The sequence below is a fragment of the Plasticicumulans acidivorans genome, from assembly GCF_003182095.1.
Taxonomy (GTDB): Bacteria; Pseudomonadota; Gammaproteobacteria; order Competibacterales; family Competibacteraceae; genus Plasticicumulans; species Plasticicumulans acidivorans.
Window position 1 is genome coordinate 57,327 of record NZ_QGTJ01000013.1, and the last position, 56,184, is coordinate 113,510.

Genomic DNA, 56,184 nt, shown 5'->3' on the forward strand with positions numbered 1-56,184 from the left:
GCGGTGATGTTCATCGCCCACACCGTGGCCGGGCCGATGACGGCGTCCTCGGTCAGGCCGTGGCGCGCCTGGAAGCGGCGCACCGCTTCGGCCAGCGCCTCGTCGTAGAGCTCGCCACCGTCGTTGTGCGTGGCGTCGAGATCACCGCTGACCAGCAGACGGTTGCGGATCTCGACGATGCGCGGGTCCTGCGCCCCCACTTCAAGCTTTTCACCCTTGGCGATCGCCGACACCGGCGCCCAGCCACCGGCGGCCACCTGCTGACGCAGCGTGCCCAGCGCCTCGCGCAGGCGCACGAAGCCCGGATACGGCGGATCGAGCGCCGGCAGCGCAGCGGCGACGTCCTGTTGCTGCAGCGCCTGCTGCAGCACTTTCACCATGTCGCGCGAACGCGGCTTGAGTGTCCAGGTCGTGTCGATCTCGCGCGGATCGAGCCGCCCGGATAACAGATCGTGGCCGAAGGCCAGAAAGGTGTCGGTGGCGATCAGTTCCAGCTGCACCTGAGCCTGCGGCGTCGGCGCTTTCTGCACCGACTCGACGGCGGCCTTCAGCGCGGCATGGTGGTAATCGGCCGGGTGCAGACCCTCGTCACGGGCGGCGGCGACCTGCGCCAGCAGCGCCTGTGCCTGCGCCAGCTGCTTGCCGTTCCAGGCCGGCGCGTAAGCGCGATCGGCATAGAAACGTTTGATCGCCGCACGATTGTCGAGGCTGACACCACCTGCCTGCAGTGGCGCGTTGCCCTGCAGGCGTGCCTGCAGCTCGGCATGCACCGGCGTGTCCGCCAGCGCCTGGGCGCCCAGCGCAAACAACAGCCCACAGGCCAGGAAAGCCTGCGCGGGCAGGCGGAACAGGAATCGGCGCATCGTCGGTCATCCTCAAGCCGGCAACAAATTAGCTTGCAAACCACAAGCTCGTGGCAAAAAAACCACGGAGGTGCAAGCTTACAGGCTTGCACCCCCCTTTGTCGCATCGACCGTAAAAACTGCCACGCATTGCATCCGGCACCGACGCCTACCAGTGCGCCACCTCCAGCATCTCGGTGAGAATCCGGTCGAAGTTGCTGTCATCGTTGTCGAAGATACAGACGACACCGGCGACGCCGCACAGCGAGCGCGTATCACCGCGCACCAGCCAGCCGCGCGGCGGCGTCCAGCCGCGGCGGTCGGAAAACATCGAGAACTGGTCGGTATGGCCCTGCAGCATGCGCCGGTATTCATGGGCCACACGGGCCAGGGCGCTCATCTGGCCGCTGTCGATGTGGCCACCATAGCCTTCCATCAGCGAGCCATCGTCGCGGAAGCGACAGACGGCGACGACGCCGTCGAGGGCAAGCAGACGCTTGATCATGACGCCCCCTCAGCCACGTTCCAGCGCGGCGAAGCTCGCCTCGTAAGCCGCGCCGGTATTGGCGAGCACGACGCCCTGGTAGGGTGCCAGAGCCTCCTGGCCGGCGGCGCGCTGGGCTTCACGCTGCGCGCAGCTGACCACCACCGACCAGTCGAAACCGATCAGGGTGAATTCACGCACCGGCGAAAAACCGCCCATGCCGGTGATCTTCTCCCAGCCGCGCGACTGCATGCTGCACAGACTCATGTTCGCCGCGCACATGAATGACAGCAGTTCGAGCTCTTCGCTGTTGAGCGGTGTGTCCGGGCGGATCTCGTAGCCGAGCAGCTCGCCGCTGGCACGGAATTCAAAGGCGGCGACGGCGCCGGGCAGGGACATCAGGTTTCCGAGTGTAGCCACGATCGGTTTCTCCTCTGGCGGGTTCGGGCGAGGGCACGTCAGCGCGCTCAGACCAGCTCCATATCGGTATCGGCCAGGGTCTTGCGCATCAGCGCCAGCACCCCATCGACGACGCCGGGGGCATTGCTGGCAAAGCAGAAGACGTTGGCGACGACACAGACCGTGTACTCGGGGCAACGCACCGCCCAGCCGCGCGTGCGCGCCAGACGGCTGCCCGGCTTGGCGTTATCGGCCATGCGCCCTTCCATCACCACGCCCATCGTGGTCGCCCGGCACATGATCGAGGCCATGCGCGCGTGCTCCTCGCTGAGCGCTCCGCGGTAGGAAAAACGGTCGCCGCGAAAGGCGTACTCGCCGGCGGCGAGCACCCCCGGACGGCTCATCAGGTCAGCAACGATGCTCATCTCTATCCCCCTGGCGGTGTGGGGTTTATCGTTATCGTGGAGCCCGGGTGCGGCATTTGCCGCACTTCAGCTCACCAGGCCGAACATAGTTAAATGCCCGCCCGTTTTCCTGCCGGACCCGCGCTATGACCGCCCTGCCCCCGACCGACCGCCAGGCACCGACTGTTCCCGCCCCGGCGCTGCGCCGCCTCGCGGCGATCGTCTATGACTTCCTGCTGCTGGCCGGCGTGCTGCTGATCGCCGAACTGGTGCCGTTCTCGATCGCGCTCGGCGTCTACGGCGCCGACGCCTTCGCCGACGGCCGCAATCCGCTGGTCGGCAACCCGCTCAATGAAAGCTGGCTGCTGCTGGCGAGCTTCGCCTTCTTCGCCGGCTTCTGGGTGCATGGCGGGCAGACGCTCGGCCTGCGCACCTGGAAGCTGCGGGTGCAGCTGCCGGGCGGCATGCCGATCGGCTGGTGGCATGCGCTGCTGCGCTTTCTCTGGGGCGGGCTGTGGCTGGTGCCGGTGGTCTATCTGCACAAGGTGCTCGGCGCCGGCGTCGGCCTCAGCATCGCTGTCGGCTTCGCCTGCCTGAGCGCTGCCGTCGTCAGCCGGCTGCACGACCGCCTGTCCGGCACCGAAGTCGTGCGCCTGCTGCCGGCCGCCAAAGCGAAATAGACCGGCGCCGGTGATACCGCCGGTCAGCGCATGCGTCGCATCGCCAGTGCGCCACCGCCGAGGAACACCGCGATCGGCAGCGCCGCGGCAAACACCGGCGGCGCGCCGTAGACCACGACGACGTTGGCCAGCACGCGGTTGGCGAGGAAGAAGCCGATGCCGATGAAGATGCCGATCAGCAGGCGCTGGCCGGCGGCGGCATTGCGCTGGTGGGCAAAGATGAACGGCATGGCGATGAACAGCATCGTCAGATTGGCCAGCGGCGCCAGCACCTTGGTCCAGAACGCCAGCTCGTAGCGGCCGGCGTCGAGGCCGTTGTCGCGCAGGTAGCCGGAAAAGGTCGCCAAGTCGCGCATCGCCAGCGTCTCCGGCTTGGCGGCGAGCACGTCGAGCTTGGCCGGGTCGATCACCGAGTTCCAGGCGATCGCGGCCACCGGCTCGGCGACCACCGCCTCGGGGCCGAGATCGCTGCGCCGCGCGCCACTCAGCAGCCAGCGCTTGCTGGCCGCGTCGTAGCTCGCCGAGTCGGCACGGATCACCGCCTTCAGCGCCGAATTGGCATCGACCTCGTAGAGCGTGATGTCGCCGAGCTTCTTGTGCGGGCGCACCGCCTGCACGTTGACGAAATACGCGCCGTCGCGCGCCCAGAAGCCGCGGCCGTCGCGGATCTCCACCGAGGCATCCTTGGCCAGGCTGCGGCCCATCTCGGCCTTGCGCTCGGCGAGCGGCGCGGCGAATTCACCGAGCGCCAGCGCCAGCAGGCTGAGCACCAGACCGGCGCGCAGCGCCGAGTACACCAGGCGCATCACCGAAACACCGGCGCCGCGCATCACCACCAGCTCGCTGCCGGCCGACAGCGCGCCCATGCCGAGCAGGCCGCCGAGCAGCAGCGCCATCGGAAAGCTGTCGTAGGCACGCCGCGGCAGGGTCAGCAGCAGGTACTGCAGAATCGCCAGCAGGTCGTAGTTGCCGGTGCCGAGGTCTTCGAGCTCGACCAGCAGTGTGAAGAAGGTTTCCAGCGCCACCAGCACCAGCAGCGCGACCAGCGCGGCACCGACCACGGTGCGAAAGATGTAGCGATCGAGCAGTCTCATGCCGATTTCCCCACGCGCGGCCAGCCATAGTGGTAAATCCACAGCGCCACGCCGACGGTAGCGAGCAGGCCGTGCGCCCACCACAGGCCGGCCACCGGCCCGAGTGTGCCCTTCTCCAGCCAGGCCTTGCCGATGCCGAGCAGATTCATATAGACGGCGTAGACCAGCACGCCGCCGAGGATGCGGCCGTAGCGGCTTTCACGCGGCCGCGCCTTGGCCAGCAGCGGCGCCACCAGCGCGATCAGCGGCAGCGAAACCGCCGCGCCGATGCGCGCATGCAGCTCGGCGTATTCACGCGGACCGCCGCCGATGAGATCGGCCGTCGCCATCGCCTCGCGCTTGAGCGAGCCTTCGCCGACGCTCGGCGCATCGAGGCGCACCCGTAGGCGCTCGAAGCGGGTCTGCCGGTAATCCTTCTGTCCGGGCACGCCCTCGTAACGGTAGCCGTGGTCGAGCACCATGTAGCGGGTGCCGTCGTCGGTGATTTCCTGCCGGCCGCGGTCGCCGGTGGTAATGGCGATGCGATCGCCGCTGGCGTCGCGGCTGTGGATGAACACCCGCACCAGCTCACCGTCGGTGGGATCGATGCTCTCGACGTAGACGACGTGACGACCGCCGCCAGCCTCACGGAAGGTGCCGGGGCTGAACACCGAGGTCTGTGCCTGCTGGCGCGCGCGGATCTGCAGATCCTGCTGCAGCGAGGCCGCCCACGGCGCCACCCACAGCGCCACCCACGCCACCAGCGCCGCCAGCGGCAGGCCGAGCATCAGCATCGGCCGGTACAGCGCCGAGGGCGGATAGCCGCAGCCGGTCAGCGCGACCATTTCACTGTCCTGATACAGCCGCCCGAGCGTCAGCAGGATGCCGAGCAGCATCGCGATCGGGATCAGGATCGGCAGAAAGCGGATCGACTGCAGACCGAGCATCTGCAGGATGACTTCCTTGACCAGCAGACCATTGGCGACCTGGGTCAGGTAGGTGGCGAGCCGGCTCGAAAGCACGATGGCCAGCAGCACGACCAGCGTCGCCGCGCTCGCCGCCGCGATTTCACGCAGCAGGAAGCGATCGACAATCTTCAGCAAGGTGAGATTCCTTACGCCGGCAGCGGCGTTGTGATCGGAAAATTCTTCCGGCTACACTCGGTGGGTTTTTGCGGACTGCGGTCCGCCCACCGGCGCCGGGCATCCGCCCATGGCCCGGACAGTCCATGCAGCGGAGTTCAACGATGGAATTCTCGGTCAAAAGCGGTAATCCCGAAAAGCAGCGCACCGGCTGCCTCGTGCTCGGCGTCTACGAGTCACGACGGCTGACACCGGCAGCGGAGCAATTCGATGCTGCCGCGGACGGCTTTCTCGGCAACGTGCTGCGCCGGGGCGACCTCGAAGGCAAGGCCGGCCAGACCCTGCTGCTGGTCAACGCACCGCAGAGCCTGTGCGACCGTGTGCTGCTGGTCGGCTGCGGCCGCGAGCGTGACCTCGACGATCGCCGCTACCGCCAGATCATCACCGCGGCGACCCACCAGCTCAACGAGACCGGGGCCACCGAGGCCGTCAGCTACCTGAGCGATCTCAGCGTCAAGGGCCGCGACACCGCTTGGAAGGTGCGCATCGCCGTCGAAACCACCGAAGAAGCCCTGTACCGCTTCGACGAGCTCAAGAGCAAGAAGGACCAGCCGCGCCGCCCGCTCAAGCGCATCGTGCTCTCGGTGCCAAGCCGCCGCGAGCTGCCGGTCGGCGAACGGGCGGTGAGCGAGGGCCTGGCGATCGCCAACGGCGTCAAGCTCGCCCGCGACCTCGGCAACCTGCCGCCCAACATCTGCAATCCGAGCCACCTCGCCGAACGCGCCCGGACGCTGGCGCAGAGCTCGGAGCGCTTCAGCTGCAAAGTGCTCGAACGCGCCGACATGGAAGCGCTCGGCATGGGCGCACTGCTCGCGGTGACCCGCGGTGCGCACACGCCGCCGAAGCTGATCGCGCTGGAATGGCGCGGCGGCGAGGCCGACGCCAAGCCGATCGCGCTGGTCGGCAAGGGCGTGACCTTCGACTCCGGCGGCATCTCGCTCAAGCCCGGCGCCGACATGGACCAGATGAAGTTCGACATGTGCGGCGCCGCCAGCGTGCTCGGCACGCTGAGCGCGATCGCCGAACTGCAGCTGCCGCTCAACGTCGTCGGCGTCATTCCGACCGTGGAGAACATGCCGGGCGGCGACGCCACCCGCCCCGGCGACATCGTCACCACGCTGTCCGGGCAGACCGTCGAGATCCTCAACACCGACGCCGAGGGCCGGCTGATCCTCTGCGACGCGCTGAGCTGGACCGAGCAGACCTACGAACCGGCCACCGTCGTCGACATCGCCACGCTGACCGGCGCCTGCGTCGTCGCCCTCGGCCACTTCCCGCACGGGCTGTTCAGCAACCACGGGCCGCTCGCCAACGAGCTGCTCGACGCCGGCCGCGCCGAGCACGACCGCGCCTGGGAAATGCCGCTGTGGGAGGACTACCAGGAAGGACTCGACAGCAACTTCGCCGACATCGCCAACATCGGCCCGCGCGAAGGCGGTGCGATCACCGCCGCCTGCTTCCTCGCCCGCTTCACGCGCAAGCTGCACTGGGCGCATCTCGACATCGCCGGCACCGCCTGGAAGACCGGCAAGGCCAAGGGCGCCACCGGCCGCCCGGTGCCGCTGCTCACGCGCTTCCTGATCGAGCGCGCCGCGGCGGCGCGTGACTGAAGCGATGCCGCGCATCGACTTCTACCTGCTCGACAGTGACGGTGAAGAGGCACGCCTCGACACCGCCTGCCGGCTGGTCGAAAAAGCCTGGAAGCAGGGTCTGCGCAGCTACCTGCGTGCCGATACGACGGCCGAGGCGCAGGCGCTCGACACCCGCCTGTGGACCTTTCGCAAGCTCAGCTTCGTGCCGCACCGCCTGCAGCAGAGCGGTCGCGACGCGCCGGTGCTGATCGGCACCACCGCGGTCACGGACGACACCCATCCGCTGCTGGTCAACCTCGGCCGCGCGCTGCCCGAGGACTTCGAGCGCTATCAGCGCATCGTCGAGATCGTCGATCCCGATACCGAACGTCGTGAGGCTTCACGCGTGCGCTACAAGATTTATCGGGACCGCGGCTACACGCCGGGTACGATCAAACTCAAGTAGAGCGCACGCAACGCCCCGTCCGCGGGCAGAGTGCGCCGCCATCCGGCCGCGAGCCGGGCACCACCAGCGAAGGGCAGTCCATGAGCGCATCCGCACCCGATTACCGGGAGATCATTCGTATCGTCGCCGAAGATGCCGGACATCTGGCGATCGCGATCACCGACATCACCGGCCATCTCGGCGAAGTCAGCGAGCGTGTCACCCGCGAAGCCGATGCCTTCGACACGCTGCAGGCGCTCGCCGGGGACATGACGCAGCAGAACGCCGACGTCGCCGAGGCGGCCGACAGCACGCAGCGTGTCGTCGGCAACGCCCGCCACGAAGTCGAGCGCACACGCCAGACCATCGAGTCCTCGCTGACCGACATCCGCGCGCTGACCGAATCGGTCGCGGCGATCGAAGCCCAACTCTCCGAACTCGGTGGCGCGATGGAGCGCGTCAGCACCGTCGCCCAGGGCATCGACGCCATCGCCAAGCAGACCAACCTGCTCGCGCTCAACGCCACCATCGAGGCGGTGCGCGCCGGCGAGGCCGGCAAAGGCTTTGCCGTGGTCGCCAGCGAGGTCAAGGAACTCGCCAAGCAGACGCGCTCGGCCACTGCCGAGATCGAAGTCACGCTCAAGGAGCTCGGCGAACGCACCCGCGGGCTGCTCGCCCAGGGCGCGCAGAGCAAACAGCGCTCGGAACAGGTGCGCGGCGGCACGCAGGCGATCCAGACGGTGATGGACACCATGGGTGCGGCGATGGACGACGTCAGCGAGCAGGCGCAGCGCATCGGCTCGGCGGTCGGCCGGATCGCCGGCAGCTGCCAGCAGACGGTGGCGGCACTCAACGACATGGCCAGCGACGTGCGCCTGTCCAGCCGCAATCTGCGCGAGGCGCGCGACCAGCTCTCGCGCGTGCAGGGCGTCAGCGAAAAGCTCATCGGCGCCACGGCCGTCGACGGCATCGAAACCCACGACAGCCCGCTGATCCAGCTCGCCAAGCACACCGCGGTGCAGATTTCGGCGCTGTTCGAAGCGGCGATCGACAGCGGCGAAATCAGCGAGCATGACCTGTTCGACCGCGACTACCGGCCGCAGCCCGACACCGAGCCGCAGCAGTACCTGACCCGCTTCACCGAATTCACCGACCGGCGGCTGACGCCGATCCAGGAAGACATCCTCGGCCGCAACCCGCGCATCACCTTCTGCGCCGCCGTCGACGACAAGGGCTATCTGCCGACGCACAACCGCAAATACTCGGCAGCGCAGGGCAAGGACCCGGTGTGGAACGCCGCCAACTGCCGCAACCGGCGCATCTTCAACGATCGCACCGGCCTGGCCTCGGCGCAGAATCGCGAACCGATCCTGCTGCAGACCTACCGCCGCGACATGGGCGGCGGCAACTACGTGCTGATGAAGGAAGTCGCCGCGCCGATCGTGGTACGCGGCCGCCACTGGGGCGGCCTGCGCATCGGCTACAAGCCGAACTGACACGCCGCCCGCTGTCGCCGGACACGCGCTGCCAGCCTGCGCGCGCGGCGGCGCTATACTGCCCGGCTTTCGGCGACCGCCGCCGGCTTTACCGCTGATCCGGAACACGCATGGACAAGACCTACGAACCGCAGGCCATCGAACAACGCTGGTACGAAACCTGGGAGCACCGGGGCAACTTCGCGCCGCAGCAGATGGGCACGGCCGCCGCGCCCTACTGCATCATGCTGCCGCCGCCGAACGTCACCGGCACGCTGCACATGGGCCACGCCTTCCAGCACACGATCATGGATGCGCTGATCCGCTACCACCGCATGCAGGGCGACAACACGCTGTGGCAGCCGGGCACCGACCATGCCGGCATCGCCACGCAGATGGTGGTCGAGCGCCAGCTCAACGCCGAGGGCAAAACCCGTCAGGACCTCGGCCGCGAAGCCTTCCTCGAACGCGTGTGGGAGTGGAAGGCCTACTCCGGCGACACCATCGGCCGGCAGATGCGCCGCCTCGGCACCTCGCCGGACTGGAGCCGCGAGCGCTTCACGATGGACGAGGGTCTGTCGGTGGCGGTGCAGGAAGTCTTCGTGCGCCTCTACGACGCCGGCCTGATCTATCGCGGTCAGCGGCTGGTCAACTGGGACCCGGTGCTGCACACGGCGGTTTCCGACCTCGAAGTCGTCTCCGAGGAGGAGAACGGCTCGATGTGGCTGATCCGCTATCCGCTGGCCGAGGGCGGCGGTGATCTGACCGTCGCCACCACCCGCCCGGAAACGCTGCTCGGCGATACCGCGGTCGCCGTCCACCCCGAGGACGAGCGCTACCGCCACCTGATCGGCAAGCACATCCTGCTGCCGCTGACCGAGCGCCAGATCCCGATCGTCGCCGACGACTACTGCGACCCGGAATTCGGCACCGGCTGCGTCAAGATCACGCCGGCGCATGACTTCAACGACTACGCCGTCGGCCAGCGTCACAACCTGCCGCTGATCAACGTGTTCACGGCGGACGCCAGACTCAACGACAACGCCCCCGAGCGCTTGCGCGGCCTCGACCGCTTCGAGGCACGCAAGCGCGTCGTCGCCGAGCTCGAAGAACTCGGCCTGCTGGTCGAAGTGCGTCCGCACAAGCTGATGGTGCCGCGCGGTGATCGCACCGGCGCCGTCATCGAGCCCTTCCTCACCGACCAGTGGTACGTCGACCTCACCCGCCAGACGCAGCCCGACGGTCGCCCCGGCGGCTGGAGCGCGATCATCAAGCCGGCGCTCGACGTGGTCGCCGACGGCCGCGTCAAGTTCGTCCCGGAGAACTGGTCGAAGACCTACAACGAGTGGCTGAACAACATCCAGGACTGGTGCATCAGCCGCCAGCTGTGGTGGGGCCACCGCATTCCGGCCTGGTACGACGAGGCCGGCAGGATCTACGTCGCGCGCAGCGAAGCCGAGGCGCGCACGCGCTACGGCCTCGGCGCCGAGGTCGTCCTGCGCCAGGACGAGGACGTGCTCGACACCTGGTTCAGCTCGGCGCTGTGGCCGTTCAGCACGCTCGGCTGGCCGAGCGAAGACGCCTTCCTCAAGACCTTCTACCCGACCAGCGTGCTGGTCACCGGCTTCGACATCATCTTCTTCTGGGTCGCCCGCATGGTGATGACCGGCCTGTACTTCATGGACGGCGAGGTGCCGTTCCGCGAGGTCTACATCACCGGCCTGGTGCGCGACGGCGAAGGCCAGAAGATGTCGAAGTCCAAGGGCAACGTGCTCGACCCGATCGACATCATCGACGGCATCACGCTCGAAGAACTGGTCGCCAAGCGCACCAAGGGCCTGATGAAGCCGCAGGATGCGCCGAAGATCGAAAAGCGCACGCGCAAGGAATTCCCCGAAGGCATCCGCGCCCACGGCACCGATGCGCTGCGCTTTACCTTCGCGGCGCTGGCCACCAACGGCCGCGACATCAACTTCGACATGGGCCGCGTCGAGGGCTACCGCAACTTCTGCAACAAGCTGTGGAACGCCGCGCGCTACGTGCTGCTCAACACCGAGGGCCAGGACTGCGGCCAGATCGGCAAGTGCGGCTACTCGCTGGCCGACCGCTGGATCGCCTCGCGCCTGCAGGCAACGATCCGCGAGGCGCACGAGGGCATCGACGGCTACCGCTTCGACATGGCGGCGAAGGCCATCTACGAGTTCATCTGGAACGAGTACTGCGACTGGTACCTGGAGCTGGCCAAGCCGGTGCTGACCGGCGACGCGCACGAGATCCTCAAGCGCGGCACGCGGCGCACGCTGGTGACGGTGCTGGAAACGGTGCTGCGCCTGCTGCACCCGCTGATGCCGTTCATCACCGAGGAGATCTGGCAGCGCGTGGCACCGCTGGCCGGCGCCGGCGGCGCGACCATCTCGCTGGCCGCCTACCCGCAGGCCGACGTCAACCTGATCGACCTCGATGCCGAGGCCGACATCGCCTGGGTGCAGAGCTTCCTCGTCGGCGTGCGCCGCATCCGCGCCGAGCTCAACGTCGCTCCCGGCAAGCCGCTGGCCGTGCTCGCCCGCGGTGGTGATGCCGCCGATCAGGAGCGGCTGCAGGCCAACCGCGTGTTCCTCGAAAGCCTCGGCCGCATCGAGTCGATCGCGCTGATCGACGGCGAGGCGCCGGAAGCGGCGACCACGCTGGTCGGCCACATGGAAATCCTCATCCCGCTCGCCGGGCTGATCGACAAGGACGCCGAGCTCGCCCGTCTGGCCAAGGAAATCGAGCGCATCGTCAAGGACATCGCACGCATCGAAGCCAAGCTGGCCAATCCGGCCTTCGCCGACAAGGCGCCGGCCGACATCGTCGCCAAGGAGCGCGAGAAGCTCGACGCCCAGCGCGTCGCGCTCGGCAAGCTGCAGGACACGCACGCACGCATGGCGCGGCTGTAACACCACGCGCTGCACAGCCCCGACGACACCCGCCACGGCCCGCCCGCGGCGGGTGTCGTCATTCTGGCGCGCCGTCGTGAGCGTGCCCGGCATCGACTATTGTGCGCATACCGCCCACCCGAGGAGTCCCGCCATGGTCGCCAGCGTTCTGCGCAACATCACCCTCGATGATTCCCAGCCCAGCGGCATGCTGCCTTACGACAAGAACTGCGTAGCGATGACCTTCTCCCGGCTGCTCGGTGTCGGCGTCTACGCGACGATCAATTTTTTCCTGCAGAAACAGTGGATCAAGAACGCCAAGGATCTGGAGAACGACAACACCATCGAGCTCGTCATCGGCAAGCTCGATCTCCAGGAACGCTACAAGAAACAGTCATGGGCGACGGTCAAGACCGGCATGCAGGGCATGCCGGACGGTCGCTATTTCGCCACCAACTGGGGCATCGAGGACTCGAAGGCCAAGGCCGGACACGCCTTCGCCATCATCAAGAAAGGCGGCGTCGGCGTGGCCGGCAACAATGCCGAGGACACAGACCGGCCGTATCACTCACAGATCAGCGACAGCCACCTGATCTCGGTGTACGGCCCGATCGGCTGACGCGTCCGCTGCCGTCAGCCAGTGCGGCGCCAGCGGCGGCGCAAGGCCAGCGCGAGCGGCCCGCCGAGACACAGCCACAGCGTCGCCGGCTCCGGCACACGGCTCACCGTCGGTGCCAGCAGATAGGCGAATTCGCCGCTGAGCAGCGACACGCCGCTGAGCCCGGTGGTGCCGTCCGCAGCGGCGCTGACCAGCAGGTCGGCCTCCGGCACCAGCGTGGCGAAGATGTCGCCACCGAGCAGCGCATTGAGCACGACGTCACCGCTGCCGCCGAACATGAGCTCGCGCGCATAACCGCCGAGCAACAGTGAACGCATGAAACCGCTGCCGGGCACGGCGGTTTCGACGCCGAGCTGCGGGTTGAGCAGTGCATCGGCACCGAGGTTGAGCAACAGCAGCAGGTCGAAGCCGGTGAAATCATCGGCATAGCCGGTGACGCCGAGATCGAGGCGGTACACCGCTGCCCGCGCATCGCCCGGTGCCGCCGAGCGCAGCGCCGCGAAATCGGCCGGATCGAGCAGCGCCTGATCGAGCAGGCCGAACAGCTCCGCCCCGCCCTGCAAACCGGGAATGAACGGGGTCGCGGTGCCGCCGGCGTCGACGAACGGATTAGCGCCGCGCAGACCGTCATCACGGCTGAGGCTCGCCCCCAGACTGATCGGCAGACCGCCGCTGGTATTGCTGGCGAACATCAGGTAGCCGTTGCCGCCGGGATTGCCCGCGCCGCCGCCGGCACCGCCGGCGGCGTTCACCGTGCTGGCACTTGCCTCCACCACCGAGGCGGCGAGCAGCACGCTGCCACCGGCACCACCGCCACCGGCGCCGCCCGTCGCACCGCTGCCGCCGCTGCCACCGCTGGCGCCAGCACCACCGTCACCGCCCGCTCCGCGCGGGAACGGCAGCCCGATTGCCGCCTGGCCGTCGCTGCCGCCGCTCCCGGCACCGCCTGACAGCCCGCTCTGCCCGGCACTGCCCGGCGTACCGTCGGCACCGCTGACATCGAACAGGCCGCCACTGACGATGCGGCCGTAGGCCGAGATCGCCAGGGCGCCGCCACCGCCGCCGCCACTGCCACCGTTGCCGCCGCTGCCACCGCTGCCGCCAGCACCGCCGTTGCCACCGCTGCCGCCATCGCCGCCGCTGACCAGTTCGCTGCCCCAGCCGCCGCCGCCGCCGCCGCCCTGGCCACCACCGCCGCCACCGCTACCGCCCGTGCCACCCTGGCCGCCGCCGCCGCCGCTGCCACCGCTGAGCAACAGGCCGCCACCGGTATTCAGCCCCCCCGCCCCCGGTGCCCCGTCGACGGCGGAACGACCACTACCGCCGGTACGGCCGGGACTGCCATCCGTCGCATTGCTGTTGACGGTAAACGTGAAGGCGAAACAGACCCCGGCGACCTCCACCACGCAGTGATTGGTGATATCCGCCCCCGCACCACCGCTGCCGCCGCCACCACCACCGCCGCCCGAGGCAAATGCCAGTGCGTTGCCGCCCGCCGTGGCCACCGAGTGGATACCGGCGCCGCCGCTGCCACCCGCCAGGGCCAGCCGCCCGGAGAAGCCGTTGCCGGCACTGTCGCCAGCGGAGCCCGACCCGCCGTCCGAGGCGCTGCCGATGCCGGTCGCGGCACCGCCTGGATTCCCCTGGCCCAGGCCGCTGCCGCGCGAGCCGCCGGAACCGCCAGCGCCACCGGCCGAGCCGCCGCCGCCAGCGCCACCTCCCGCGCCGGCCTGCTGGCCGCTGGCCGAGAAATCGATCAGAGCGCCGGCAGCGATATAGGCATCGTTGCCGACGCTGAAGCGCGCACCGCGACTGCCCTGGCCGATGACGGTATCGCCGGCATTGAGATGCAGGTCGCCGGCGAAATAGAAGGTGGTGACATTACTGGCGATGCTGCTCGAAAAATCAGTGCCATTGAGCGAGCCGACGGCCAGGCCGCCACTGAAAATCTGTCCGCTGTCGGTATCCACGAGATAAGACACGGCGCCAGCCGGTCCCAGGGCAAAACTCAGAGCAAACGCCAAGGCGGTGCGTTTCATTGTTGTTCTCCTGATGATCCTCCCCGATCAGCTCCTGGCTCCATGGCTTGCCACCCGCGCGTCATGCTTCCCCGTGCACGCCGCGGCGAAGTCCGGCAATTCCTGCACCAATACTTACAACTCAAAAGTTTTCAGTACGTTGTATCGACGAGCAGCAAGTGTCGCCGTCGTCCATGCAAGTTATTGTAAAGATTGTTAACAAACGAAAAGGTCGATCGCGCCGCGCGGCGCATGCCATTGCTGCAGCAGCACACGGATGTCGCCGGCGCGCTATGCTGCCGCGACGTTCCTGCCCGACGACACTGACACGGATTTCACATGCGCCCGTTCTGGCGATTCATGACTGACTTTGGCGAAATCGGCCTGCTGCTGCCGTGCTCGCTGGCCTTGTGCACCCTGCTCTGGCTGCATGGCGCACGACATGCCGTTAAATGGTTTGTGCTGTGCTGGAGCGGCTGTCTCGGCCTGCTGCTGATCGGCAAGCTGCTGCTGATCCCGTGCACGATGCACTGGGACCTTGCCCTGCGCAGCCCGAGCGGCCACGCCGGTGCCTCGCTGTTCTTCTATGGCGCCCTCGGCTGGTTGCTGCTGCGCCATGCTCCGCGCAGCGTGGGCTGGCCGACCGCGCTGCTCGCGGTGCTGCTGATGCTCGGCGTACCGCTGTCGCGGGTCATGCTCGGCATGCACAGCGTCGCGGAAGTCGTCGCCGGCGTCTGTGTCGGGCTGGGCTGGCTGACGCTGTTCGCCCGTCGCGAATACGGCACGCCGCGGCCGCGGCTGCGCCCGGCCGCGCTCGGTATCGGCCTGCTCGCCGTCTCGGCACTGGCCTCGGGCGCGCCGCACGTACCGGCCGAGCTGGCGATCCGCGATGCCGCGCACTGGCTGCAGTCGGCCTTCAGCAGCTGCCGGCTGATTCCCTGAAACACCGTGGAGACACCGCCATGCTCGAACTGCGCCCGAACTGCGAATGCTGTGACCGCGATCTGCCGCCCGATGCCGAGGACGCGCTGATCTGCTCGTTCGAGTGCACCTTCTGCGCCGACTGCGCCGAGCAGGTCCTGCACGGCGTCTGTCCGAACTGCGGCGGCGAACTGGTGCGCCGCCCGCGCCGGCCGGTGGCCAAGCTGGCGGCCAATCCACCCTCGACCCTGCGCGTGCTCAAGGCCGGCGGCTGCCGGCCGGCTGCCTGAACAGCGTCTGCTCCAGCGGCCTACAGCAGCACGCCGTCGACCGGACGCACCGCTGCCGGGCGCTCACGCTCGCCGAGCAGTTCGCGCAGGTCGGCTTCGATGGTGGTGCTGATCGCGGTCAGCGGCAGATCGTTGGGCAGCTCACCGAAAGGCTCCTCGATCTGCTCGCCGAGCGCATCGAGGCCGAAGAAGGTATAGGCCAGTACCAGCACCACCAGCGGCGTCAGCCAGCCGACGCTGTCGACCAGGCCGAACGGCAGCATCAGGCAGTAGACGTGCACGGTGCGGTGCAGCAGCAGGCGGTACGGATACGGAATCGGCGTGTTGCGGATACGCTCGCAGGCGCCGAGCACGTGACCGAGCGAGACCAGGCTGGTTTCGACGCTGGTGGCCAGCATCGGCTCCAGGCGCCCGTCACGGCGGGCGGCGTGGATGCCGTCGCCCAGCTGCTGCAGCAGCGCCAGCGGCACATTGTGCGCCAGCGCCGTGCGCGCCGCCCGTTCACCGCCGAGGATGCGTTCGAGATCGGGCAGCGGATCGCCGCCGCGCAGGTGGTGGCGCAGGGCATGGACGAAGGCGATCGTCGTGTGCACCAGCGCCGGACGGTCGTCGGCACCCTGTGCCGGCGCCGCCACCGTGTTGAGGATCTGCCGGGTCAGCGTGCGCGCACTGATCAGCAGCTCTCCCCACAGCGTGCGCCCCTCCCAGAAACGCGCGTAGCTGGCGTTGTTGCGAAAGCCGAGGAAGATCGCCAGCGTCAGGCCGAGCAGGCTCAGCGGCGTCACCGTCAGCGAGGTGCCGAACGGCAGCACGCTGGCATGCAGCACCGTCACCAGCGTCGCCAGGGCCGTGGTCAGCAGCAGCGGCCGCAGGATGAACTGCACGATCGAGCCGCGCAGGCGAAACAGCACATCGAAGCCGTTCGGGGTGTTCAGGACGATCATCAGCTCGCTCCGCGCCGACACCACGACGGCTCGGCGACACAGGGCCGCGCAGTATAGCGGCGCCTCAGCACCAGCCGCGTTCGAGCACGTAGCGCACCAGCGCCGCGGCGCAGTCGAGGTCGAGCTTGCGCATGATGTTGAGCCGGTGCGTTTCCACCGTGCGCGCGCTCAGGCTGAGCTGCTCGGCGATCTGGCGGTTGCTCAGGCCGCGCCCGATCAGCGTGGCGATCTCGCGTTCGCGCGGCGTCAGCTCGACGGCGGCATTGCGCTGCAGTCCGGCCGGCGCCTGGAAGCCGGCGCCGGCCAGCACCGCCTCGATGGCCTCGACGATGGCCTCGGCCGGCGCGTCCTTGAGCACGTAGCCGCGGGCACCGGCACTGGCGGCCTCGGCGACGTAGCCGGCGTCCTCGTGCATGGTCAGGATCAGCACCGGCAGACCGGGATGCGCGGCGAGCAGGCGGCGCGTCGCTTCCAGACCGTTGATGCCACGCATGGCGATGTCCATCAGCACCAGATCGGGCCGTTGTTCGGCGACCGCGGCCAGCGCGCCGGCGGCGTCACCGGCTTCGGCGACGACACGATAACGGGCGCCAGCTTCGAGCCGCGCACGCAGACCGTCGCGCACCAGCGGGTGATCATCGACCAGCAGCAGGCGCACGGTGGAATCGCTCATCAAGGGCCTCCGGACAGGCGCAGTGCGCGGCGCGGGATGTGGGCATCGAGGCGACAGCCCTGCCCCGGCGCCGTATGCAGCTCGAAACGGCCGCCGAGGGCTTCCAGCCGCTCGTGCATGTTGCGCAGGCCGAAGCCACCGGCATCGTCGCGCACGCCGTCGGCCAGCAGCCGCCCGGCGTCGAAGCCATGGCCGTCATCTTCGATATGTAGCAGCAGACCGTCGCGATGGCGGTTCAGTGCCAGCAGCAGCGTGCGCGCTGCGGCATGGCGCACCGTATTGGCGCAAGCTTCTTGCGCGATACGGAACAGCGCCGTGGCGACGACATCCGGCACCGCGCCGCCACTGTCGGCCCGCACGCTGACCTGCAGGCCAGAACTTGCCGCGGTGTCGCGCCCCAGGCGTTCCAGCGCGGCATCGAGACCGAGATCGTCGAGCAGGCGCGGACGCAGCGCCTGAGCGATGCCGCGCAGCTCGCCGAGCGCCTGCTGCAGCCCGCCGAGCGCGCTGCCCAGCGGCGCGGCGGCGGCCGTGCGCGGCTGCGCCGGATCTGCGAGGCGGGCGGCGGCGGATTCGAGCACGAACTTCACCGCGACCAGCTGCTGACTGAGACCGTCGTGCAGCTCGCGGGCGACGCGGGCGCGTTCGTCCTCCTGCGAATGCACCACGCGCTCGGCCAGGCGGCGCAGGCGCGCATCGGCAAAGCGGCGCTGGCTCAGGTTCAGCGCCAGGCCGAAAACGGCGACCAGCAGCACGCCGCACAGCGCGATCGCCGCGATCGCCGCCTGCGTGGCGGCGGCATTGCCGGCGACTTCGCGCTGCACCTGATCGAGCGCCGCCTGCACATCGTCGAGGTAGATGCCGGTGCCGAGCATCCAGCCCCAGCGCTCCAGGGCGATGACGTAGCCGAGCTTCGGCGCCTCCGAGGCGTGAGTCGACGGTTTCGGCCAGGGGTATTCGATGGTGCCGCCGCCAGCGCGCGCGCGCTCGATCAGCTGCTGGATGGTCGGCCGCCCCTGCGCATCGCGCAGTGCCCACAGATTGCGCCCGACCAGCTCGGGCTGGCGCGGGTGCATCAGCACGTTGCCGGCGAAGTCGTAGAGGAAGAAGTAACCGTCGACGCCGTAGTCGAGCGCGGCGAGCAGCTCGCGCGCCTCGGCCTTGGCGGCCGGGTCGTCACGGCCGCTGTCGTAGAGATGACCGAGCGCCGAGCGCGCCAGACCGACGTAATGGCGCAGCTCGGTCTCCTTGCTGGCCATCAGCGCCGGGCGCAGCGCGGCGCTCGCCTCCTGCACCAGCTGCTGCGACTGGCGCTGCACCGCCCAGCCGACGGCGAGCACCACCAGCACCAGCGGCAGCAGCGATAACAGCAGGATCTTGTGGCGAAGTTCCATCGCGGACGCAGAAAACCGGAATCGAGGGCGCAGTTTACGTAGTTATGCGGATGGTCGCCGCCGTGACGCTTGCGAAGAATTCATCCTGCCGTCAGGCGCCACGAATTTTTACCAAGCGAAAAATCACTAAGCACCGGATTCATGTAAATCCGGCCGCTCGCGGAGGACAGCTCCCTTGAACCGCCTCACGTCCCAACTCGGCTGGATCGCACTGGCCGTGCTCGGCGCGGTTGCGCTCGGCACCGTCGCGCTATCGCGCGGCGAGACCATCAATGCCCTGTGGCTGGTCATCGCCGCCGTCTCGGTCTACCTGATCGCCTATCGCTACTACAGCCTCTACATCGCCCGCGACGTCGCCGGGCTCGACGCCCAGCGCATGACTCCAGCCTGGCGCCACAACGACGGCCTCGATTACGTGCCGACCAACAAATACGTGCTGTTCGGCCACCACTTCGCCGCCATCGCCGGCGCCGGCCCGCTGGTCGGCCCGGTGCTCGCCGCGCAGATGGGGTATCTGCCGGGCACGCTGTGGATTCTCGCCGGTGTGGTGTTCGCCGGTGCGGTGCAGGACTTCCTGGTGCTGTTCGTCTCCACCCGCCGCGACGGCCGCTCGCTCGGCGATCTGGTGAAGTCGGAGCTGGGCACGGTACCGGGCGTGATCGCACTGTTCGGCGCCTTCATGATCATGGTGATCATCCTCGCGGTGCTGGCGCTGATCGTCGTCAAGGCGCTGGCCGGCAGCCCGTGGGGCACCTTCACCGTCGCCGCGACGATCCCGCTGGCGATCTTCATGGGCATCTACACCCGTTACATCCGTCCGGGGCGCATCGGTGAAGTTTCGCTGATCGGCTTCGTCGTGCTGATGGCGGCGATCATCTACGGCGGCGACGTGGCTGCCGGCCCCTGGGGCGAATACTTCAACTTCGACGCCAAATCGCTGACCTGGCTGCTGATCGGCTACGGCTTCATCGCCTCGGTGCTGCCGGTGTGGCTGCTGCTGGCGCCGCGCGACTACCTGTCGACCTTCCTCAAGGTCGGCACCATCGTCGGTCTGGCCATCGGCATCGTCTTCGTCGCACCCGAGCTGAAAATGCCGGCGCTGACCCGCTTCGTCGACGGCAGCGGCCCGGTGTGGTCGGGCAACCTGTTCCCGTTCCTGTTCATCACCATCGCCTGCGGTGCCGTCTCCGGCTTCCACGCGCTGATCTCCTCGGGCACCACGCCGAAGCTGCTGGAGAACGAAAGCCACGCCCGCTTCATCGGTTACGGCGGCATGCTGATGGAATCCTTCGTCGCCATCATGGCGCTGACCGCCGCGGCGGTGATCGAGCCCGGCGTCTACTTCGCGATGAACAGCCCGGCGGCGGTGATCGGCAGCACGCCGGAGGCCGCGGCGCAGGTCATCAGCAGCTGGGGCTTCACGATCACGCCGGACGTGCTGACGGCGACCGCGCAGGCGGTTGGCGAGCACACCATCGTTTCGCGCGCCGGCGGTGCGCCGACGCTCGCCGTGGGCATGGCGCAGATCCTCTCCAAGGTGTTCGGCGGCCACACGATGATGGCCTTCTGGTATCACTTCGCGATCCTGTTCGAGGCGCTGTTCATCCTCACCGCCGTCGACGCCGGCACCCGCGCCGGGCGCTTCATGCTGCAGGACCTGCTCGGCACCTTCGTGCCCTCGCTCAAGCGCACCGAGTCGCTGCTCGCCAACCTGCTGGCCACCGGCCTGTGCGTCGCCGCCTGGGGCTACTTCCTCTATCAGGGCGTGGTCGATCCGCTCGGCGGCATCAACACGCTGTGGCCGCTGTTCGGCATCGCCAACCAGATGCTCGCCGCGATCGCGCTGATCCTCTGCACCGTGGTGCTGTTCCGCATGAAGCGCGAGCGCTTCGCCTGGGTCACCGTGCTGCCGACCGTGTGGCTGCTGATCTGCACGCTGACCGCCGGCTGGCAGAAGATCTTCGACGCCAGCCCGAAGGTCGGCTTCCTCGCCCGCGCCGACAAATACGCCGCGGCACTGGCCAAGGGTGAAGTGCTGGCACCGGCCAAGTCGCTGGAGCAGATGAGCCGGGTGATCTTCAACGACTACGTCGACGCCACGCTGTGTGCGCTGTTCATGGGCGTGGTGCTCAGCGTGCTGGTCTACGGCATCAAGGCCTGCCGCCAGGCGCGCACCGAGCAGCGGCCGACGGTGCACGAAACCGCCTGGGAAGCGCTGCCCGCACAGGCCGGCGCGGCGCAGGCGCACTGAGGTGTTCCGCGATCTCGCCAAGGCCGGGAAATATCTCGGCCAGGCGGCACGGCTGATGGTCGGCCTGCCCGACTACGACGCCTACGTGCAGCACGTGCGCCTGACCCACCCCGAGCGCGAGCCGATGAGCTACGAAGAGTTCTTCCGCGAGCGCCAGGAAGCCCGCTACGGCGGCAAGGGTGGCAGCGGCCGCTGCTGCTGACGCTGTTCCGCCCCCGAACCTGCTGCCCCATCCGTGCCTCTCTCCCCTCCGGAGGCCGGGGCCGCAGGCCAGGGGGCTTTCTTTATCCGCCCGCCACAGGATTGCGCCGATGCTCCCGATTCCCGTCACCGTGCTCACCGGCTTTCTCGGCGCGGGCAAGACCACGCTGCTCAATCAGCTGCTCGCCGCCCGCCCGCAGGAACGCATCGCCGTCGTCGAGAACGAATTCGGCGCCCAGGGCATCGATGGCGCCCTGCTCGACGGTGCTGCCGAGATCGTCGAACTGGCCGGCGGCTGCGTCTGCTGCAGCGTGCGCGGCGAGCTGACGGCGGCGCTGCACGAGCTGCTGGCGCGGCGCGAGGCCGGCACGCTCGCCTTCGACCGCCTGATCCTCGAAACCACCGGCCTCGCCGACCCGGCCCCGGTGGCACAGACATTCTTCGTTGACGAAACACTGCGCGAGCGGCTGCGCCTCGATGCGGTGATCACGCTGGTCGACGCCGTGCACGCGATGCGCCAGCTCGACGAGCAGCGCGTGGCCTGCGCGCAGGTCGGCTTCGCCGACCGCCTGCTGCTGAGCAAGACCGACCGCACCGATGCCGAGAGCCTCGCCGCGCTCACGGCGCGGCTGCGGCGCATCAATCTGCGCGCGCCGATCATCGACAACCGCCACGGCCGGGCCGCCGTCGAAGACTGGCTCGACATCGGCGCCTTCGACCTCGACGACCGCCTGGAACTGCCGCCGGCGGCGCTGCAGTTTCGCCCGGCGGGCACGCCCGCCACGGTCTTCGCGACACCGGCGCACGACGATGACATCGACTCGCGCGTGCTCGAACACGCCGGCGCCGTCGACCTCGACCGCATCGGCGCCTTCATGGAGGCGCTGATCGAGCGCTGCGGCAACGACATGCTGCGCTACAAAGGCGTGTTCGCGATCGCCGGCGAGCCGCGGCGGCTGATCGTGCAGGGCGTGCACCGCATCGCCGGCTTCGACTATGGCAGCCCCTGGCAGAGCGCGGAGACGCCGAGCACGCGGCTGGTGCTGATCGGCCGGCGTCTGCCGTTCGCCGAGATCGCCGCACAATTCACCGCCGCCTGCGCCTGAAGCGACGCCGGCTGTCGCATAATCCGCCGCTTTGCAGCCGCGGAGAACGCCATGCACCGCATCGGCCACTGGGTTTTGTACATCGGCATCGTGCTGACGGTCGGCGGCCTGATCGGCGGCGGCGTGATGATCGTCAGCGCCGGCTATGCTCCGGCACCACTGATCGCTCTGGTGCCCTTCGGTTTCCTGCTCACCTTCACCGGCCTGTGCATGGTCGTGCTGCACGGCCCGCGCAGCAGCGACCAGGCCGCACCGCCCTCGCAGCGGCCGCATGACGATTGATTTCGCACGCGCCGCAACGGGACGAGAAATCTTAGGAAACTGTTAACCTTGCGCGTCCGCGGCGGCACATCGCCGGCCGCGCCGAAATCTTTGCCGAGAGTGTCGATGACCCATCCCGCCTTCGAACACCTGCGCAGCCGAGCCGTCCCCGCGCTCAAGCTCGAACTGCAGGAATACCGTCACCGCGCCACCGGCGCCTGTCACCTCCACCTCGCCGCAGCCGATCCGCACAACGCCTTCCTGGTGGCCTTTCTGACCGTGCCGCAGGACTCCACCGGCGTCGCCCACATCCTCGAACATACGGCACTGTGCGGCAGTCGCCGCTACCCGGTGCGCGACCCGTTCTTCATGATGACGCGGCGTTCGCTGAACACCTTCATGAACGCCTTCACCGGCAGCGACTGGACCGCCTATCCGTTCGCCAGCCTCAACCGCAAGGATTTCGCCAACCTGCTCGACGTCTATCTCGACGCGGCGTTCTTCCCGCTGCTCGACCCGCTCGACTTCGCCCAGGAAGGCCACCGTGTCGAATTCGACGACCCCGCCGACCCGGGCTCGAAGCTGGTCTACAAGGGTGTGGTGTTCAACGAGATGAAAGGCGCGATGTCGAGCCCGGTGCAGGCGCTCGCCCAGCACCTGCAGAGCGCGCTGTTCCCGACCACCACCTATCACTACAATAGCGGCGGCGAACCGACCGAGATTCCGCGCCTGACGCATGCGCAGCTGGTGGCCTTCCACGCCAACCACTATCACCCGTCGAACGCGGTGTTCATGACCTATGGCGACATCGCCGCGGACGAGCATCAGGCGGCCTTCGAAGCGCGTGCGCTCGGCCACTTCCAGGCGCGCTCGCTCGGCCTGTCGATTCCCGACGAGCGCCGCTACAGCCACCCGCAGCACGTCGAGGCCCGCTACGCGGCCAGCCCCGACATGCTCGACGACGGCACCCATGTCGTGCTCGGCTGGCTGCTCGGGCGCACCACCGACCCGCTCGAAGTCGCCCGCGCACGCCTGCTCTCCGATGTGCTGCTCGACAATTCCAGCTCGCCGCTGCGCGCCGCGCTGGAAACCAGCGAACTCGGTGCCGCGCCCTCGCCGCTGTGCGGCTTCGATGACTCGACGCGCGAAACCACCTTCGTCTGCGGCCTCGAAGGCTGCTCGGCCGCCGCCGCCGCCGCGGTCGAGCGCCGAGTGCTCGAAGTGCTGGAGGAGGTCGCCGAGCACGGCGTCGAGCCCAGCGTCATCGACTCGATGCTGCACCAGATCGAACTGGAGAGCCGCGAGATCACCGGCGACAGTTACCCCTACGGCCTCAAGCTGCTGATGGACACGCTGACGCCGCTGATGCACGGCGGTGATCCGCTCGACGGTATCGACATCGACCCGGTGCTGGAGCAGCTGCGCCGCGAGGCGCTGGCGCCCGACTACATCCAGCGCCTGGTGCGCCGGCTGCTGCTCGACAATCCGCACCGGGTGCGCCTGAGCATGCGTCCGGACGCCGGACTCGCCGCCAAACAGGCGGCGAGCGAGGCGGCCACGCTGGAGAAGCTGCGCAAGCATCTCGACGCCACCGGCCGCGCGGCGATCCAGCAACAGGCCGGCGCCCTCGCCAGTCGCCAGGCTCGCGTCGACGATGCCGAGCTGCTGCCGAAGGTCACGCTGGCCGACGTGCCGGCGGAGCTGCCGATCGCCAGCGGCGAACACCGGCCGCTGCTCGGCGTGTCGAGCAGCTGGTATGCACAGCCGACCAACGGCCTGATCTACCAGCAGTGGATCATCGACCTGCCGGAGCTGGAGCCGACGCTGCTCGAACTGGTGCCGCTGTATGCGCTGACGCTGACCGAGGTCGGCAGCGGCGGTCGCGATTACCTCGACACGCAGGCGCTGCAGGCGGCGGTCACCGGCGGCCTCAACGCCCGCTGCCTGGTGCGCGCGGCCGTCGACGACACCCAGCAGATGCGCGCGGTGCTGGTGCTGGCCGGCAAGGCGCTCAAGCGCAACGTGCTGGCCCTCTCCAGCCTGCTGCAGCAGACGCTGCTCAGCCCGCGCTTCGACGAACTTGACCGCCTCGCCGAGCTGGTCGCGCAGTACCGCGCCCAGCGGGACGAGGAAATCGTCGAGCACGGTCACGCGCTGGCGATGGGCGCGGCCAGTGAAAGCCTGTCGCCGACCGCGGCGCTGCTGTCGCAGTGGGCCGGTCTCAGTGCCATCGAGCGTCTGCGCCGCCTCGACGATGCCCTCGAAACCGATGCCGAGGCACTCGCCAGCTACGCGCAGCGCCTGCAGGCGCTGCACCAGATCATCCTGCAGGCACCGCGGCGCCTGCTGGTGGTCGCCGAGGCCGAGCAGCTCGCCAGCGTCGAAGCCGCGCTGTCGGCGAGCTGGAAGAATGCCGCCACCTGCGAGCAGGTGGCGCCGCTGCGTGCCAACCTGCCGGCCGCCATGCGCACACAGGCCTGGGTGACCTCGGCGCAGGTCAACTTCTGCGCCCGCGCCTATCCGGCCGTCGCGCCGACGCACGCCGATGCGCCGGCGCTGATGGTGCTCGGGGATTTCCTGCGCAACGGCTATCTGCACCGGGCGATCCGCGAACGCGGCGGTGCCTACGGCGCCGGCGCCGGCTATCACGCCGACGGCGGCGCCTTCCGTTTCTTCTCTTACCGCGATCCGCGCCTCGCCGAGACGCTGGCCGACTTCGACGCCTCGATCGACTGGCTGCTGCAGACCGCGCACGAGCCGCAGAAGCTCGAAGAAGCGGTGCTCGGCGTCATCGCCGCCATCGACCGCCCCGGCTCGCCGGCCGGCGAGGCGGTGAACGCCTGGTTCAGCGAGCTGTTCGGGCGCACGCCGGAGCAGCGCCGCAACTTCCGCGCGCGCGTGCTTGCGGTGAGCATCGACGATCTGCAGCGCGTCGCCCGCACCTGGCTGCGCCCGGAACAGGCGCACACCGCGGTCATCACCCATCAGGCGGCACTGGATGCCAGCGGTCTAGAGGGCCAGGTCTACACGCTGTAGGCCTGCACTCCGCCCATAAAAAAGGCCACCCGCGGGTGGCCTTTTGATTGACCGGCGACTGAGGGGGCTCAGCGACCGCTGCCGCGCAGAGCAACGAAGTCGCCGAGCACGCGTGTCGCCTCGTCGAGGAACGGGTCCGGCCCGTCCTTGCGCGGCGTGTCCTCGCCGCCATCGCTGTCGCCATCGAGCTGCGCGCGCCCGGCACGGCTCTTCAGACGGGCGCGGGCAGCGTCGTGCTCGGCACGGCGCTCGCTTTCCAGCAGTGAAACGCGGGTGCGCTTGCGCAGTTCGCGGGCGTATTCGAGGTCCTGCTTGAGATCCTGATAGGCCTGATCGTGGGCGACCCGGCTGTCATGCAGGTTCATCAGCTCCGGCACCATATCGTTGACGTGACCGAACAGCTTGTAGCGCGTCGCGGCAATCTCGTCCCAGGGCATCGCGTGCTCCTGCGCACCCTCGCCGACTTCGTCTTCGCCGAAGGCGACCGGGAAGCCGATGTCCGGATGCACGCCGCGATGCTGCGTGCTCGAACCGTTGACGCGGTAGAACTTGGCGATCGTCAGCTTGAGCTGGCCGAGCTTGTCCTTGATCTGCGGCAGAAAGCGGCCGAGCTCGATCAGCGTCTGCACCGTGCCCTTGCCGAAGGTCGGCTCGCCGATGATCAGGCCGCGGCCGTAGTCCTGAATCGCACCGGCGAAAATCTCCGAGGCCGAGGCGCTGAAGCGGTCGGTGAGCACTGCCAGCGGGCCACCGTAGACCAGATCCGGGTCCGGGTCGTTTTCGAGCTGCACCTTGCCCTTGCTGTCGCGCACCTGCACCACCGGCCCCTCGGTGATGAACAGGCCGGTCAGTTCGACGGCCTCCTGCAGCGAACCGCCGCCGTTCTGGCGCAGGTCGATGACCACGCCGTCGACCTTCTGCTGTTCGAGCTCGTGCAGCAGCCGGCGCACGTCGCGCGTGGTGCTGCGATAGTCGGCATCGCCGCGCTGGGCCGCGGCGAAGTCGATGTAGAAGGTCGGGATGGTGATGACGCCGATGTGCTGCTCGACGCCGTCACGCATGAAGGTCTTGATCTGGCTCTTCGCCGCCTGTTCTTCGAGCTGGATCTTGTTGCGCACCAGACGCACCAGCGCGCCGGCGCTGCCTGGCGGGTCCGCCGCCGGCACCACCTGCAGACGCACCACCGAACCGCGCTGGCCCCGGATCAGGTCGACGACGTCGTCGAGGCGCCAGCCGACGACATCGGTCATCGCGCTGTCGTCGCCCTGCCCGACGGCGACGATGCGATCCTTCGGCTTGATCAGCTTGGACATGTCGGCCGGGCCGCCGGGCACCAGCTCGACGACGACGGTTTCTTCATCTTCCAGGCGCAGCACCGCACCGATGCCCTCCAGCGACAGGCGCATCTGGATGTTGAAGTTCTCCGAGCTGCGCGGGCTGAGGTAGGAGGTGTGCGGGTCGAACACGCCGGTGATCGCGTTCATGTAGGCCTGGAACACGTCCTCCGGCTCGGCCTGACCGGCGCGGCGCAGGCGGCCTTCATAGCGCCGGCGCAGCGTCTCGCGGGCCGCTGTCTCGTCCTTGCCGGCGAGCATCAGGTTCAGCGTCTCGTGCTTGAGACGCTTGCGCCAGATCTCGTCGAGTTCGGCCGTGGTGGTCGCCCACGGCGCCTTCTTGCGGTCGAGCTCGATGCTCTCGCGCACGCTGAAGTCGAACGGGTGCGAGAGCACCTCGCGGGCATGCTGCGTGCGCTCCAGCAACCGCTGCTGGTAGCGGTTGTAGATCTCGAACGCCGCGCCAAGGCGACCGTTGCGCAGATCGTCGTCGAGCTTCGTGCGGTACTTCTCGAAATCAGCGACGTCGCTGGCGAGAAAGTAGCTGCGGCTGAAGTCGAGGGCCGCCAGGTAGTCGTCGAAGGCGGCGCTGGAAAGTGCGTCGTCGAGCTTGATGCGACGGTAGTGGTACTGCGACAGCAGCCCCGCTACCGCCTGCTCGACGCGCGCCTCGCTGGCGGTCGGCGACAGCGGCGGCAGGCTTGTGGGCAGCGGCTGGGTGTCGTTGTTGGTGACCGCCGCGCAGGCCACGAACGAAAACGGCAACAGCAGCCCCGCAAGAAACAGGCGACGCAATCCCATTGTCAGGAACTCACTCGGAAGTGGGGGAGGTATCGGAATCGTCGATGTCATCATCGGACGCCTCGTCATCGGCGTCGATGTCATCGTCGTCCATTTCCGCAGAGACCGCACCACCGTTACCAGTGTTCCAGCGCCCGCGTGCATTGCGCTCCGGCAGCGAGATCGGATGCACCAGCGCGATCTCGGTGGCCACCGGCTGCTTGCCGTTGGGCTCGGCCAGCGTGAACTCGAAAATGTGGTTGCGCGACGGCAACTTCATCAGGTTGAAGCCTTCCGGCAGGCTCGAATCGTGGAAGAAAGCGGTGCGGTACGGCGACTCCGGATCGCGTGAATCGGTCTTCCACAGGTACTGCGTGTTCTGCACCAGAAAACGCATGAAGCCGAAGCCCTTGTTGTCGTCGTGGTGATAGCAGTAACCGCGCACCCGCGAGCCGATCTCGCCCCACGCGGCATTGCCGTTGTCACCGCGCGCCGGCAGCAGGCCGGGGATCAGATAGCCGGAAATGAACAGATCGGCCTCGCGGCGCAGGTCCTCGGAAATATTGTCGAAACCGATGACCTCGACACGCAGGCCCTTGTTCTGCAGGGCACGCACGACCTGGACGAAATCCCCGTCGCCGGTCACCAGCACGACGCGGTCGAGGTTCTGCGACTGCAGCAGCAGGTCCACCGCCATGTCCAGATCGGCATTGGCCTTGCCGTAACGGGTACCGGATTCGTCCTCGTACCACTTGACCTTCTTTTCGATGACTTTGTAACCGAGCTCGCGCAATGCTGCCTGGTAGGCACGCATGCGCTCGCGATAGCTGTGATTGTTGTGGGCGCGATCTTCGTCGAAAGTGAGGTAAACGTTGAGGCGCAGGGCCTCGGCCAGATCCCTGCACGCGAAATCGCGCAGGACGTCGAACTGCATGCGGCTGCCGCCGTTACGAGTGATATTGGCGGCGTCGACATAGACACCAACTTTAGCGTGAGACTTGAAATTCACTGATGGACTCCGATTTCCCCGCTTCGGCGGGGTCCTGCCAACTTATGGGGGGTACAACGAAACAAATGATGCGATCAATGCAAGTGCCGGCGGCACGGGAAGTATTGTCTCAGAAAGCAACCCGCCCCGCCCGGACTGCGTCAAGCGATCCATCGTCGAAACGGCTCACGTTCAGGCCACACGCACCGCTGAGAAAGCGGTCTCCCCTGTCGCGCAGGCGGAGCGCAGCACTTCAGCTTCGGGAGGGTTGTGCGGGCGACGCGATGCGCCTTCAAGCACAGCGCCAGTATCGCAACGACGGCAAACGGCACCCGCTTGTATCACCGATCACCGGCAGGGCTCCTGCCCGCCGCCGCCGGTCGAGCAATCTTCGTGTCGCCTGCATCGTCCTTGCGTCTCCGCTGCGTCCTGCCCTGACCGGCAAGCCCAAACGACACGGCGCCCGCTGGGGGCGCCGTGAGGACAGACTGTAAGACAGTCGCTGCGTCGGCAACGGTAAATCAGAGCAAATTCAGCTCAAGCCGCGCGCGTGGCGAGATCATTTCCTGATTCCACGGCGGCTCCCAGACCAGCTCGACGTCGACGTCGTCGATGCCCTCGACGCCGCGCACGGCGTTCTGCACCCATTCCGGCATCGAGCCGGCGACCGGGCAGGCCGGCGCCGTCAGCGTCATGCTGATCTTGGCGTAGCGCCTGGCCTCGTCGATCTGCATACCGTAGACCAGCCCGAGTTCCCAGATGTCGACCGGAATCTCGGGGTCGTAGACGGTCTTCAGCGCGCTGATGACGCGGTTTTCGATATCGCTGCGCTCGGCAGGCTGCATCACGCTGCTCATCGGCCTACTCCGTCGCCACGCTCTGCTGATGGGCGAGCGCGGCCTTGAGTGCGTGCCAGGCCAGCGTCGCGCACTTGACCCGGCTCGGGTAGTCGCGCACGCCGGCGAGCACGCTGAGCTTGCCCAGCCCTTCCGGCAGCGGACCGTCGGTGGTCACCAGGTCATGGAACTTGGTGAACAGCGGCTCGACCTCATCGATGCGCTTGCCCTTGAGTGCCTCGGTCATCATCGAGGCCGAGGCGGTCGAGATCGCGCAGCCCTGGCCCTGGAAGGAAAGGTCGCGGATGACATCGCCTTCAACGTCGAGGTAGACGGTCAGGCGGTCGCCGCACAGCGGGTTGAAACCTTCGGCGTGATGGGTCGCCGGATCGACGACGCGGAAGTTCCGCGGCCGTTTGTTGTGATCGAGGATGACTTCCTGATAGAGATCGCGCAGATCGCTCATGTGTTTGAATCCTTGGGCTTCAGCCGAACCAGTGGCGGACTTTCTCGACGGCGGCGACGAGCGCGTCGACGTCAGCCAGGGTGTTGTACACGCCGAACGAGGCGCGGGCCGTGGCGGGAACCTCGAAGCGGTCCATCAGCGGCTGAGCGCAATGATGCCCGACGCGCACGGCCACGCCCTCGCCATCGAGGATCGTGCCGATGTCGTGCGGGTGCACGCCGTCCATGACGAAGGACACCACGCCGGCCTTGCCGGGAGCGGTGCCGATCAGACGCACGCCGGGGACTTCACCGAGGCGCTGCATCGTGTATTCGGTCAGCGCGTGCTCGTGGGCGGCGACGACGTCGAGGCCGATCGCCTCGACCCACTCGATCGCCGCGCCGCAGCCGATGACGCCGGCGATGTCCGGCGTGCCGGCCTCGAAGCGCTCCGGCGCATCGGCGAAGGTCGAGCCCTTGAAGCTGACGCGGCGGATCATGCCGCCGCCGCCCTGATACGGCGGCATGCCGGCGAGCAGCTCGCGGCGGCCGTAGAGCGCGCCGACGCCGCTCGGTCCGTAGACCTTGTGCGAGGAGAAGCAATAGAAGTCGCAGCCCAGCGCCTGCACGTCGACCGCCAGGTGCGGCACGCCCTGGGCACCGTCGACCAGCACCGGGATGCCGCGCGCGTGCGCCGCGGCGACGATCTCGGCGACCGGCAGCAGGGTGCCGAGCACGTTGGAGACATGGGCGATGGCGATGAACCGGGTGCGCTCAGTGATGCAGGCGACGAAGGCATCGACGTCGACCTCGCCGCGGTCGCTGATCGGCGCGGCGACCACCTTCGCCCCCTTCTCGGCGGCGACCAGCTGCCAGGGCACGATGTTCGAATGGTGCTCCAGCTCGGTGACTAGGATCTCGTCACCGGCGTGCAGCCGCGGCCGCACGAAGCTGTGGGCAACCAGATTGGTGGCCTCAGTGGTGCCGCGCAGGAAGATCACGTCATGCGCGTGCGGCGCATTCAGGAAACGCGCGACGGTGTCACGGGCGCGCTCGAAAGCGGCCGTCGAGCGCTCCGAGAGCGTGTGCACGCCGCGGTGGATGTTCGAGTAGTAATGGCGGTAGCAGTCGGTGACCGCCTGGATCACCACCTCCGGCTTCTGTGCCGAGGCCGCGCTGTCGAGGTAGACCAGCGGCTTGCCGCGGATCGCCTGCGCCAGCACCGGAAACTGTGCGCGGATCGCCTCGACGTCGAACGCCGCGTCCGCGGTCTGCAGTTGTGCACTCATGCTCATGCCTCCAGCCAGGCGTCGATGCGCGCTTCGAGGCGTTCGCGCCAGCCCGCATCGTCGAGTCCATCGAGGAATTCACCGGCGAAGGCGCGCACCAGCAGCGCCTTGGCCTCGGCTTCGCCGATGCCGCGGCTGCGCAGGTAGAACAGCGCCGTCTCGTCGAGCTCGCCGACGGTGGCGCCGTGCGCGCACTTGACGTCATCGGCGAAGATTTCCAGCCGCGGCATCGCCTGTGCCTGGGCCATGCGCGCCAGCAGCAGGTTGCGGCACTGCTGCTGCGCGTCGGTCTTCTGCGCATCCTGCTCGACGCGGATCAGGCCATCGAAGACATGCCGCGACTTGCCCTTGAGCACGCCGCGGAACGTCTGCCGGCTCTCGCCGTGAGCGACCGCGTGACGCACCGTCAGGTGGCTGTCGAGCAGCTGGCCGTCGGCAGCCAGCGCCAGGCCTTCGAGCGTGGCATTGGCGCCCGCGCCGGCCAGCGTCAGCGTCAGGTCGACGCGGCCGATCAGCCCGCCGAGCATGCAGCGGTGCAGACTGGCCTGCGCCCCGGCCGCCAGCTCGGCATGCACGCTGGCGAACTGCCAGGCGCTGCGCGACTCGTCCTGCAGCACGAAATGCCGGTACTGCGCGCCCTCGCCGAGACGGATCTCGGTGACAGGGTTGCTGAAGTAACGGCCGCGGCCGCGCTGCAGCTCGGTGACGCGGGCGTTCGCACCGGCTTCGAGCACCACCAGCAGGCGCGGATGCGCGGCGGTGTCCTCGCTGCTGAGCAGCGCGATCTCGATGGTCTCGTCGAGCTGTACGCCGGCGGCGACATGGACGACGACGCCGTCGGTAAAGTTCGCCGTGTTCAGCGCGCTGAACGGCTCGGCGTTCCACGCCGGCACGTCGCCGAGCGCGGCCAGCAGCTGCGGGCGCTCGGCGGCGACTTCGGCGAGCGGCGCGACGGTGACACCGGCCGGCAGCGCCGTGCGCCGCGACAGCGAAGGCACGTAATGGCCGTCGACCAGCACCAGGCGCAGCGCGCCGTCGAGCCCGTCGAGCAGCGCGGCATCGACCGGGCGTGGCGCCGCGGCGGCGGCGAACTCCTGGGCGCGGAAGCCGTTGAGATCGACCGTGCGCCAGACCTCCTGGCGGCGGTTGGGCAGGCCGCGCTGCAGCAGTTCGCCGCGGGCGCCGGCACGCAGCTCATCGAAGCGCAGCGGCGCCGGCAGTGCCGCCGCCAGCGCCTCGGCGCGGCCGAGCCAGTCAGTGGCGCAGCCGAGCGCATCCGGCGCCGCGGCACGCTTTGCATCATCGCTCATCGCCGCGCCCTCAGGCCTGGGCGCGGCGGCTTTCGCCTTCCGCGCGACCGTACAGCGAGTAGCCCTGCTCTTCGAGTTCGAGCGCGAGCTGCGGACCGCCGGAGCGGACGATGACGCCATCGACCATCACGTGCACCACGTCCGGCACGATGTGGTCGAGCAGGCGCTGGTAATGGGTGATGACGAGGAAGGCGCGCTCGGGGCTGCGCAGCGCGTTGACGCCGTCGGCGACGACTTTCAGCGCATCGATGTCGAGGCCGGAGTCGGTCTCGTCGAGCACCGCGAGCTTCGGCTCCAGCACCGTCATCTGCAGGATTTCATTGCGCTTCTTCTCGCCGCCGGAAAAGCCCTCGTTGACCGGGCGCTTGAGGAAGCTCTCATCCATCTTCACCAGGCCGGCGCGCTGCTGGACCTTTTCCAGAAAGTCGAGGGCGTCGAGCTCCTCCTCGCCGCGGTGCTTGCGCACGGCGTTCACCGCCGCCTTGAGGAAGTAGAGGTTGTTCACGCCCGGGATCTCGACCGGGTACTGGAAGGCGAGGAACAACCCCTCGCGGGCGCGCTCCTCGGGGGCCAGTTCGAGCAGCGACTTGCCGTCGAACAGCACCTCGCCGGCGGTCGCCTCGTAACCGGGACGGCCGGCGATGATGTTGGCGAGCGTGCTCTTGCCCGAGCCGTTCGGCCCCATGATGGCGTGGACCTCACCGGGGCGGATGACGAGATCGATGCCGCGCAGGATTTCGCGGCCGTCGACGCTGGCGTGCAGATTCTTGATTTCAAGCATGATGGGCGAGTGATTCCGTGATGAACGCTGGCAATGTGCGGCTGGCGATGGCAATGGCGGCGGCGCTCAGCCGACGCTGCCTTCGAGTTTGAGTTCGAGCAGCTTCTGCGCCTCGACGGCGAACTCCATCGGCAGCTCCTTGAACACTTCCTTGCAGAAACCGTTGACGATCAGGCTGACGGCGTCCTCGGCGCTGATGCCGCGGGTCTGCAGGTAGAAGATCTGGTCATCGGAGACCTTCGAGGTGGTGGCCTCGTGCTCGACCTGAGCGCTCGGGTTCTGCACCTCGACGTAGGGGAAGGTGTGCGCGCCGCACTGGTCCCCCATCAGCAGCGAGTCGCACTGCGAGTAGTTCCGCGCACCGTCGGCACCCGGCAGGATGCGTACCAGACCGCGGTAGGCGTTCTGCGAGCGCCCGGCCGAGATGCCCTTGGAGACGATCGTCGAGCGGGTGTTCTTGCCCATGTGGATCATCTTGGTGCCGGTGTCGGCCTGCATGCAGTCGCGCGTCAGCGCCACCGAGTAGAACTCGCCGACCGAATCATCGCCGCGCAGCACGCAGCTCGGGTACTTCCAGGTGATCGCCGAGCCGGTCTCGACCTGGGTCCAGCTGATCTTCGAGCGCGCGCCCTTGCACAGCCCGCGCTTGGTGACGAAGTTGTAGATGCCGCCCTTGCCGTCCTTGTCGCCGGGGTACCAGTTCTGCACCGTCGAGTACTTGATGGTGGCGTCGTCCATCGCCACCAGCTCGACGACGGCGGCATGCAGCTGGTTCTCGTCACGCATCGGCGCGGTGCAGCCTTCGAGGTAGCTGACGTAGGCGCCGGCGTCGGCGACGATCAGCGTGCGCTCGAACTGGCCGGTGTTCTTGGCGTTGATGCGGAAATACGTCGACAGCTCCATCGGGCAGCGCACGCCCTTGGGGATGTAGACGAAGGAGCCGTCCGAGAACACCGCCGAGTTCAGCGCCGCGTAGTAGTTGTCGCGTGTCGGCACCACCGTGCCGAGGTACTGGCGCACCAGTTCCGGGTGCTCGCGCACCGCTTCGCTGAACGAGCAGAAGATGATGCCCTGCTCGGCGAGCTTGCCGCGGTAGCTGGTCGCCACCGATACCGAGTCGAACACCGCGTCGACCGCGACACCGGCGAGGAACTCCTGCTCGACCAGCGGAATACCGAGGCGGTCGTAGGTTTTCTTGATCTCCGGGTCGATGTCTTCGAGCGAGGCCGGGCCTTCGCCGATCGACTTCTTCGGTGCCGCGTAATAGCTGATCGCCTGGTAGTCGATCGGCGGGTAATGCACGTTGGCCCAGTCCGGCACCGGCATCTGCTGCCAGGCGCGGAAGGCTTCGAGCCGCCAGTCGAGCAGCCACTGCGGCTCTTCCTTCTTCGCCGAGATCAGGCGGACGACGTCTTCGTTGAGACCTGGAGGGACGGTGTCCTGCTCGACGTCGGTGACGAAGCCGTAGGCGTAACCGCCGTCGGCGAGACGCTCCAGCGATTCGGTTTCGGCGCTCATGTTGCGGAACTCCTCGAAAGTTCGTGTGCGGCGTGAAAGACCAGCGGCACCACCTTGTCGCTCGGCCGGGTCAGATCGGCCAGCGTGACGCCTTCCAGCGCGGAACGGATCGCGCGGTTGATCGGCGCCCAGTGGCCGCTGAGATGGCAATGCGCGATGTGGTCGCAGGACTTGTGCTCCTCGCTCGGAGCCTGCGGCTCGATGACGCTGCAGTCGGTCAGCGCGATCGGGCCATCGATGACGGTGATGATGTCGGCCACGGTGATCTCCGCCGGCCGGCGTGCCAGCGCGTAGCCGCCGTAGGCGCCGCGCTGCGAGCTGAGCAGACCGCCGCGCGTCATCGCCTTGAGGATCTTGCTGACCGTCGGCAGCGGCAGCCGGCCACGCTCGGCCAGCGCCGTCGCGCTCAGCGATACCCCGGGCTCGCGCGCGAGACACGACAACAGCACGATGCCGTAATCGGTCTCCTTGCTGATGCGGATCATCGGACCTCCGTGGCGGGTGGGATCAATTAGCACCTGTTAAGTGCTATTTGCGCGCAGCATAGTTCCGCGCCCCGCTCCTTGGGAAGCCCCTGCGCGGGGTATCCCGCACCGGGTTGTTTCCCGCGGCCCGATTCACGCAGGCGGCTGCCCCGCCGCGAGCAGCGCCGGCAGTGCCGCGAGCGCGTCGATCGCCTGCACACCGACGATCCGCGGTGCCGCGACGCGCAGCCACAGCGCCGACAGACCCGCCGCCTGCGCACCGAGCACGTCGGCCTGCAGATCGTCACCGACCATCAGCACCGCCGCCGGCGGCAGACCGAGCTGCGCGCAGCAGGCGGCGAAGAACGCCGGCTCCGGCTTACGGCAGCCGAGCGCACGGGCGCAGAACACCGCATCAAGTGCATGCTCCAGGCCACCACGGCGCAGTGCGCGGCGGATCTGCGCCTCGTCGGAATCGGCGGCGTTGGTCGCCAGCGCCGTGCGCAGGCCGCGCCGGCGCAGCGCCGTCAGCGTCTCGGCGGCACCCGGCATCGGCTCGACCGCCGGCCAGTCGCACATCGGCCCGTGCTGAGCGGGCAGATCGCGCATCAGCGTGTCGCCCCAGTCGAACAGCACCGCGCGGATCATCGCCGCACCGGCCGGTTGGCGAGCCACACCGCCGCCGCGGTCAGCAGCATGCCGGCGAGCGCCACGCCGCCGAGGCGCTCGTCGAACAGCGCCCAGGCCATCAGCGCCGTCACCGCCGGCGTCAGGTAGAACAAGCTGGCGACGCGCGCCGCCTCGCCGCGGCGGATCAGCGTGTAGAGCAGGCCGACGGCACCGACCGACAGCACCAGCACCAGCCAGCCGAGAGCAAAGGCGAGTTCGCCGCTCCAGTGGATCAGCCGCGTCTCGGTCAGCCAGGCCAACGCACCGAGCGCCAGCGCCGAGACGCCGTACTGCACGACCCCGCCGCTGCGCAGATCCATGCCGGCGCAGTGACGTTTCTGCCAGAGCGTGCCGTAGGTAATCGTCAGCAGCGCGGCGAGCGCCGCCGCCAGCCCGGCCGGCGTGATGCGTCCGCCCCCGCTCTCGCGCCCGGCGATCACCAGCGCCACGCCGAGCAGGCCGAGCGCCAGCCCGGCCCACTGCGTGCGGCCGATGCGCTCGCCGAGCAGCGGCCCGGCCAGCGCCGCCGTCAGCAGCGGCTGCACGCCGACGATCAGCGCGACGATGCCGGCCGGCATGCCCTCGCCGACGGCATAGAACACACCGCCCAGATAGCCCGCCTGATTGAGCAGGCCGGCGAGTGCGATGCGGGCGACGAAGACCGGCTGCCGCGGCCACGGCGCCCCCGTCAGCAGCGCCACGACGAGCAGCAGCAGCGCGGCGATCAGCATGCGCAGCGCCAGAAAGGTGAATGGTTCGATATACGGCAGGCCGAGCTTGGCACCGAGAAAACCGGTGCTCCACAGCACGACGAACAGCGCCGGCATGGCGGCGGCGAAGGCCCGCTCAGCGGGGGTGGCGGCGGACATGGCTGAGTCCAGGAAGCGCAACGGCCGCACAGCTTAATCGCCGCCGGCCATGCGCCCAAGGGACACCGTCGAGCCGGCCGCAGGCGTGCACTACGCTTGCCAACAGCGAGCGCGTGCCGCCCGCCGCGCATGCCGCGGGCCCGCCACCGCGGCCAGCCTGCAGGAGTTCATCACGATGCCATCAAGACTCCGCCCGATCCTGCTGTCATTCGCGCTGGGGGCCGCCGCACCGCTCGCCAGCGCCCTGCCGATCAGCTACTACGCCGCGCTCGACGGCCCGGCGGAAGCGCCGCCCAACGCCTCCCCCGGCCACGGCAGCGCCTGGGTGACGATCGACACGGACGTCCATTCGCTGGCCGTCCATATCGTGTTCGCCGATCTGCTCGGCACCACCACCGCCGCACACATCCACGGCCCGACGGCCACCGCCGGCAGCGGCACCGCCGGCGTGATCACCTCGCTGCCAACCTTTGCCGGCTTCCCGCTCGGCGTCAGCAGCGGTATCTACGACGCCCTGTTCGACCTCGGTCTCGCCACCAGCTACAACCCGGCCTTCGTCACCGCCCTGGGCGGCAGCATCACCAGCGCCGAAGCCGCACTCGCCGATGCGCTCGCCGCCGGCACGAGCTACCTCAACATCCACAGCAGCCTGTTCCCCGGCGGCGAGATCCGCGGCTTTCTCGTGCAGCGCATTGCCGAGCCGGGTTCACTCGCCCTGCTGGCCGTCGGGGCCGGCCTCGGCGTGTTCCGCCGGCGCCGGACACCGCGGCCGTAGAGGCTCAGACGCCCGCGCCGGGCAGGCAGCAGGCTGCGGGCCGGTACCGCCTCAGGCGGACTTGCGTGGCGGCAGCATCCGCGTCAGCACCGTGTCCTTGAGCATGAGGTGGTGATACAGCGCGGCCGCCATGTGCAAACCGACCAGCGCGATGATCAGGTTGCCGCCCAGCTCGTGCAGCTCCTTGATGTCGTGGCCGAGCCCTTCGTCGGCGGTAAACGGGTTGGGCAGCTCGAACAGGCCGAATAAACCGACCGGTCGGCCGGCCAGTGACGAGGCCAGGTAGCCGCTCAGCGGCAGACCGATCATCAGCAGGTACAGCGCGACGACCATGCCGCCGGCCAGCTGCTGCTGCCAGCGCGGCCCCTCCGGCTGCTCGGGAACCGGGTTCAGCAGACGCCAGGCCAGGCGCAGCCACACCAGCGCGAACACCAGAACGCCACAGGATTTGTGCAGTTCCATCAGGAACGTGCGACCGCCGCTGTCCTTGGGAAAAATGTCGCGCACTTCGACGGCGGCGATCAGCAGCGCGATCAGCACGAACATGCCCCAGTGCAGGGCACGGGCGACCGCACCGTAGCGGTCTTCGGTATTGGTCAGACTCATCGGATTCTCCCTGAAAGCCCGCGGCACCGCCCCCGGCGCCGCGGCTAAAGACACCGTCAAGCCTGCGCCCGCGAGCTGAATGGAAGCTGAATTCAGGCCGGGGAAAGCGAGAGCGGTGGCGGGGCGTCTTCGCGGCCGAAGCCTTCGCGAATATAGGCAACGAGCTGCTCACTGGCGGCATGCGGACGCGGGCCGCGCAGCACGCTGATGCTCGCGGTCGGCAGCGGCGGAAAGCCCTCCTCGGCGCGCAGCGCACGCACGCCGGCGGGCAGGACGCTGCGCCCGAGCACGGTCACCGCCAGCCCCGCGGACACCGCGGCGAGGATGCCGGTGGTGCTCGCGCTGGTATAGGCGATGCGATACGGGCGGCCGAGCTGGCTCAGCGCCGCCAGCGCCCAGTCGCGGAACACGCAGCCGGACTGGAACAGCGCCAGCGGCAGCGGATCGCACTCGTAGGCCAGGTGCCGCTCGGCGGCGGCCCACACCACCGGTTCGCGGCGCACCACCTCGCCGCCTTCGTTGCCCGGCGTACAGGTCACCAGCGCCAGATCGAGTTGATCTTCTGCCAGCAGCAGCCGCAGCTTGCTGCTCGGCTCACAGACGACGTTGACCATCACCCGCGGGTAGGTACGGGCGAAGCTGGCAAGGATTTCCGGCAGAAAGCGGTCGACGTAATCGTCGGGCGTGCCCAGGGACACCGTGCCGCTGAGGTCCGGGCGGGTCAGCGCGGCGATGGTTTCATCGTGCAGCTTGAGCAGGCGGCGGGCGTAGCCGAGCAGCGCCTCACCCTCGACGGTGAGCTGTACGCCGCGGCCCTCGCGGGCGAACAGCGTGCGATCGAGCACTTCCTCCAGCCGCCGCATCTGCATCGATACCGCCGACTGCGTGCGGTGCACCTGCGCCGCAGCCGCGGTGAAGCCGCCGTGATCGACGATGGCGACGAATGTGCGCAGCAGTTCGGGATCGAGATTGGCGGACATCGGCAGGTGCTCCACGACTCATCAGCAGTATCGATCGATCATATAAAACCTATTCGTTGGATGAATCAATCCACATCATCCAAGCTGTCCTCAAGCCACCAAGCACGAGGACAATCTCATGATTTACGAAGAAGTTTTACCTCAAACGTCAGCGCTCGCCCGGGTTCCGGGCATATCGCAGCGCATCTATCGCGCGTTGCGCCGGGGCGTCGCCACGGCCGTGCGCTGGTTCCACCGCTACCAGCAGCGGCGTGCCCTGCTCTACCTCGATGCGCACCTGCTCAAGGATATCGGCGTTAGCCGCAGCGAAGCGCTGGAGGAAGGCTGCAAGCCGTTCTGGCGGGACTGAGACCGCAGCGCCCGCAGCCTGCGCTAGAGTAGTCGCTCCGCCTGCAGGAACCGATCGATGAACGCCCCGCTGCCGAGCCGTGACGGCGTCGCGCCGAGCTGCTTCCAGGTACCGGAAACACTGAACGGCCCCCTGCTCGAAGTGCTGTGCACGGCGTTTCCGGCCGTGCCGGCAGCGAGCTGGCGGCAGCGGCTCGCGCGTGGCGAGGTTGCCGCCGCGGACGGACGCCGGCTCGATGCCGGCACGCCGGTCCGCCCGGGTCTGCAGGTTTTTTATTACCGCGAACCGGCACCGGAAACACCGGTGCCATTCCGTGAACAGGTGCTGTATCGCGACCCGCACCTGCTGGTCGTCGACAAGCCGCATTTTCTGGCGGTCGTCCCCGCCGGTCGCCATCTGCACGAAACCCTGCTGGTACGCCTGCGCCGCAGCCTCGGCCTCGACGCGCTGGTGCCGCTGCATCGCATCGACCGCGAAACGGCCGGGCTGGTGGTGTTCTCGCTGAACCCGGCCAGCCGCGGCCTCTACAGCCAGCTGTTCCCGCAGCGTGCGGTGCGCAAGACTTATCTGGCGCTGGCACCGACACAGGCACAGCCGCCGCTGCCCGCGCTCTACCGCAGCCGCCTGGTACCCGGCGAGCCGTTTTTTCGCATGCAGGAAGTCGCCGGCGAGCCCAACGCCGAAACGCGGATCGAACGCCTCGATGCCCGCGGCACCCACAGCCTGTATCGACTCGAACCGCTGAGCGGGCGCAAACACCAGTTGCGGGTGCAGATGGCCGCGCTCGGCCGGGCGATCGTCAACGACCGCCTGTACCCGCTCTGCGCGCCTGCGGATGCAGATGATTTTTCACGGCCGCTGCAATTGCTGGCCAGTGAGCTGGAATTTCGCGATCCGCTCACCGGCGGCCTGCGGCATTTCACCAGCCGGTTCGAGCTGCAGTAAACGCTCGCACTCACGCAACCCACTGAACCACCATTCGTTAAAGCTTGCATCCCCCGACGTGAAAGCCCCACAGATATCGACTACAACCGCATAATTTTCCCGTCGGAAGCAGGGCGGCATGCCGACTGTCTCGATCCAAAACAATCGCCTGGGTTACGGGCTGGAGGTCAGTATGGGAATGCAGCCTGTCGAGTTTTCTTATGAGTCACCGCAGTGGGGCGGCCTGTTGGAAGCACTGGCCTGGCATCCGGGACATATGCCCTCCCGCCTCCCGCGGGCACTGGTGTTCGGCATCGAGCAGGCCGGCGCCCGTGAACGCATCGAATGCCTGCTCGCCAGCGGCTATGAGGTGATCTGCGCCAGCGGCACGGAAATGCTGCCACTGTGGTTCGAACAACTGGCGGTCGACGCCGACTTCGACGCACGGCTGATCGATGTCTCCCTCGTCGTCGACGACGAGCAGGCACGCCAGAACCTGATCAAGCTCTACCGCCCGCTGCGGATCCATGACTTCAGCGCCAGTGCACTGCCTGCCGTGGAATTCCTCAGCCACGCCGGTCAGTCCGTGCTGCCTGCCTACCGCAGCTGAGCCGGCAGCAGCAGGCACCATTCTTGCTTGAGTGTGGACAATGCCGGGCAATGGCCGCCCGGCATTTTGGCGCGCAACCGCAATGCCGTCGCCAAGCTATTGAACCAAAACCACATTTAGACGAGAATCCGCCATGTCTATCAAGGACATCCGGGCCTTTTCCGACAAGGCCAAAACCGACACTGAGCTCGGTGAAAAACTGAAATCCTGCCAGAAACTGCGTGAGCTGCTGACGCTTGCGCGCGAATCCGGCTTCGAGCTCGACGAGGTCGAGCTGTATCCACCGAACGAGCCGCAGTTCAGCGCCGACCAGCTGTCCGAGAAGCTCGGCAAGGCGCTGCTGCGCGCCTGAGGCCGTCTGCGCCAGAGCGGCAGACCACGGGCGCCAGTGTCATCCGGCGCCCATTTTTTTGCCCGTGATTCAGTCCTCACCGAGCGTCATCAGCGCGGCGTTACCACCGGATGCGGTGGTATTGACGCTGACCGTGCGCTCGACGGCGAAGCGCTGCAGGTAGTGCGGCCCGCCCGCCTTCGGCCCGGTGCCGGACAGGCCCTCGCCGCCGAACGGCTGCACTCCGACCACCGCGCCGATGATCGAGCGGTTGACGTAGCAGTTACCGGCCCGCACCCGCTCCAGCACCGCGCGGATGGTGCTGTCGATGCGTGAGTGGATGCCGAAGGTCAACCCGTAGCCGCCGGCATTGAGCGCATCGAGCGTGCGTTCCAGTTCGCCGGTACGCCAGCGCACCACATGCAGGATCGGACCGAAGAACTCGCGATCGAGCGCTGTGACCGCAGGGATTTCCCAGGCCTGCGGCGCCAGGAAATGCCCGCGCAGGCCATCCGCCAGCGTACAGCGATAGATCAGCCGCCCGGCACCGGCCTCCAGCTCGGCCACGTGCGCCGCCAGCCCGGCGAGCGCCTCGGCATCGATCAGCGGGCCGACGTCGGTGCTGAGCGCAAGCGGATCACCGATGCGCAGCTCCGCCATCGCGCCGCCGAGCATCGTCAGCAGACGCTCGGCGACATCGTCCTGCACCAGCAGCAGGCGCAGGGCCGAGCAGCGCTGGCCGGCGCTGCGAAATGCCGAGGTGATGACGTCCTCGACCACCTGCTCCGGCAACGCCGAGGAATCGACGACCAGCGCATTGAGGCCGCCGGTCTCGGCGATCAGCGGCACGATCGGCCCGTTCTTCGCCGCCAGGCGGCGGTTGATCGCCCAGGCGGTCGCCGTGCTGCCGGTGAAGGCGACACCGGCGATGCGCACGTCGTCGACCAGCGCGGCACCGACATTGCCGTCGCCCGGCAGCAGCTGCAGCGCATCGACCGGCACGCCAGCGGCATGCAGCAGGCGCACGGCGACGGCGGCGATCAGCGGCGTCTGCTCGGCCGGCTTGGCGATGACGGTATTGCCGGTAACCAGCGCCGCGGCGATCTGCCCGCTGAAGATCGCCAGCGGGAAGTTCCACGGCGAGATGCAGGCGAATACGCCGCGACCGCGCCATTCCAGGCGGTTGCTCTCGCCGGTCGGCCCCGGCAGCTCGATCGGCGCAGCGAAGCCGGCGCGTGCGCGGGCGGCGTAGTAGCGGCAGAAATCCACCGCCTCGCGCAGCTCGGCGATGGCATCGGCCAGCGTCTTGCCGGCTTCGCGCTGCAGCAGGGACAGCAGCACCGCGCGCTCGCTCTCGAAGCGTTCGGCGGCACGCTCCAGGCAGGCCGCCCGCTCGGCAGCCGGCGTCGCATCCCACAGCGCGAACGCCCGCCAGGCGCGCTCGACCGCCTGCGCCAGCTGCGCCGGCTGCGTATCGACGACGCTGCCGAGCGCCTCGCCGCTGGCCGGATTGCGCAGCTCCGCACTGGCCGGCCCGGCGGTGAGCTGGCCACCGATCAGCGGCGCCGCGCTCCACGCCCGCCCGGCGAGGGCATCGAGCTCACGGCTCAGCGCACTCAGCTGGGTCACGTCGGAGAGATCGACACCGGCCGAGTTGCGCCGCTCCGCCCCGTACAGCGCCGCCGGCAGCGGGATGCGCGGGTGGGCAAACTGCTCGAAGGCGGCGACGGTGGCCGCCGGATCGGCGATCAGCGCATCGATCGGTGCCTGCTCGTCGACCAGGCGGTTGACGAAGCTGTTGTTCGAGCCGTTTTCCAGCAATCGGCGCACCAGATAGGCGAGCAGATCCTCGTGCGAACCGACCGGCGCATAGATGCGGCAGGGAATACCGAGTTTTTCGGTGAATTGCGCGTGCAGCGCCTCGCCCATGCCGTGCAGGCGCTGGAACTCGAAGGGCGTGCCGTCGGCGAGCTCGAAAATGCTCGCCGCGGTCTGCGCGTTATGCGTGGCGAACTGCGGGTAGATGACCTCGGGCACGGCGAGCAGGCGGCGGGCGCAGGCGAGGTAGGAAACGTCGCTGTTGGCCTTGCGCGTGAACACCGGGTAGCCGTCGAGACCGCGCTCCTGCGCGCGCTTGACCTCGCTGTCCCAGTAGGCGCCCTTGACCAGCCGCACCGTCAGCCGCCGCCCCTGGCCGGCCGCGGTCGCGATCAGCCAGTCGATGAACGGCCGCGCACGCTTCTGGTAGGCCTGCACCGCGAGGCCGAAGCCTTCCCAGCCGGCGAAGGCCGGATCGCGGACGATCTGCGCGATGATCTCGGCGGACAGGTCCAGACGATCGGCCTCCTCGGCGTCGATCGTGAAGTTGATGTCGGCATCGCGGGCGATGGCGGCCAGATGGCGCACACGCGCCGCAAGTTCGGCACAGGCGCGCTCGCCCTGTGCCAGCTCGTAGCGCGGATGCAACGCCGAAAGCTTGATCGAAATACCGTTGGCCACGCGCGGGCCGCGGCCGGCGGCGTCCTGGCCGATCGCGCGGATCGCCCGTTCGTAGTCGTGCAGGTAGCGCTCGGCATCGAGGGCGGTGCGCGCCGACTCGCCGAGCATGTCGAAGGAATGGCAGTAGCCGCGCTGCATATTGTCGCGCGCACGCTTGAGCGCCTCCTCGATGGTGCGCCCCATGACGAACTGGCGGCCGAGGATGCGCATCGCCTGCGTCACCGCCTGGCGAATCAGCGGCTCGCCGCTGCGGGCGATCAGCCGGCGCAGCACGGTGCTCGCGCCATCGCGCTCGAAGCGCAGGAAGCGGCCGGTCAGCATCAGCCCCCAGGTCGAGGCGTTGACGAAAGCCGATTCCGACTGGCCGAGGTGGCGCGACCAGTCGGCACTGCCGATCTTGTCGCGGATCAGCGCATCGCGGGTGGCGGCATCGGGTACGCGCAGCAGCGCCTCGGCCAGGCACATCAGCACGATGCCCTCCTGACTGGAGAGCTGGTACTGGTGCATGAACGCATCGATGCCGCTGCCTTCGGTACTCTTGGCGCGGACTTCGCGGACCAGACCGCGGGCGCGCTCGGCGATGCGGTCGCGCAGTGCCGCCGGCAAGGTTGCCTCTTTGAGCAGCTCGGCGACGACACCGCTCTCGTCGGCACGATACGCTGCGAGCACGGCGGCGTAGGCCGGGTCGCGGGCGGGTTCGGGGGTATGGAATCGCATGGCTCGCTCCTCGGCAATTCGCCGTCAACGATGCCAGCATAAGAATGACGCGGCAGAACAACTGTCGGATTTGAAGCCCGGTCACCTAACGAAATAACGGGCGTGGAGGAGGATTTACCACCATGAAGACCCGGCCGCTGGACCGCATCGACCGCCAGATCCTGCGCATCCTGCAGCAGGACGGACGCATCGCGAACGTCGACCTCGCTGCCCGCGTCAACCTCTCGCCACCGCCCTGCCTGGAGCGTGTGCGCCGCCTCGAACGCGAGGGCTACATCCTCGGCTATCGTGCCGAGCTCGACCCCGAGCGCCTGGGCTGCAGTCTGCTGATCTACGTGACCATCACCCTCGATCGCACCACCACCGACGTGTTCACACGCTTTGCCGGTGCGATCAACGAGATCCCGGAAGTGCTCGAATGCAATATGGTGGCCGGCGGCTTCGACTACATCATCAAGCTGCGCTGTGCCGACATGGCCGCCTACCGCTCACTGCTCGGCGATTGCCTCGCCACGCTGCCCGGCGTGCTGCAGACGCATACCTACGTGGTCATGGATGAAGTCCGCCGCGACGGCGCACTGCCGCTCGACTGAAAACCGCTACCAGCGGTGCGGCGGCGGGCCGTGATGCCAGCCGCCGGAGGAATGACCGAACCAGCCGCCGATGATCACCGGCGGCGGCGCCACGTAGACCGGCGCCGGCGCGTAATAGCGCGGTGCCGCATAGACCGGCTCCGGAGCGTAATAGCGCGGCGCCGCGTAGACCGGTGGACCGACATAACGCGGCCCGACGTAAATCGGCGCCGGATCGATGACACAACCGCCGACGCCGACCGCCAGCAGCGCCGCGGCCAGCAGCCGCGGCAGCAGGCGACGATGAAGCGTGTTGACCGGGACATTCCCGACCGTATCCATGATGACCCTCCGCAAACCGGCACAGGACTCGGTGTGCGCCAAGGCTTGGAGTCCAGCGTCGCCTACGGGTTCCGCAGCAGTCGTGCGGCGAGCAGCGCGCTGACCACGACGCCGATCGCCGCCCCCACCAGCACGTCGCTGGCCCAGTGCTTGGCGAGCAGGATGCGCGTCAGCCCGATCAGCGCGGCGAAGCCCAGCACGTAGGCCCGCTGCCAGCGCTGCGACAGCAGCAGACACAGGCAGAAGGCGCTGGTGAAAACATCGGCCGAGTGCCCCGACGGAAAGCTGTTGTAAGCCGAATCCCAAGCCAGACCGAACAGCCGTGCGGCCGGCTCGGCGGCGGCATCCGGCCGCGGATGGCCAACCACCATCTTCAGTGCGCGCACCACCAGCAGCGCACCGAGCAGCTCGGCGGCGATCCACAGCCGCGCGACCTCGAAGTACAGGCGATTGCGCCGCCGCCAGCCGACCACCAACAGACCGATGAAGAACACGTAGAACGGATACAGGCCGCCGTCGGTCAGCGCCTTGAGCCGCTCATGCTGCGGCTCAACCCAGAACAGCGCGCCCAGATGACGGGTCACCGCAGCGTCGCCGCCGCCAAGCAGACACAGCAGCAGCGCCGCCAGCCAGCCGAGCGCGAACAGGCCGAGCGCATCCAGCAGCCGCACGCTCACCCGTTCGCGCGCGGCGACGGTGAGCGACGCCTCAAAACGGGCGGGAGAACGGCGCCACAGCGCGCGCCAGAAGGATTCCTCAGCAGTCGGCGATGACACGGTATTCCTTCAGCTCGACCTCGTAGCGCTCGTGCACACGGCAGCTCGCCGGGATGGCGCCATCGGGGAAGAGGTACTTGAGGTGGTCGGACTGGATGACAATGACACCCTGCGGATGCGCGGCATGCCAGGCGGCGGCGTCCTGACGGTCGACTTCTTCGAGCAGGCGCCCGGCGTAGTAGTTGAGGATGCCACGCGTCGAATGGACCAGCGCCACCGGCCGCGGTTCCGGCGCCAGGCGGGCGATCGCCTCGCCGAGCGGCTTGCCGGAGAACAGCGGATTGGCCAGCGCGATCAGCCCGGCCGCCAGCACCCAGCCCACGAAGGTGGCAATCGCCGCCCAGCCGGCGAGCCAGCGCAACGGCGGCTGCACGCCGAGACGCACCCCGCCGACGGCCGCGGCCAGCAGCAGCACGGCGAAGGCATAGCCGGCCCCGTCATCGCCGAGCTGTGCATGGGTGCCGTAGGCGACGCCCAGACCGAGCAGCACGACATAGATCACCGGCGGCCAGACCAGCCAGGTCTCGACGCGCCCGCGCTGCAGCAGGCGCTCGCAGCCGAAGCCGGCGAACACCGCGAGTGCCGGAATCAGCGGCTGCACGTAGATGAACAACTTGCCGGAAACCAGCGAGATCAGCAGCAGCGACACCCCGGCGCAGCCGACCAGCAGACCGCGCCCCGGCAGCCGCTCGCGCCAGGCGCGGTAGAGCCCCTCGCCCGCCGGCAGCGTCCACGGCATCAGCAACAGCGGCAGCAGCGCGGCATAAAACCAGAACGGCTCCTTGTGCGACCAGGAATTGATCGCGCGGCCGACGATCTGCTCATGCCAGATCGTCGACAGATACGCCCCCTCGCCATCAAGCAGCACGGCACCGATCCAGAGCAGCACGCCGAGCAGCAGACCGCCGATGCCGGCCAGCGGATGCAAGGCGCGCACGCCGGCGAAACGGCCGTGCCAGGCGCGCCAGAGCAGCGCCGGCACCACCGTGAAGGCCAGCGCGATCGGCCCCTTGAAGGCCAGCGCCAGCGCCGCGCCGCTCCAGAAGCCGAGCAGTGCGGCCCGCGAGCCGGAGCGGGCGTGCTCCAGCAGGCCGACCCAGGCCCAGACGGTGGCGGCGGTCAGCGCCATGTCCATGCGCGCGATCTGGCCGACGACGACCGTCACCAGCATGCCGAGGAAGCACAAAGCCGCCCACAGCCCGGCGCGGGCGCCGTACAGGCGCCGGCCCAGCGTCCAGGTGCCGAGCGTGGCGAGCAGCGTGCTCAGCAGTGAAAACAGGCGAAACGCCAGCTCGCCCTGACCGACCAGTCCGCCGAGCATCGCCACGCCCCAGAAATACAGCGGCGGCTTGTCCGGATACGGATGACCGTTGAGATGCGGCACCAGCCAGCGGCCGGATTCGAGCATTTCGCGCAGCACCTCGCCGTAGCGGGCTTCGTCCTGCACCCACAGCTCGCGGTGCACCAGCAGCGGCAGCGCATGCAGCGCCAGCAGCGCGCCGAGCACGATCAGCAGGTCGAGCCAGACGGGACGCGCGTCCGCGCGCTTCAGCGTCACGGTAGCCATCGGGCTCAGGGCTTCGCCGCGCGACAGCCGTCGAACAGCGCCTCGACGGCCGGCAGGCCGAGCTCGCGCAGCTGGCGGATGTTGCTGTTGGGGATGCTGTCGATGTCCGGATGCGTGTGCACCGCGCGCTCGATGTCGTCCTCACGGATCAGGTGCAGCACCGGGTACGGCGAGCGGTTGGTCCAGTGCGAGACATCGTTCTCGGCCTCATCGGCGAAGCGGTACTGCGGATGGAACGAGGCCACCTGCAGCGTGCCGCCCAGCTCCGCCTCCTCGACGATGGCCTCGGCGACATCGAGGAAATCGTTGAAGTCGAGAAAGTCCTCGAAGCAGCCGGTGAGGATCAGCAGCGTGGTCTGCGCGATCGCCGGATCGGCCTCGGCGAGGAAATTCAGCTCATCGAGCAGCCGCTGGGCGACCTGCTCGGGCTGCGGGTCGGCACAGACGACGTAGCGGATCGCATTGCGCTGGAACGGAAACGCCGCGAACGGGCAGAGGTTGAGGCCGATGACGAGTTTCTCGACCCAGGCCCGGGTCGCGGCGATGGCCTGTTCGGGGGTGACGGCAGCAGACATAGAAGCACCACAGCAGGCGCCGCGGCCCGGGGCCGGCGGCTGGAATGGCTATTGTCGCGATCCGGCCGCAGTCGTCCAGCCGCCGGCCTGCAACCCGGGCTCCTGTCTGACCAAACTTTCACCCTCGCGCCTTTGGCGCGCACGTAATCTTGTGCGGCGCAGCAACCCTGCCACTGCTCCCGCATCGTGCGCCGAGCACCCACCAGGAGGAATCAGCCCATGTCGAGCCTGCGTTTTACCCTGAGTCTGGCCCTGCTCGTCGCTTTGAGCGGCAGCGCCGCGGCCGCCGATAAACTGCCATCGTTCCACGGCGATCCGACCCAGACCTCGGTGTCGGGGCTGTCCTCCGGCGCCTTCATGGCGGTGCAGTACCAGGTCGCGTTCTCGGGCAGCATCAAGGGGGCTGGCATCGTCGCCGGCGGGCCGTACTACTGTGCCGCCGGCAACGTCGCCAACGCCGCGATCTGCATGGGCCAGGTACCGTTCGTGCCACCGAATCCGGCGCTGATGGTCGATGCAGCCGAATCGGCCGCGGCACTGGGCCAGATCGATCCGCTCAGCGACCTGAAAAACGACCGCATCTATGTATTCAGCGGCACCGACGACACCGTGGTGCGCCAGCAGGCGGTCGACGCCACGGTCGCCTTCTTCAAGCTCGCCGGCGTGCCGGACGCCAATCTGCTCTACGTCAACGACGTGCCGGCCGGCCACGCGGTGATCACGCCGAGCTTCGGCAACGCCTGCGACGCCAACGCCTCGCCCTATATCAGCCACTGCAATGTCGACGGCCAGGGCTACGATCAGGCCGGCGCGATCCTGACGCACATCTACGGCCCGCTGAATCCACCGGCGACGCAGCCGTCCGGGCAGATCATCGCCTTCAACCAGCGCGCCTTCGCGCCGGCCACCAGCGCAATGGCCGATACCGCCTACGTCTACGTGCCCAAGGCCTGCGCCGACGGCCAGCCCTGCCGGGTGCACGTCGCCATTCACGGCTGTGCGCAGTCGGCCGCGGTGGTCGGCGACAAGTTCTATACCGACACCGGCTACAACCAGTGGGCCGACACCAATAACCTGCTGGTGCTCTACCCGCAGGTCGACAAGTCGCTGATTCCGTTCAATCCGCAGGGCTGCTGGGACTGGTTCGGCTACACCGGGCTGAACTACGCGGTGAAATCGGCGGTGCAGATGCAGGCGATCAAGTCGATGGTCGACACCCTGCTCGCCGCGCCCTGAGGCGCGCTCAGGCCGCCAGCCCGGTGCGCGGCACCCGCGCCGCCGCGGCGCGCAGCACTTCGATGCCGGCGCCGCGGCGGTGGGCGTTTTCCGACAGATAGCGCCGCCAGCCGCGCGCGCCCGGCAAGCCCTGGAACAGGCCGAGGATGTGGCGGGTGACGTGAGCGAGCTGGCCGCCGCGCGCGAGGTGGCGCTCGACGTAAGGCTCCAGCGCCACGACAACGGCGTGACGATCGAGCGGCTGCGACGCCTCGCCGTAGATGCGGGCATCGGCCGCGGCCAGCAGCCAGGGATTTTCGTAGGCGGCGCGGCCGATCATCACGCCGTCCGCCCACTGCAGGTGCGTGCAGGCCTCGTCGAGCGTGTGCACGCCGCCGTTGAGGCTGATCGACAGCGCCGGGAAATCCCGCTTGAGCGCCCGCGCAACCTCGTAGCGCAGCGGCGGGATCTCGCGGTTTTCCTTCGGGGACAGCCCGGACAGCCAGGCCTTGCGGGCGTGGATGATGAACACGCCACAGCCGGCCGCGGCCACCGGCTCGATGAACTGCAGCAGCTCGGCGTAGGAATCGCGCTGGTCGATGCCGATGCGCGTCTTCACCGTCACCGGCACCTGCGCCGGCAGCACCGCGCGCATCGCCGCGACGCAGTCGGCGACCAGCGCCGGCTCGGCCATCAGGCAGGCGCCGAAGCGGCCTTCCTGCACGCGATCGGACGGGCAGCCGCAGTTGAGATTGATCTCGTCATAGCCGAACTGCTCGACCGCCAGCCGCGCGCAGACGGCGAGCGCGCGCGGATCGGAACCGCCGAGCTGCAGCGCCAGCGGATGCTCGGCCTCGTCAAAGGCGAGATGGCGCGCGGCATCGCCGTGCAGGATCGCGCCGGTGGTCACCATCTCGGTGTAGAGCAGCACGTTGCGGCTGAGCAGGCGGGCGAAGTAGCGGTAGTCGCGCGTCGTCCAGTCGAGCATCGGCGCCACCGACAGGCGGCGGGCACGGGCCAGCGGATCGGTCATCATCATCAGTCGTCGGAATCGGGCTTGTCGTCGCGGCCGGCGTCCTCGCCGGCCAGATACTCGGGGTGCTCGATCAGCGTTGCCGCCCGCCACAGCGCGGCTTCCCGCTCGCGGTAGGGCTGCACGAACACGGCCGCCGCGCGCGCCTGCGCATCAAGCGCACGATGGCGCAGCAGCAGAGCGCCCTGCGGGTTGGCCTTCGCCCAGTCGAGTTCGCTGCCGCGCGCGATCACCTGCAGCGGCTGCTGCAGACGCCCGGCGAACTGGAACTCGCCGTGATACTTGCCGGGGTGCGCCACGCTGACGCCCTGCGCCTGCAGCGCGGCGATCTGTGCGGCGATCGGGCGGGCGTCGAGCGTCGGTGCGGCGATGCGGACCACGCCGGCGTAGAGCAGCACGCCGCAGAGCACCGGCAGCACGACCAGCCAGCGCGGATCGCGGCGCGCCTGCAGCACGCGCGCCCACGCCAGCACCAGCAGCACCACACCCAGGCCCCACAACGGCGAGACCTCGGCGACCCAGTCCGGCCAACCCTGGCGTGCGGCGAGGAACGGCCCTATAGCGGCGACCAGGCCGAGCAGCGCAAACGGCGCCAGCACCAGCGCGTGACCGAGCCAGCCGCCGGCGCGCGGCCGCTGCGTCAGCGCCCGCGCGGCGAGCAGCAGCAGTGCCGGCAGCAGGGGCAGCAGGTAATGCACCTGCTTGCCGCTGACCGCTGAAAACACCAGGAAGCCCGGCAGGAACCAGGCCGCGCAAAAACGCCCGGCACGGCCGAAGTCGGTGCGCAGGCCCGGCAGTGCGCGCCACAGCGGCAGCCACAGCGGCCAGGGCAGCAGGATCGCCGGCAGGATCGGCAGGTACCACCACCACGGCCGCTGATGGGCGAAGGACTGCACCATGCGCCCGGCGGTCTGCCCCCAGAAGATCATCTCGCGATATTCGGCGCCGCCGACGATCGCCGCCGGCAGCGCCCAGCACAGCGCCAGCGCCGCACCGGCGAGCACCGCCAGTCCGACATTGCGATACCAGCGCCACCAGCCACCGACACGCGCCCCGCCCTGCCACCACGGCGCGAGCAGCGCCACCGGCAGCAGGTACACCAGCACCGCCGGCCCCTTGCAGAGCACGCCGAGGCCGATGCCGAGCGCATACAGCGCCCAGTGACCGCGGCCGCCATGTTCGGCAGCGCCGAGCAGGCCGAGCAGGCCGAGCAGTACCGTGGTCGCCAGCAGCAGATCGAACATCAGCATCGTGCCGAACAGTGCGACGTAGAAGCAGCCGTAGAACAGCCACGGTACCAGCCGCGCGCTCGCGGCATCCTGCGGCCACAGGCGGCGGGCCAGCGCGCCGAGCAGGAACAGGTCGGCCAGCGTGGCCAGCGCGGTGATCAGCCGCGGCGCCCAGTCGACGACGCCGAACACCGCCCAGCCGAGCTGGATCAGCCAGAACAGCAGCGGCGGCTTGTGGCTGTAGGCCTCGCCGTTGAGGTGCGGCACCAGCCAGTCCCCGTGCGCCCACATGTCCCAGGCGACGGCGGCGTAGCGGGTCTCGTCGATCGGCGCCAGCGGCCGCGCCCACAGGGCGACGGCCGTCAGCAGGCCCCAGAGCAGCAGCAGGCCGCAGGCATTGAGCAGGCGCTGCATCAGGACGCGGCCCGCGAGGACGACTCGGCGCGCTCGGCGGCGCGGCGCTCACGGCGCGCCTGCTTGCGGATCAGACGCAGATTGCGCACGTAGACGACGACGCCGAAGGTCTGGCCGAGGATGATGACCGGGTCGCGCTGCGAGATGGCATAGGCCAGCAGCAGGGCACTGCCGCTCATCGACAGATACCAGAAGTGGATCGGATTGACCGGCTGGCCGGCGCGCTCGGAGAAATACAGCTGCACGACGAAGCGGCCGGTGAACAGCACCTGACCGACCATGCCGATCACCGTCCACAGCGGATCGGCCTCGGTGATCGCATGCACCACCGGCACCGGCGTCGAGGCCCAGCCGGCGGCGACGGCGAGCGCCGTCAGCGTCAGCCACGGCCACAGGAACAGCGCCGCGTGGCCGCGCTCGTGGCGGTGGATCAGCTCCAGGTTGCGCAGGTAGATCGCCAGCCCGGCCATCTGCCCGAGGCTGATGACCAGATCGCGCTGGTGCGTGGCATACGCCAGCAGCAGCGCTGAGCCGAGGATGCTGAAGTACCAGAAATGGATCGGCATCAGGCTCTTGCGCGCCCGCTCGGAGAGTATCCACTGCACCAGGAAGCGCGCCGAAAACGCGCCCTGCGCGATCAGGCCGACCACGGTCCAGATCGGGTCCAGCTTGTTCATTCAACAATCTCCGGAACGCGCGCGCGCCGCTGCAGCCACATCACGCCGAGCAGGTCGACGATGCCGACCGCCAGCCGGTCGAGCGTGCCGTACTTGGACACGCCACGGGTGCGGTGACGGTGGTTGACCTCCACCGACACCAGCTCCAGCCCGGCGCGGCGCACCAGCGCCGGCAGGAAGCGGTGCATGTGATCGAAGTACGGCAGCTGCAGGAACACCGCGCGCTCGAACACCTTGAGGCCGCAGCCGGTATCCGGCGTGGCATCGCCGAGCAGGCGTGAGCGCACGCCGTTGGCGATCTTCGAGGAAATGCGCTTGATCCAGCTGTCCTGGCGCTTGCGCCGGTAGCCGGCGGCCATCACCAGCCGCGGCGGCCGGCCCGCGGCCTGCAGCACGGCGACCAGCCGGGGAATGTCCGCCGGATCGTTCTGACCGTCGCCGTCGAGCGTGGCGATCAGCCGACCGCGGGCGTGGCGCACGCCGCTGTGCACCGCGGTGCTCTGACCGCAGGCGCGACGATGGGTGATCACCCGCAGCTGCGGCAGCCGTTGCTGCGCAGCGGCGAGGCGCGCGGGCGTCTCGTCGAGGCTGCCGTCGTTGACGTAGACGATCTCGTATTCGAAGCGTCCATCGAGGGCGGCGGCGATTTCATCGAGCAGCGGGTCGATGTTCTCGGCCTCGTTGTGGACGGGTACCACGACTGATAAGTCCATCTTGATTCCAGGCGAAAAAAATTGCGGTCGATTCTACGTCATGTCCCGGTTTTGGTGCAGGGTAAAAACGTCGGTGAATCGGCCGCTTGCATGGATGCATGGGTCAGCCGCCGGTGCCGTGCGGCGGAATTGAGTAGGTGCAGGTGACGTGTGCGACCGGCTCGGCCTCACCGCTCGAATACAGCAGTACCTCGCCGACCGCGAGCCGCTTGCCGAGTTTGAGGATGCGGCCGTCGCCGACCAGGTCGGCCGGTCGCGGCCGGCGCAGGAAGTTGCAGTTAAGGTTGGTGGTGACCGCCAGTTCGACGCGACCGATCAGCGACAGCACAACGCCGTACATGACGATGTCGGCGAGTGCCATCTGGATCGGCCCCGACACCGTGCCGCCGGGGCGGATGAAATCGTCGCGGAACGGGATGCGCACGATGCAGTGCCCGGCTTCCAGGGTTTCGACACGGATGCCGAGCTGGCCAACGAAGGGGACGTGGGTGAGGCACAGCTCCTCGAACTCGGCGAGTGGAATGCGGCTCATGGCAGGCTCCTCAAACCCGTTGGACGGCGGCCGGCAGCGTGCTGATGCGCTGCATTTCGGCATCGGCAAACAGCGTCGGATCGGCGAGAAAATCCCGCAGCATGGCGGTGGTGTCGTAGCCCCAGAACAGCTCGCCGTCGACGATCGCCGTCGGCACACCGAACACGCCGAGGGCGATCGCCTGCTCGGTCGTGCGGCGCAGCACCGCCTTGACGGCAGGCTCGGCGCAGCGCGCCGCGGCCATCTGCGGCGTGATGTCGAGCATCGCGCACAGCGCGGCCCAGTCGGCCTCGCTTTCCAGGCCGCGGCCCTGCACCCACAGGTGGCGGAACACCGTGCGCACCACATCGACGCCGGCGCCGAGCGCGACGGTCAGACGCAGCGCACGCAGCGGATTGAACGGGTGCGCCGGCGGCATGCGGTAAGGCACGCCGAGCTGACGGGCACGCCACAGGCAGTGGCGATAGGTCAGCGTGCGCATCGCCGGCACCTCCGCCGGACCGCGTGTCGCCGTCGCCGCCAGCAGCGCGCCGAGCAGTACCGGCTGCGGCACGATGCGCACGTCCGCCGGCAGCGGCCGGGCGCAGAACTCCTCAAGCTGGAAGTAGGCGAAGGGCGAGAGGTAATCGAAGTACCAGTCAAGCGTGCGCATCGGCGGCGTTCTCCTCGGGTGGTCCGCGGAGCCTTGTCGCCATGGCTGCCAGCGTCAACCCGGGTTCAGCGCATGGCTGCGATGCGCCTCAATCGAGCGCCAGCACCGCTTCACGGATCAGCGCCGGCCCGCGGTAGATGAAGCCGGTGTAGAGCTGCAGCAGACTGGCGCCGGCATCGAACTTGGCGCGCGCATCCGCGCCGCTCATGATGCCGCCGACGCCGATGATCGGCAGCCGGCCGCCCAGCTCGGCGGCGAGCGCCGCGATCACCTCGGTCGAGCGCCGGGTCAGCGGCGCACCGGACAGTCCGCCGCTTTCCCCGGCATGCGCCAGCCCCTGCACCGCCCGGCGTTCGAGCGTGGTGTTGGTGGCGATCACCGCATCCATCTGCGCGCGCAGCAGCGCGGCGGCGATCACCGGGATGTCGTCATCGGCGACGTCCGGCGCGATCTTCAGCGCCAGCGGTACGTAGCGACCGTGCTGTACCGCCAGCCGCGCCTGGGCGGTCTTCAGCGTATCCAGCAGACGATCCAGCGCCGCGCCGTACTGCAGAGTGCGCAGACCCGGGGTGTTCGGCGAGGAGATATTGACGGTGACGTAATCGGCATGGGCGTAGACCTTGTCGAGACAGGCAAGGTAATCGTCGCCCGCCTGCTCGTTCGGCGTGTCCTTGTTCTTGCCGATGTTGATGCCGAGCACACCGCGAAAGCCGGCCGCACGCGCCTTGACGACGTTGGCGAGCAGCGCGTCGACACCGAGGTTGTTGAAGCCGAAGCGGTTGATCAGCGCCTGCGCCTGCGGCAGGCGGAACATGCGCGGCCGCGGATTGCCGGGCTGCGGCCGTGGCGTCACCGTGCCGATTTCGATGAAGCCGAAACCGAGCGCCGCCAGGCCGCGGATTGCCGTGCCGTTCTTGTCGAGGCCGGCGGCCAAACCGAGCGGATGCGGAAACTCGATGCCCATGACCACTCGCGGCCGCCGCGGCACCGTCGGCGCCAGCAGGCCGGCCGCCTCCCCGAGCCGCCCGAGCAGAGCGAGCGTAAGGTCGTGGGCGCGTTCGGGATCGAGGCGAAACAGCAGGGAGCGAGCGAGAGCGTAGGACATCGTGGACAGCCGGCAGCGTCAGAAGCGCGCCAGTATATCGGCTCGCCGCCTGTGCTCGTCCGGCGGCACAATGCAGTCACCGCCCCATTCATGCCACCCGCCGATGCCTTCGCCACCGCCTTTCGACCATGCCGATTTCCTGCGCCGGCTGACGACGCTGCCCGGTGTCTATCGCATGTATGCCGCCGACGGCGAACTGCTCTACGTCGGCAAGGCGATCAATCTGCGCCGCCGCGTGTCGAGCTACTTCCGCCAGAATCACGATTCGGCGAAAACGCGCAGCCTGGTCGCGCAGATCGCCGCCATCGAAGTCACCGTCACGCAGTCCGAAGCTGAAGCGCTGCTGCTCGAACACTCGCTGATCAAGGAGCATCAGCCGCGCTACAACGTGCTGCTGCGCGACGACAAGAGCTACCCCTTCATCCTGCTGACGCAGCATCCGTACCCGCGCCTGCAGATGCATCGCGGCGCCAAGCGCGAAGCCGGCCGCTACTTCGGCCCATATCCCAGCGCCGTCGCCGTGCGCGAAACGCTGGCGCTGCTGCAGCGGGTGTTTCGCCTGCGC

Annotated in this window: 56 protein-coding genes (2 of these 56 running past the window's edge); 21 read left to right on the forward strand and 35 right to left on the reverse strand. The window is 68.5% G+C overall.

The features are described 5' to 3' along the window. From C7443_RS17720 to C7443_RS17735, 4 genes are all read right to left on the reverse strand, one after another. Positions 1-863: the 5' portion of a L,D-transpeptidase family protein gene (locus C7443_RS17720; protein WP_110020095.1), read on the reverse strand. The gene continues 769 nt to the left of window position 1, outside the view; the window shows 863 of its 1,632 coding nt (coding positions 1-863); it begins with the start codon at positions 861-863; its stop codon lies beyond the left edge, outside the window. 148 nt (positions 864-1,011) lie between these two features. Then, positions 1,012-1,347: a DUF2173 family protein gene (locus C7443_RS17725; RefSeq protein ID WP_110020097.1), complete on the reverse strand. Its 336-nt coding sequence runs from the start codon at positions 1,345-1,347 to the stop codon at positions 1,012-1,014. 9 nt (positions 1,348-1,356) lie between these two features. After that, the gene (locus C7443_RS17730) at positions 1,357-1,746 is read right to left on the reverse strand and encodes a DUF2173 family protein (protein ID WP_246004706.1); all 390 of its coding nucleotides are present in this window, start codon (positions 1,744-1,746) and stop codon (positions 1,357-1,359) included. Positions 1,747-1,793: 47 nt separating this feature from the next. Further along, positions 1,794-2,150: a DUF2173 family protein gene (locus C7443_RS17735; protein ID WP_110020100.1), complete on the reverse strand. Its 357-nt coding sequence runs from the start codon at positions 2,148-2,150 to the stop codon at positions 1,794-1,796. A gap of 125 nt (positions 2,151-2,275) precedes the next feature. On the opposite strand from C7443_RS17735, the gene C7443_RS17740 reads away from it, so the two are divergent. Continuing rightward, complete coding sequence (locus tag C7443_RS17740; protein WP_110020102.1) at positions 2,276-2,809, forward strand: RDD family protein; 534 nt, start codon at positions 2,276-2,278, stop codon at positions 2,807-2,809. A gap of 23 nt (positions 2,810-2,832) precedes the next feature. On the opposite strand, the gene lptG is transcribed toward C7443_RS17740, so the two are convergent. Both lptG and lptF read right to left on the reverse strand, forming a co-directional pair. Further along, complete coding sequence (gene lptG, locus C7443_RS17745; protein WP_110020104.1) at positions 2,833-3,903, reverse strand: LPS export ABC transporter permease LptG; 1,071 nt, start codon at positions 3,901-3,903, stop codon at positions 2,833-2,835. After that, the gene (lptF, locus tag C7443_RS17750; RefSeq protein ID WP_110020106.1) at positions 3,900-4,985 is read right to left on the reverse strand and encodes an LPS export ABC transporter permease LptF; all 1,086 of its coding nucleotides are present in this window, start codon (positions 4,983-4,985) and stop codon (positions 3,900-3,902) included. The genes lptG and lptF overlap by 4 nt, the downstream gene beginning before the upstream one ends. A 143-nt stretch (positions 4,986-5,128) precedes the next feature. On the opposite strand from lptF, the gene C7443_RS17755 reads away from it, so the two are divergent. From C7443_RS17755 to C7443_RS17775, 5 genes are all read left to right on the forward strand, one after another. Next, a complete protein-coding gene (locus C7443_RS17755) occupies positions 5,129-6,634 on the forward strand; it encodes a leucyl aminopeptidase (protein ID WP_110020107.1) in 1,506 nt (501 codons plus the stop codon). Further along, complete coding sequence (locus C7443_RS17760) at positions 6,627-7,061, forward strand: DNA polymerase III subunit chi (protein ID WP_146213339.1); 435 nt, start codon at positions 6,627-6,629, stop codon at positions 7,059-7,061. The genes C7443_RS17755 and C7443_RS17760 overlap by 8 nt, the downstream gene beginning before the upstream one ends. An 80-nt stretch (positions 7,062-7,141) precedes the next feature. Beyond that, positions 7,142-8,536, forward strand: a complete 1,395-nt coding sequence (locus tag C7443_RS17765; RefSeq protein WP_110020111.1) for a methyl-accepting chemotaxis protein — start codon at positions 7,142-7,144, stop codon at positions 8,534-8,536. Between the two features lie 110 nt (positions 8,537-8,646). Next, complete coding sequence (locus C7443_RS17770; protein WP_110020113.1) at positions 8,647-11,451, forward strand: valine--tRNA ligase; 2,805 nt, start codon at positions 8,647-8,649, stop codon at positions 11,449-11,451. A 133-nt stretch (positions 11,452-11,584) separates the two neighbouring features. Continuing rightward, positions 11,585-12,049 (forward strand): hypothetical protein, encoded by a 465-nt coding sequence (locus C7443_RS17775; protein ID WP_110020115.1) that lies wholly within the window; start codon positions 11,585-11,587, stop codon positions 12,047-12,049. A gap of 14 nt (positions 12,050-12,063) precedes the next feature. Here the strand turns inward: C7443_RS17775 and C7443_RS20200 are convergent, their stop codons facing one another. Continuing rightward, a complete protein-coding gene (locus C7443_RS20200) occupies positions 12,064-14,088 on the reverse strand; it encodes a hypothetical protein (protein WP_170123679.1) in 2,025 nt (674 codons plus the stop codon). 339 nt (positions 14,089-14,427) lie between these two features. Here C7443_RS20200 and C7443_RS17785 point away from each other — a divergent pair, with 339 nt between their 5' ends. Beyond that, a complete protein-coding gene (locus tag C7443_RS17785) occupies positions 14,428-15,009 on the forward strand; it encodes a phosphatase PAP2 family protein (protein ID WP_170123680.1) in 582 nt (193 codons plus the stop codon). 20 nt (positions 15,010-15,029) lie between these two features. Beyond that, a complete protein-coding gene (locus C7443_RS17790; protein WP_110020119.1) occupies positions 15,030-15,278 on the forward strand; it encodes a DUF1272 domain-containing protein in 249 nt (82 codons plus the stop codon). A 20-nt stretch (positions 15,279-15,298) separates the two neighbouring features. On the opposite strand, the gene C7443_RS17795 is transcribed toward C7443_RS17790, so the two are convergent. From C7443_RS17795 to C7443_RS17805, 3 genes are all read right to left on the reverse strand, one after another. Further along, complete coding sequence (locus tag C7443_RS17795; protein ID WP_110020120.1) at positions 15,299-16,222, reverse strand: bestrophin family protein; 924 nt, start codon at positions 16,220-16,222, stop codon at positions 15,299-15,301. A 64-nt stretch (positions 16,223-16,286) separates the two neighbouring features. Further along, on the reverse strand, positions 16,287-16,895 hold the full coding sequence (locus C7443_RS17800) for a response regulator (RefSeq protein WP_110020122.1): 609 nt from the start codon (positions 16,893-16,895) through the stop codon (positions 16,287-16,289). Then, entirely contained in the window at positions 16,895-18,289 is a 1,395-nt protein-coding gene (locus C7443_RS17805) for a cache domain-containing protein (RefSeq protein WP_110020124.1), read from the reverse strand. Before C7443_RS17805 ends, C7443_RS17800 begins: the two co-directional genes overlap by 1 nt. A 175-nt stretch (positions 18,290-18,464) precedes the next feature. Here C7443_RS17805 and C7443_RS17810 point away from each other — a divergent pair, with 175 nt between their 5' ends. The 5 genes from C7443_RS17810 to C7443_RS17830 all read left to right on the forward strand — a co-directional run bounded on the left by C7443_RS17810 (position 18,465) and on the right by C7443_RS17830 (position 25,144). Further along, positions 18,465-20,540 (forward strand): carbon starvation CstA family protein, encoded by a 2,076-nt coding sequence (locus C7443_RS17810; RefSeq protein ID WP_110020126.1) that lies wholly within the window; start codon positions 18,465-18,467, stop codon positions 20,538-20,540. A gap of 1 nt (position 20,541) precedes the next feature. After that, complete coding sequence (locus C7443_RS17815; protein ID WP_110020127.1) at positions 20,542-20,742, forward strand: YbdD/YjiX family protein; 201 nt, start codon at positions 20,542-20,544, stop codon at positions 20,740-20,742. Between the two features lie 109 nt (positions 20,743-20,851). Next, complete coding sequence (locus tag C7443_RS17820) at positions 20,852-21,847, forward strand: CobW family GTP-binding protein (RefSeq protein WP_110020129.1); 996 nt, start codon at positions 20,852-20,854, stop codon at positions 21,845-21,847. Positions 21,848-21,898: 51 nt separating this feature from the next. Next, positions 21,899-22,129, forward strand: a complete 231-nt coding sequence (locus tag C7443_RS17825; RefSeq protein ID WP_110020131.1) for a hypothetical protein — start codon at positions 21,899-21,901, stop codon at positions 22,127-22,129. A 105-nt stretch (positions 22,130-22,234) separates the two neighbouring features. Next, the gene (locus tag C7443_RS17830; RefSeq protein WP_110020133.1) at positions 22,235-25,144 is read left to right on the forward strand and encodes an insulinase family protein; all 2,910 of its coding nucleotides are present in this window, start codon (positions 22,235-22,237) and stop codon (positions 25,142-25,144) included. 68 nt (positions 25,145-25,212) lie between these two features. Here C7443_RS17830 and C7443_RS17835 read toward each other — a convergent pair whose 3' ends face one another. From C7443_RS17835 to C7443_RS17885, 11 genes are all read right to left on the reverse strand, one after another. After that, on the reverse strand, positions 25,213-27,279 hold the full coding sequence (locus C7443_RS17835; protein ID WP_170123681.1) for a carboxy terminal-processing peptidase: 2,067 nt from the start codon (positions 27,277-27,279) through the stop codon (positions 25,213-25,215). 10 nt (positions 27,280-27,289) lie between these two features. After that, positions 27,290-28,267 (reverse strand): LabA-like NYN domain-containing protein, encoded by a 978-nt coding sequence (locus C7443_RS17840; RefSeq protein WP_110020137.1) that lies wholly within the window; start codon positions 28,265-28,267, stop codon positions 27,290-27,292. A gap of 500 nt (positions 28,268-28,767) precedes the next feature. Further along, complete coding sequence (locus C7443_RS17845) at positions 28,768-29,103, reverse strand: DUF59 domain-containing protein (protein WP_110020139.1); 336 nt, start codon at positions 29,101-29,103, stop codon at positions 28,768-28,770. A gap of 4 nt (positions 29,104-29,107) precedes the next feature. Next, positions 29,108-29,548: a Fe-S cluster assembly sulfur transfer protein SufU gene (gene sufU, locus C7443_RS17850; protein WP_110020141.1), complete on the reverse strand. Its 441-nt coding sequence runs from the start codon at positions 29,546-29,548 to the stop codon at positions 29,108-29,110. Between the two features lie 19 nt (positions 29,549-29,567). Beyond that, complete coding sequence (locus C7443_RS17855) at positions 29,568-30,815, reverse strand: aminotransferase class V-fold PLP-dependent enzyme (protein ID WP_211346203.1); 1,248 nt, start codon at positions 30,813-30,815, stop codon at positions 29,568-29,570. A gap of 2 nt (positions 30,816-30,817) precedes the next feature. Beyond that, entirely contained in the window at positions 30,818-32,125 is a 1,308-nt protein-coding gene (sufD, locus tag C7443_RS17860; RefSeq protein WP_170123682.1) for a Fe-S cluster assembly protein SufD, read from the reverse strand. Between the two features lie 10 nt (positions 32,126-32,135). Further along, positions 32,136-32,906 carry a Fe-S cluster assembly ATPase SufC gene (sufC, locus tag C7443_RS17865; RefSeq protein ID WP_110020147.1) on the reverse strand — a complete coding sequence of 257 codons (771 nt, stop codon included), beginning with the start codon at positions 32,904-32,906 and terminating at the stop codon, positions 32,136-32,138. 66 nt (positions 32,907-32,972) lie between these two features. Continuing rightward, a complete protein-coding gene (gene sufB, locus C7443_RS17870) occupies positions 32,973-34,424 on the reverse strand; it encodes a Fe-S cluster assembly protein SufB (protein ID WP_110020149.1) in 1,452 nt (483 codons plus the stop codon). Further along, on the reverse strand, positions 34,421-34,909 hold the full coding sequence (locus C7443_RS17875; protein WP_110020151.1) for an SUF system Fe-S cluster assembly regulator: 489 nt from the start codon (positions 34,907-34,909) through the stop codon (positions 34,421-34,423). The genes sufB and C7443_RS17875 overlap by 4 nt, the downstream gene beginning before the upstream one ends. 132 nt (positions 34,910-35,041) lie before the next feature. Then, positions 35,042-35,563, reverse strand: coding sequence for an HAD family hydrolase (locus C7443_RS17880; protein WP_246004708.1), 522 nt, complete (start codon positions 35,561-35,563; stop codon positions 35,042-35,044). After that, positions 35,533-36,426, reverse strand: a complete 894-nt coding sequence (locus C7443_RS17885; protein ID WP_246004709.1) for a DMT family transporter — start codon at positions 36,424-36,426, stop codon at positions 35,533-35,535. The genes C7443_RS17880 and C7443_RS17885 overlap by 31 nt, the downstream gene beginning before the upstream one ends. A gap of 175 nt (positions 36,427-36,601) precedes the next feature. On the opposite strand from C7443_RS17885, the gene C7443_RS17890 reads away from it, so the two are divergent. After that, complete coding sequence (locus C7443_RS17890) at positions 36,602-37,201, forward strand: CHRD domain-containing protein (protein WP_110020155.1); 600 nt, start codon at positions 36,602-36,604, stop codon at positions 37,199-37,201. A gap of 51 nt (positions 37,202-37,252) precedes the next feature. On the opposite strand, the gene C7443_RS17895 is transcribed toward C7443_RS17890, so the two are convergent. Together C7443_RS17895 and C7443_RS17900 are read right to left on the reverse strand one after the other, a co-directional pair. After that, positions 37,253-37,807 (reverse strand): cytochrome b, encoded by a 555-nt coding sequence (locus C7443_RS17895; RefSeq protein WP_110020156.1) that lies wholly within the window; start codon positions 37,805-37,807, stop codon positions 37,253-37,255. A 92-nt stretch (positions 37,808-37,899) separates the two neighbouring features. Next, entirely contained in the window at positions 37,900-38,793 is an 894-nt protein-coding gene (locus C7443_RS17900) for a LysR substrate-binding domain-containing protein (RefSeq protein WP_425467108.1), read from the reverse strand. A 112-nt stretch (positions 38,794-38,905) separates the two neighbouring features. On the opposite strand from C7443_RS17900, the gene C7443_RS17905 reads away from it, so the two are divergent. The 4 genes from C7443_RS17905 (at position 38,906) to C7443_RS17920 (ending at position 41,022) form a co-directional block, all read left to right on the forward strand. Next, positions 38,906-39,136, forward strand: a complete 231-nt coding sequence (locus C7443_RS17905; RefSeq protein WP_110020160.1) for a DUF1127 domain-containing protein — start codon at positions 38,906-38,908, stop codon at positions 39,134-39,136. Positions 39,137-39,193: 57 nt separating this feature from the next. Further along, a complete protein-coding gene (locus C7443_RS17910) occupies positions 39,194-40,081 on the forward strand; it encodes a pseudouridine synthase (protein ID WP_110020162.1) in 888 nt (295 codons plus the stop codon). Positions 40,082-40,253: 172 nt separating this feature from the next. Beyond that, positions 40,254-40,670, forward strand: coding sequence for a hypothetical protein (locus tag C7443_RS17915; RefSeq protein WP_146213340.1), 417 nt, complete (start codon positions 40,254-40,256; stop codon positions 40,668-40,670). Positions 40,671-40,803: 133 nt separating this feature from the next. Then, entirely contained in the window at positions 40,804-41,022 is a 219-nt protein-coding gene (locus C7443_RS17920; RefSeq protein ID WP_110020165.1) for a Nif11-like leader peptide family natural product precursor, read from the forward strand. Positions 41,023-41,091: 69 nt separating this feature from the next. Here the strand turns inward: C7443_RS17920 and putA are convergent, their stop codons facing one another. Further along, complete coding sequence (putA, locus tag C7443_RS17925) at positions 41,092-44,217, reverse strand: bifunctional proline dehydrogenase/L-glutamate gamma-semialdehyde dehydrogenase PutA (protein WP_110020167.1); 3,126 nt, start codon at positions 44,215-44,217, stop codon at positions 41,092-41,094. 122 nt (positions 44,218-44,339) lie between these two features. Between putA and C7443_RS17930 the strand changes: the two genes are divergently transcribed. Then, positions 44,340-44,810: a winged helix-turn-helix transcriptional regulator gene (locus C7443_RS17930; protein ID WP_110020169.1), complete on the forward strand. Its 471-nt coding sequence runs from the start codon at positions 44,340-44,342 to the stop codon at positions 44,808-44,810. A gap of 6 nt (positions 44,811-44,816) precedes the next feature. Here C7443_RS17930 and C7443_RS17935 read toward each other — a convergent pair whose 3' ends face one another. The 4 genes from C7443_RS17935 to C7443_RS17950 form a co-directional block, all read right to left on the reverse strand. Beyond that, the gene (locus C7443_RS17935) at positions 44,817-45,131 is read right to left on the reverse strand and encodes a hypothetical protein (protein WP_110020171.1); all 315 of its coding nucleotides are present in this window, start codon (positions 45,129-45,131) and stop codon (positions 44,817-44,819) included. Positions 45,132-45,193: 62 nt separating this feature from the next. After that, positions 45,194-45,907: a phosphatase PAP2 family protein gene (locus C7443_RS17940; protein WP_110020172.1), complete on the reverse strand. Its 714-nt coding sequence runs from the start codon at positions 45,905-45,907 to the stop codon at positions 45,194-45,196. Further along, on the reverse strand, positions 45,888-47,474 hold the full coding sequence (locus C7443_RS17945; RefSeq protein ID WP_110020174.1) for an ArnT family glycosyltransferase: 1,587 nt from the start codon (positions 47,472-47,474) through the stop codon (positions 45,888-45,890). The genes C7443_RS17940 and C7443_RS17945 overlap by 20 nt, the downstream gene beginning before the upstream one ends. Before the next feature lie 5 nt (positions 47,475-47,479). Further along, on the reverse strand, positions 47,480-48,049 hold the full coding sequence (locus C7443_RS17950; RefSeq protein WP_110020176.1) for a DUF1415 domain-containing protein: 570 nt from the start codon (positions 48,047-48,049) through the stop codon (positions 47,480-47,482). A gap of 219 nt (positions 48,050-48,268) precedes the next feature. Here C7443_RS17950 and C7443_RS17955 point away from each other — a divergent pair, with 219 nt between their 5' ends. Continuing rightward, positions 48,269-49,285: an extracellular catalytic domain type 2 short-chain-length polyhydroxyalkanoate depolymerase gene (locus C7443_RS17955; protein ID WP_110020178.1), complete on the forward strand. Its 1,017-nt coding sequence runs from the start codon at positions 48,269-48,271 to the stop codon at positions 49,283-49,285. Between the two features lie 7 nt (positions 49,286-49,292). On the opposite strand, the gene dusA is transcribed toward C7443_RS17955, so the two are convergent. The 7 genes from dusA to C7443_RS17990 form a co-directional block, all read right to left on the reverse strand. Continuing rightward, entirely contained in the window at positions 49,293-50,297 is a 1,005-nt protein-coding gene (dusA, locus tag C7443_RS17960; RefSeq protein WP_110020210.1) for a tRNA dihydrouridine(20/20a) synthase DusA, read from the reverse strand. A 5-nt stretch (positions 50,298-50,302) separates the two neighbouring features. After that, positions 50,303-51,940 carry an ArnT family glycosyltransferase gene (locus tag C7443_RS17965; protein WP_110020180.1) on the reverse strand — a complete coding sequence of 546 codons (1,638 nt, stop codon included), beginning with the start codon at positions 51,938-51,940 and terminating at the stop codon, positions 50,303-50,305. Continuing rightward, positions 51,940-52,617, reverse strand: a complete 678-nt coding sequence (locus C7443_RS17970) for a lipid-A-disaccharide synthase N-terminal domain-containing protein (RefSeq protein ID WP_110020181.1) — start codon at positions 52,615-52,617, stop codon at positions 51,940-51,942. Before C7443_RS17970 ends, C7443_RS17965 begins: the two co-directional genes overlap by 1 nt. Then, entirely contained in the window at positions 52,614-53,330 is a 717-nt protein-coding gene (locus tag C7443_RS17975) for a glycosyltransferase family 2 protein (RefSeq protein WP_110020183.1), read from the reverse strand. Before C7443_RS17975 ends, C7443_RS17970 begins: the two co-directional genes overlap by 4 nt. A gap of 103 nt (positions 53,331-53,433) precedes the next feature. Further along, the gene (locus C7443_RS17980) at positions 53,434-53,862 is read right to left on the reverse strand and encodes a PaaI family thioesterase (RefSeq protein ID WP_110020185.1); all 429 of its coding nucleotides are present in this window, start codon (positions 53,860-53,862) and stop codon (positions 53,434-53,436) included. A 10-nt stretch (positions 53,863-53,872) separates the two neighbouring features. After that, the gene (locus tag C7443_RS17985; RefSeq protein ID WP_110020187.1) at positions 53,873-54,514 is read right to left on the reverse strand and encodes a 2-hydroxychromene-2-carboxylate isomerase; all 642 of its coding nucleotides are present in this window, start codon (positions 54,512-54,514) and stop codon (positions 53,873-53,875) included. Between the two features lie 88 nt (positions 54,515-54,602). Next, positions 54,603-55,619 carry a quinone-dependent dihydroorotate dehydrogenase gene (locus C7443_RS17990; RefSeq protein WP_110020189.1) on the reverse strand — a complete coding sequence of 339 codons (1,017 nt, stop codon included), beginning with the start codon at positions 55,617-55,619 and terminating at the stop codon, positions 54,603-54,605. 103 nt (positions 55,620-55,722) lie between these two features. On the opposite strand from C7443_RS17990, the gene uvrC reads away from it, so the two are divergent. Next, on the forward strand, positions 55,723-56,184 hold the beginning of the coding sequence (gene uvrC / locus C7443_RS17995; protein WP_110020190.1) for an excinuclease ABC subunit UvrC. It continues 1,365 nt past the right edge of the window; only the first 462 of its 1,827 coding nucleotides appear in the window; it begins with the start codon at positions 55,723-55,725; its stop codon lies off the right edge, out of view.

Bases quoted from the DNA above. Each gene is read 5' to 3' on its own strand.
- sufB (WP_110020149.1), bottom strand. From the start codon at position 34,424: ATGAGCGCCGAAACCGAATCGCTGGAGCGTCTCGCCGACGGCGGTTAC.
- C7443_RS17765 (WP_110020111.1), top strand. From the start codon at position 7,142: ATGAGCGCATCCGCACCCGATTACCGGGAGATCATTCGTATCGTCGCC.
- C7443_RS17895 (WP_110020156.1), bottom strand. From the start codon at position 37,807: ATGAGTCTGACCAATACCGAAGACCGCTACGGTGCGGTCGCCCGTGCC.
- C7443_RS17915 (WP_146213340.1), top strand. From the start codon at position 40,254: ATGGGAATGCAGCCTGTCGAGTTTTCTTATGAGTCACCGCAGTGGGGC.
- C7443_RS17935 (WP_110020171.1), bottom strand. From the start codon at position 45,131: ATGGATACGGTCGGGAATGTCCCGGTCAACACGCTTCATCGTCGCCTG.
- dusA (WP_110020210.1), bottom strand. From the start codon at position 50,297: ATGACCGATCCGCTGGCCCGTGCCCGCCGCCTGTCGGTGGCGCCGATG.
- C7443_RS17965 (WP_110020180.1), bottom strand. From the start codon at position 51,940: ATGCAGCGCCTGCTCAATGCCTGCGGCCTGCTGCTGCTCTGGGGCCTG.
- C7443_RS17725 (WP_110020097.1), bottom strand. From the start codon at position 1,347: ATGATCAAGCGTCTGCTTGCCCTCGACGGCGTCGTCGCCGTCTGTCGC.
- C7443_RS17805 (WP_110020124.1), bottom strand. From the start codon at position 18,289: ATGGAACTTCGCCACAAGATCCTGCTGTTATCGCTGCTGCCGCTGGTG.
- C7443_RS17820 (WP_110020129.1), top strand. From the start codon at position 20,852: ATGCTCCCGATTCCCGTCACCGTGCTCACCGGCTTTCTCGGCGCGGGC.
- C7443_RS17740 (WP_110020102.1), top strand. From the start codon at position 2,276: ATGACCGCCCTGCCCCCGACCGACCGCCAGGCACCGACTGTTCCCGCC.
- putA (WP_110020167.1), bottom strand. From the start codon at position 44,217: ATGCGATTCCATACCCCCGAACCCGCCCGCGACCCGGCCTACGCCGCC.
- C7443_RS17770 (WP_110020113.1), top strand. From the start codon at position 8,647: ATGGACAAGACCTACGAACCGCAGGCCATCGAACAACGCTGGTACGAA.
- C7443_RS17875 (WP_110020151.1), bottom strand. From the start codon at position 34,909: ATGATCCGCATCAGCAAGGAGACCGATTACGGCATCGTGCTGTTGTCG.
- C7443_RS17980 (WP_110020185.1), bottom strand. From the start codon at position 53,862: ATGAGCCGCATTCCACTCGCCGAGTTCGAGGAGCTGTGCCTCACCCAC.
- C7443_RS17795 (WP_110020120.1), bottom strand. From the start codon at position 16,222: ATGATCGTCCTGAACACCCCGAACGGCTTCGATGTGCTGTTTCGCCTG.
- C7443_RS17905 (WP_110020160.1), top strand. From the start codon at position 38,906: ATGATTTACGAAGAAGTTTTACCTCAAACGTCAGCGCTCGCCCGGGTT.
- sufC (WP_110020147.1), bottom strand. From the start codon at position 32,906: ATGCTTGAAATCAAGAATCTGCACGCCAGCGTCGACGGCCGCGAAATC.
- C7443_RS17830 (WP_110020133.1), top strand. From the start codon at position 22,235: ATGACCCATCCCGCCTTCGAACACCTGCGCAGCCGAGCCGTCCCCGCG.
- C7443_RS17975 (WP_110020183.1), bottom strand. From the start codon at position 53,330: ATGGACTTATCAGTCGTGGTACCCGTCCACAACGAGGCCGAGAACATC.
- C7443_RS17755 (WP_110020107.1), top strand. From the start codon at position 5,129: ATGGAATTCTCGGTCAAAAGCGGTAATCCCGAAAAGCAGCGCACCGGC.
- C7443_RS17985 (WP_110020187.1), bottom strand. From the start codon at position 54,514: ATGCGCACGCTTGACTGGTACTTCGATTACCTCTCGCCCTTCGCCTAC.
- C7443_RS17790 (WP_110020119.1), top strand. From the start codon at position 15,030: ATGCTCGAACTGCGCCCGAACTGCGAATGCTGTGACCGCGATCTGCCG.
- C7443_RS17845 (WP_110020139.1), bottom strand. From the start codon at position 29,103: ATGAGCAGCGTGATGCAGCCTGCCGAGCGCAGCGATATCGAAAACCGC.
- C7443_RS17955 (WP_110020178.1), top strand. From the start codon at position 48,269: ATGTCGAGCCTGCGTTTTACCCTGAGTCTGGCCCTGCTCGTCGCTTTG.
- C7443_RS17990 (WP_110020189.1), bottom strand. From the start codon at position 55,619: ATGTCCTACGCTCTCGCTCGCTCCCTGCTGTTTCGCCTCGATCCCGAA.
- C7443_RS17890 (WP_110020155.1), top strand. From the start codon at position 36,602: ATGCCATCAAGACTCCGCCCGATCCTGCTGTCATTCGCGCTGGGGGCC.
- C7443_RS17950 (WP_110020176.1), bottom strand. From the start codon at position 48,049: ATGTCTGCTGCCGTCACCCCCGAACAGGCCATCGCCGCGACCCGGGCC.
- C7443_RS17930 (WP_110020169.1), top strand. From the start codon at position 44,340: ATGAAGACCCGGCCGCTGGACCGCATCGACCGCCAGATCCTGCGCATC.
- C7443_RS17800 (WP_110020122.1), bottom strand. From the start codon at position 16,895: ATGAGCGATTCCACCGTGCGCCTGCTGCTGGTCGATGATCACCCGCTG.
- C7443_RS17885 (WP_246004709.1), bottom strand. From the start codon at position 36,426: ATGTCCGCCGCCACCCCCGCTGAGCGGGCCTTCGCCGCCGCCATGCCG.
- lptG (WP_110020104.1), bottom strand. From the start codon at position 3,903: ATGAGACTGCTCGATCGCTACATCTTTCGCACCGTGGTCGGTGCCGCG.
- C7443_RS17970 (WP_110020181.1), bottom strand. From the start codon at position 52,617: ATGAACAAGCTGGACCCGATCTGGACCGTGGTCGGCCTGATCGCGCAG.
- C7443_RS17910 (WP_110020162.1), top strand. From the start codon at position 39,194: ATGAACGCCCCGCTGCCGAGCCGTGACGGCGTCGCGCCGAGCTGCTTC.
- sufD (WP_170123682.1), bottom strand. From the start codon at position 32,125: ATGAGCGATGATGCAAAGCGTGCCGCGGCGCCGGATGCGCTCGGCTGC.
- C7443_RS17825 (WP_110020131.1), top strand. From the start codon at position 21,899: ATGCACCGCATCGGCCACTGGGTTTTGTACATCGGCATCGTGCTGACG.
- C7443_RS17775 (WP_110020115.1), top strand. From the start codon at position 11,585: ATGGTCGCCAGCGTTCTGCGCAACATCACCCTCGATGATTCCCAGCCC.
- C7443_RS20200 (WP_170123679.1), bottom strand. From the start codon at position 14,088: ATGAAACGCACCGCCTTGGCGTTTGCTCTGAGTTTTGCCCTGGGACCG.
- C7443_RS17735 (WP_110020100.1), bottom strand. From the start codon at position 2,150: ATGAGCATCGTTGCTGACCTGATGAGCCGTCCGGGGGTGCTCGCCGCC.
- C7443_RS17855 (WP_211346203.1), bottom strand. From the start codon at position 30,815: ATGAGTGCACAACTGCAGACCGCGGACGCGGCGTTCGACGTCGAGGCG.
- C7443_RS17785 (WP_170123680.1), top strand. From the start codon at position 14,428: ATGACTGACTTTGGCGAAATCGGCCTGCTGCTGCCGTGCTCGCTGGCC.
- C7443_RS17920 (WP_110020165.1), top strand. From the start codon at position 40,804: ATGTCTATCAAGGACATCCGGGCCTTTTCCGACAAGGCCAAAACCGAC.
- C7443_RS17945 (WP_110020174.1), bottom strand. From the start codon at position 47,474: ATGGCTACCGTGACGCTGAAGCGCGCGGACGCGCGTCCCGTCTGGCTC.
- sufU (WP_110020141.1), bottom strand. From the start codon at position 29,548: ATGAGCGATCTGCGCGATCTCTATCAGGAAGTCATCCTCGATCACAAC.
- C7443_RS17835 (WP_170123681.1), bottom strand. From the start codon at position 27,279: ATGGGATTGCGTCGCCTGTTTCTTGCGGGGCTGCTGTTGCCGTTTTCG.